Origin of the sequence: Microbacterium sp. 2RAF4 (genome assembly GCF_052115285.1) — a bacterium.
Taxonomy (GTDB): domain Bacteria; phylum Actinomycetota; class Actinomycetes; order Actinomycetales; family Microbacteriaceae; genus Microbacterium; species Microbacterium oxydans.
This window is the reverse complement of record NZ_JBFRGI010000002.1, coordinates 456350-510767: the sequence shown is the minus strand read 5'-3', so window position 1 is coordinate 510767 and position 54418 is coordinate 456350. Positions and strand designations below refer to the sequence as shown.

The following is a 54418-nucleotide window of genomic DNA, read 5'->3' as shown; positions in this document are numbered from 1 at the left end:
TCTCTACCCACGCATCCCGGTCGGCGTCGGTGAGACGCGCGCTCCCGCCGAGGTAACCGCGGTGCAGGCGATCCGTGTCGTCCGCGAGGTCGCGCAGGAAGTTCACGTTCTGGAACGCGGCGCCGAGCTGTCGTGCCCCGTGCCGCAGGATCTCTCGTTCTTCCGGTGTGCGCTCGGCGTCTCGGAGGAACACCTGCAGACACATGAGCCCGACGACCTCAGCGGAGCCGTAGACGTAGGCCGCATGGGCGTCGATGTCATACGCGGCGAAACCGGAGTCCGCGTCGATGTCCGCACGCATCGAGTCGAAGAACGGTTGGGTCAGGTCCTCGCCGATCGCGCACTCCCGCGCCGTGCGTGCGAACGCATGCAGGATCAGGTCGCTGCTGTAGCCGCTGCGCATCGATCGATGAGTCTCCGCGATGTACGAATCGAGGGCGGCTGATTGTGCGGTGACGTCCAGGCCGGCCTCCGCAGCCACTCCGTCGACGATCTCGTCGGCGATGCGGACCATCGCGTAGATGTTGCGGACGTGCTGCCGATGGCGCTTCCCGAGCAGGCGGCTGGCCAGCCCGAACGATGTCGAGTACGTGCGGATGACGTCGGTCGTGGCGATCTCCGCCGTGCGGTTGAAACGTCGGAGTGCGGTCTCGTCGCGGTGGCCGGATGGGGTCGTGCTCATCGGCGGCGACCCCCGACTCGGGAAGCGAGGCTCCGAATGGCCTCTGCCGCCGTGGCGGGGAGCAGGCCCGCGGATTCCGCGTCGAGGAGCGCGGCATCTGCGGCATCGAGATGCTCCTGCACCAAGCCCTCGACGAAGGTCTCGGAGCCGCATGCGCGAAGTCGGTCGCGAGCAGCCGCGCCGTCCGCCGGGCTGAGGTCGGTCCGCCCGAAGTGCAGCTCGATACCTTCCCATTCGCTCGTCATCCGCGCGTACGCGATGATTGCCGTCTCCTTGCCCTCTCGCAGATCGGAGAAGGGGTCCTTGCCGTGCTCCTCGGGGTCGCCGAACACCGACAGGAGGTCGTCCTGCAGCTGATAGGCGAGTCCGAGGTTCCATCCGATCGCCGTGAGGTGCTCCTCGGCAGCGGTCGATGAACCGGCGAGCACTGCAGCGGCGCGCAGGGGCAGGACGAAGGAGTAGGTCGAGGTCTTGTATGCGCTCGTGGAGAGGATCGTGCGCAGATCGGGAGCGATGATGCCGTCACTGAGTGCGACGTCGGCGTGCTCCCCTGCCACGGTCTCGAAGATCGTCTCTTCGAGCAGGCCCAGCAGGCGCTCTCGAGACTCTGCGGCGACCTCGGCGCGCGCGAAGCCCAGCACTGCCGACGACAGGAGCAGATCCCCGAGGAGGATCGCGCTCGAACGCGCCCAGTGCAGGGAGGTCTCGGTCGGTCCTGCGGGGCGAGATGCCGCGAGCGCTCCGATCAGATTGGGTCTTCTCCGCCGCGTGAGATCACCGTCGATCACGTCGTCGTGGAGGAGGAAGGCGTAGTGGAGAAGCTCGACGTGGGCCGCCACATCGATCGCGGAGTGCGTCTCGGCGATCGTCAGGGGGGAGGGCGCCAGCGCATGCGTGAGGTCGAGGAGCAGTCGGGGCCGGATCAGTTTCCCCCCGAGCGCGTGTTCTTCGGCCGCCCGCCACAGGGCGACGAACTCGCTCCCGTAACGCTCGGCGGCTGTGCTTCTCTCGGAGAACCGGTGGCGCAGTGCCTCCTCGATCCGTGTGCTCAGCGATTCCTCGGTGGTCGTCGCGCTCATCGGTCACACCTCGCCGCGTTGACGCAACAGGGGCAGCTGCTCGACCAACCAGGGGCTGAAGGCGAAGGGGGCATGTGCGACGGCCTCGATCAGCGGGTCCACGTCGACCCACGTCCACTCGGACACCTCATCAGGATTCGCCGTGGGGTCGGCGTCGAGGACGGCGACGTGCACGGGGCAGATCTCGTTCTCGACGATCCCGCTCGCATCAACGGCGCGGTACCGGTAGTCGGGCAGCGCGGTGCGGATGTCGGACACCTTGATGCCGAGTTCCCCGCGGCCGTGGCGAAGCACCGCATCGACCATGGCCTCGTCCGGTCGGGGGTGGCCGCAGAAGCTGTTCGTCCAGACACCAGGCCACGTCTTCTTCGTGAGCGCTCTGCGGGTGAGGAGCAGGCGACCGTCACGGTCGAAGACGTAGCAGGAGAACGCCAGATGCAGGGGAGTGTCGCTGGTGTGGACTTCGCTCTTGGGGAGCGTTCCGACGGCAGTCCCGTCTTCTGCGAGGAGGGTCACGTCATCCACGGCATCTCCTTCGCCTCGAGCGTTTCCGATTTAGCTAACTTGGTGAGTAGTCAACTTAGCATGAAACTGTTGGTGTGTAACATGATCGCATGGACTCGGAGCCCGGCACCACCCCGAACGCGGGCGCGCAGGAGTCGTCCCCCGTGCCGGAAGCGGGGGAGAGGTCGACGGGAGAGGCGCCGGACGGGCTCATCCACACCGCGATCTACGATGTCGAGGCCAGCGACCCGCGCAGCGTGCTGATCGACCGCACAGGTGTGCCGCCCGAAGAGCTGAAGCAGATCGCGCAGGTCATGGAATCTCTGGCAGGGCTGCGCGAAGCGGAACAGACCCTCTCGCAGGCCTCACGCCGTTACATGCGTCTCAACGAGACCGATATGCGCGCGCTGCACTATCTGATCGTGTGCGCGAACCGGAACCTCGTGGCCACTCCGGGAGGCATCGCCCATCACCTCGGCGTCTCCACGGCGGCGACCACGAAACTTCTCGACCGCCTCGAGCAGGGAGGGCATATCACCCGCGCTCCGCACCCGACCGACCGCAGGGCGTTGCAGATATCCATCACCCCGGAGACTCGGCATGCGGCGATGGAGACGGTGGGGCGGCAGCAGGCGAAGCGGTTCTATTCCGCCGCTCGCCTGACGCCGGCCGAAAGGGAAGTCGTGATCCGCTTCCTCACGGATATGACCGAGGAGATCACGCTTCGAGACGAGCCCTGGCTGCAGGAGGGCGCGTAATGATCACCCCGTAAAGGGGTGCCCAAGAACTCTGGAATGAGGTCAGTGCGCCGCGTTGTACGCGTCGACGACGTGCGCAGGAATGCGTCCGCGCTCGGAGAGCTTGTGGCCATTGTCATTCGCCCATGCGCGGATCGCCGCGACCTCGGGATTCCGCGCGGGACGCTTGCGTGTGGACGACGTGCGTGAGGCGCTCGAAGACGATCCCGCCTTGCGTCCGGCCGCCACGTAGGGCTCCAGCGCCTTTCGCAATTCTTCGGCGTGCTCGGTGTTCAGGTCGATCTCATAAGCGGTGCCGTTGAGCGAGAAATGCACAGTCTCGCCTTCGCCGACCTCCAGAACGCTGCCATCGATGTCGTCGACCAGCTGGTGCACAATTCGTCTCGCCATGGGGGCGACTTTACTCCCCTGAGGGAAATGCGACAACTCGAAATGCTCGATCGCATTCATCCCGCAAAGGCCGTGCGATTATTCCATTCCCTTTGGTCAGGGAAGAAGTCCGATTCGCCGGGCTCTCGCGACGGCGGCGTGGCGCGTCGACGCATCCAATTTGGACATCGCCGTTCCCAGATATGCCTTGATGGTGCCTTCTCGCAGCCCGAGCTGCGACGCGATCTCAGCGTTGGTCGCGCCGAGTGCGGCGCATGCGAGCACGTCGGTCTCGCGCGGAGAGAGATGGATCGCGGGGATCGGTCCCGTGGCCGGAGCCGCACCATCCCCGGCCAGGGTCAGCAGGCGCCGCTCGACGTGCGCGATCCTGGTGCGGAGATCTTCGTCCTCGACGGAGGCCGCGATGCTGCGGAGTTCCGCGAAGCTCTGCCGCAGTTCCTCGCGTTGCGCCGGGGCGACCACGTCCTCGTTGAGTGCGGTCTCCTGGAGTCGTCGTTGCACCTCGTCGCGGATGCGCAGTTCATCGGCGACGGATCGGGCGACCTGCATGGCGGGGGCGGTGGTCACCCCGCCGACCCGCTCCTCGTCCCACCCGCCGGCGTAGAGCACCCCGCGGGACCGTCCCTGGACGACGATGGGAAGGGCGAGGAGCGTGCGCAGGCCTTCTCCGAGCACGAAGACGTCGTAGTCGTGGGTGATCTGCTGGGACGACCCGTAGTCACTCGTCATGCGGGGTCGGAGCTCCATCATCGCTCGACCGCCGAGGCCGCGTTCCGGACGCACGCGGAGGCCGTCCAGCGAGCGGGTGCGCGCGCCGACGATGCTGGTGACGCTCACCACGCCTTCTTCGATGAGGCCGCCGAAAGCAACCGGGAAGCGTGTGCGCCGTGCGAGTTCCCGCACCGCGTTCGCGACGAGATCCGCCTCGGATTCGCGGGTGACGGGTGAGTTCACGACTACCTACTTTCGGGGGTGACGACGCAATGCCCCGTTTCGTAGCGTCGACCCTACCATTCGCACGAGGTGGCTCGTGCGAGCACCGGACATGTGGCAAGGAGGCCCCATGAGCGACCAGACGCACGCGGATCCGAACGGTGAGATCGACTACACAGCGGTCGAACGATCCCCGAGATTCCTGACCTTGAAACGCACGCAGAGATCGTTCATCTTCCCGATGGCGGCCTTCTTCCTCCTCTGGTACTTCGTCTACGTCCTCCTGGCCGCCTTCGCTCCGGAGTTCATGGGACAGCGGGTGTGGGGCGACATCACGATCGGGCTCCTCTTGGGCCTGGGCCAGTTCGTCACCACCTTCGCGATCACGATGGCCTACGTCTCCTTCGCGAATCGCAAGCTCGATCCGCTCGCGGCGCAGATCCGCGAGGAACTCGAGAAAGCGCAGGGCGCGGCATGAGCGGCGTGCGTGCGGCCGCACCTGCTGCCCTCGAGATCAATCCGGTCTTCAACATCTCGATCTTCCTGGCGTTCGTGGCGGTGACGCTGTTCATCGTGATCAGAGCAAGCCGCAACAACAAGACCGCTGCCGACTACTACGCAGCCGGCCGCTCGTTCACCGGGCCGCAGAACGGGTTCGCGATCGCGGGCGACTACCTGTCCGCCGCATCATTCCTCGGGATCTGCGGTGCGATCGCGATCAACGGGTACGACGGATTCCTCTACTCCATCGGCTTCCTCGTGGCGTGGCTCGTGGCCCTGCTCCTGGTCGCCGAGCTGATGCGGAACACCGGCAAGTTCACCATGGCGGACGTGCTCTCGTTCCGGCTGCAGCAGCGGCCTGTGCGGATGGCGGCCGCCATCACGACGCTCGCCGTGTGCTTCTTCTACCTGCTGGCGCAGATGGCGGGTGCCGGCGGTCTGGTGTCCCTGTTGCTCGGCATCGACGGTCGGGTCGGGCAGTCGGTGGTGATCGCGGTCGTGGGCATCCTCATGATCGTCTACGTGCTGATCGGCGGCATGAAGGGGACGACCTGGGTGCAGATCGTCAAGGCCTTCCTCCTCATCGGCGGTGCCCTGGGGATGACCGTGTGGGTGCTCGCGATCAACGGATTCAGTCTGAACACGCTGCTCGAGGCCGCGGTGGCGAACTCCGACAAGGGAGACGCGATCCTGGCGCCCGGTCTGCAGTACGGAGCCAACCCGTGGGACTTCCTCTCTCTCGGTCTGGCGCTCGTGCTGGGCACTGCGGGATTGCCGCACGTCCTGATGCGCTTCTACACGGTTCCGACCGCCAAGGAGGCCCGTCGCTCGGTCGTCTGGGCCATCTGGCTCATCGGAGGGTTCTACCTGCTCACCCTCGTGCTCGGGTACGGCGCCGGCGCCCTGGTCGGAGCGGACGTCATCGCCGCCGCCCCAGGGGGTGTGAACTCCGCTGCCCCGCTGCTGGCGCTCCAGCTCGGCGGACCGGTGCTGCTCGGGTTCATCTCGGCTGTGGCATTCGCGACGATCCTCGCGGTCGTCGCGGGACTCACGATCACCGCCGCTGCGTCGTTCGCACATGACATCTACGCGAACGTCATCCAGAAGGGGCGCAAGGACTCGGAGGGCAAGCCGATCGAACCCGACCCCAACGGAGAGGTGCGCGTCGCCCGCCGCACGGTCATCGTGATCGGCATCCTGGCGATCGTCGGCGGGATCGGCGCGCAGGGGCAGAACATCGCATTCCTGGTGGCGCTGGCTTTCGCCGTGGCCGCCTCGGCGAACCTGCCCACCATCCTGTACTCGCTGTTCTGGCGCCGATTCACCACCCGCGGCGCCGTGTGGAGCATGTACGGCGGGCTGGGTTCGGCGATTCTCCTCATCGTCCTCTCGCCGGTGTTCTCCGGAACTCCGACATCGATGATCCACGACACCGCCTGCCGACGGCTCAGCTCGCTTCGAGGTCGAGCAGGAACGTCTTGCGCTCAGGGTGCGCTCCGTATTGGCCCGCGCTTCCGTCCGACCGCACGACGCGGTGCACCGGCACGATGATCGAGAACGGTGTGATGCGGCACGCTGTGCCGACTGCGCGCGCGGCACCGGGGTGTCCGGCGAGGACCGCGACCTCTCCGTAGCTCATCGTCTCGCCCCACTCGATGTCGCAGATCGTCCGCAGAGCGGTCAGAGCGAACCCGTCGACGAGTCGCCAGTCGAGGCGGATGTGCTCGTCGAAGCGCACCTGCTCGCCGTCGAAGTAGTCGGCGAGCAGATGGGCGAGCTCGTCGGCGGCGCCGGGGTCGGGCTCCGGCACCGATCTCAGCTGGCGCGACACGCCCTCGAGCAGCCAGGGCACGCGCGGGTCTTCGGACTCGGAGAGATCGAACCGCACGATGCCCTCGTCGGAGAACACCGCGAGAGCATCGCCGAAGGGAGTCGGCGCGAAGTCGTAGCGGAAGGTCATGCCCCCATCCTGACCGCTGGACCGGACAGCGGACGCCGCTGTTGCCGCTCCGAGTGGAGAACCTCATCGGCGCGGACGCCGGGCAGGAGAAGTGGGCGGCGCCTCGCATCGCGGAAATTCGGCGGAAACCCGCCCGGGATACCCCACCTCGGCATGTCGCGCGCCTAGGGTGTCATTGTGTGGCGACGTGAAGGAAAGTCTGCGGACGACACAGCGGTGGATCCTGCTGTGTCGATCAGCGACCTGCACGGGTCCACAGCCGGCATCGACATCGCGCACGCAGCGGAGTCGGAGCGCACTCGTCTGAGGGCGGAGGCCGCGGATCTCGGCGGCCCCTCACCACTGGTGAGCTTCCGCGACAGCCCCGAGTCGGGGATCGACATCTCCAAGGCGCACCCCGGCAGCCTGCCGCAGTTCATCACCGGCAAGTCGACGCTGCTCTCGAACCTCTTCCGCGATGAGGTCGGCCTGCGCACGGCGAGACTCGCCGCGGAGCGCATCACAGCCAAGAACACCGAGTTGCGCACCGTGCGCGGCATCGAGGCCGTGCACCTCGCCGTCGGCGTTGCCCGATGGCGCATCGGGGGAGCGGGGTTCGCCGCCCCCGTGCTGTTGCGCCCGCTGGCGATCCGCCGCCACCACTCCGACTTCGAGCTGAAGCTGCAGGGCACCTTCGAGGTGAATCCGGAACTCGTGCGGATCGCCCGCGACCATTTCGGTCTCACGATCGATGCGACAGCTCTCGCAGCCCTCGCCTACGACGGCGGGATCTTCAAGCCGCAGCCGGTGATCGACAACCTGCGCGCGATCACGCGATCGATCGACACCTTCTCGGTCGAGCCGCGCCTGGTCGTCTCGACGTTCGCCGACGTGTCCGGGGTGATGTCCCGCGACGGCGGCAGCCTCGACCATCAGGTGCTGAACGCGCTCGCCGGACACGTGGGCGACCGCGAGCGCGTGACCGCCCCACGGGCGATCCCGCACCACATCGGCCCGGACGACCGTGCTCCTGCCTCCGACAATCTCCTCCTCGACGCCGACGCCGAGCAGGAGGCGGTGCTCGCCCGCATCGCCGCGGGGCACTCGCTGACCGTCGCGACCCTTCCGGGGACCGGCGGCACGCAGACCGTGATCAACGCGCTCGGGGAACTCGTGCGCGGAGGGAAGCGCGTCCTCGTCGTGTCCGCGCGTCGCTCGACCCTCGACGGCGTCCGCCATCGTCTCGCCGGGATCGGACTGGACAGCCTCGCGGTCTCGCCGGCGAACGTGCGGCGCGACCTGGTCAGGGCCATCGGGCGCAACGAGAAGGCCACGGCGCCGAAGGTCGGCGAGGTCGACGATGCGCTCGTGCGCCTGCGCACCGTCCTGCGCGACTACCGCCAGGCGCTCAGCGCGCCGATCGCCGGGTTGGGCGCCTCGGTCCTCGACGCCACCCGCCAGCTGACGCGTTTGGCGTCGCTCCCTGTTCCACCGTCGACCACCGCGCGTCTCGGGCCCGACGCGCTTCGTCGCCTCGCCGCCGACCGCAGCGAGGCTGCGGAGGCTCTCGCGCAGGCCGCCCGTCTCGGTGAGTTCCGCTTCGGCCCGAACGACTCGCCCTGGTACGGGGTCACCTTCTCCAGCACCGAAGCCGCGCGAGCGGCCCACGAGTTGGCCGGTCGACTGCACTCGCAGAGCGTGCCCACCCTGCTCGAGCGCGGATACGAGCTGATCGCGCAGACGCACATGCGTCCGTTCGCGACCATCGACGAGCTCGGCGAGTATCTGCGGCTGCTGCAGGGGATCCGCGATTCGCTCGACCGGTTCAGTCCCACGGTCTTCGAGCGTCCTCTGGGTGAGCTCATCCAGGCACACGGTTCGCGCCGCGACGCTCCCGGCCTGTCCGGGGCGAACAGGCGGAGACTCCGTCGGCTCGCGAAGGAGTACGTCCGTCCGGGTGTGCATGTCACGGAGATGCATGAGGCTCTGCTGCGGATCCAGGCACAGCGCACCCAATGGCAGCGCTTCGTCGACGCCGGCGTCGCTCCGGAGATCCCGCTCGGTCTCGCCGACGTCCACGCGGCCTGGCAGCGTGTGGAAGCTGAACTCGCCGAACTCGACACCGCACTCGGACGCCGCGAGCCGTTGGCATCGCTGCCGGTGGCGCGGCTCGTTCGCACCCTCGCCGGCCTCGCTGCCAAATCCGACGTCTTCGAGAACCTGGTCGAGCGTGCCCAGCTGCGTGACCGACTCGCTCTCCTCGGGTTGGAGCCGCTTCTCACCGAGCTCTCCGTCCGCCACGTCTCGGAGTCCCAGGTGGGGGAGGAGCTCGAGTTCGCCTGGTGGCAGTCCCTCCTCGAGCGCGCCCTGCAGGACAACCGCGCCCTCCTCGGGGCGAACACCGCGGTCGTCGATCGGCTCGAGCGCGACTTCCGCCTGGTCGATGAGGCGCATGCCGCCATGGCCGGACCGCTGCTCGCATGGCAGCTGGCCAATCAGTGGCGCATCGCGATCGTCGACGAGCCCCAGCAGTCGCAGCACCTGCGCCAGGCTCTGACGCAGTCCGCGACGACCACCGCGCAGGTGGTCAGCGCTGCGCCCACCCTCGTCGACGTGCTCGCGCCGGCCTGGATCTCCTCGCCGTACCTGGTGCCCGAGATCCCCGACTCAGTCGAGTTCGACACCGTGATCCTCGTCGACGCCGCAGCGATCAACCTCGCAGAAGCCGCCCCGGCCATCCGTCGTGCGCGCCAGATCGTCGCGTTCGGCGATCCGGTCACGCAACGCCCCACCCCGTTCCGCATCGCGGTCGATCCGGAGGAGTCGTGGGAGGCCGAGGTGCCCTTCGATGACGTCTCGGCCTTCGAGCGGCTGTCCGAGCTCCTGCCCGTGATGACCCTCACCCGCAGCTACCGTGCGGGTGGCGAGGATCTCGCGGAGCTCATCAACGACGCCTTCTACGGCGGCGAGATCGTCTCCCTTCCCTGGGCTGGTTCTTACCTCGGCCGCGGCAGCCTGACGGTCGACTACGTCGAGGGCGGTACGGGAACACCCGACCCGATCTCGGGTGCGGTCGAGAGCCCGGATGCCGAGGTCGCCAGGGTCGTGACCCTCGTGGTCGAGCACGCGGTGCACCGCCCGTCGGAATCCCTCATGGTGGTCACGGCGAGCGCCCGCCACGCCGAGCGCGTGCGTGCCGCCGTCACCTCGGCGTTCGCCGGGCGATCCGATGTCGCGGACTTCGTCGGCCGAGACACGGTCGAACCGTTCGCGGTGCTGACGCTCGAGGAGTCGGTCGCGGAGAGCCGCGATCGGGTGATCTTCTCGCTCGGCTTCGGCCTCACCAAGCACGGCCGCGTCCTCAGCGACTTCGGCGACCTCTCCACACCGGACGGCGAGCGACTGCTCACGGTCGGGATGACGAGAGCGCGCCGTTCGATGGTCCTCGTCTCGTCGATCCGTCCCTCCTCGTTCGACGATGGGCGCCTGGAGCACGGGGCCGCGACCTTGATGTCGATCCTCGGCGGCCTGGCCACGCGGAGCCGGGATGCGCGGCTGGAGGATCTCGCCGACCCGCTCACCCTGGCGCTTGCCCGGGAGCTGCGGCGTCTCGGCGCCTCGGTGGACGTCGACTACCGCGGGCTGCTCCCGCTGGTCGCGCAGCACGGCGGCAAGGCCGTCGTGATCGAGTCGGATCCCGAGACGCGAGGCGAGTCCCTGCGTGAGACCCTGCGTCTGCGCCCGCACGTGCTGCGCCGCCTGGGCTGGCACTACGTGCGCGTGCACGCGTTCGACCTCTACAGCGACCCCGTGACCGTGGCGACCCGGATCGCCGCGGTGCTCGGCATCTCGGATTCCGCCCCGCGCGCGGAGAACGACACGCAGCCGATCGACACGGTCGACACCCAGAATGACTGAGCGCCCGGGCTCCGCGGATCCGCGCCAGCACGTGGAACGCGTCGCCGGGTCCCGTCGTGTGCGTCTCACTCCGGTGCCGGGGAGCGACCCGGAACCGGAATCGGGGCCCGGAGAGACTCCGCCGGCGCGGAACCGACCGAAGGGCGCCAAGGGGCCGAACGACGATCAGCTGCTCCAGGACGTCCCGCCCCACTACTGACGACGCTCTTCCTGCCGGAGCCGGGAACGGAAAACGCACGGTCCCTCCGAAGAGGGACCGTGCGTCTCGATGGGTCTCGGCTGTCAGGCCCCGCGCTGCGCCTTGAGCAGATCGCGGATCTCGACGAGCAGCTCGGACTCGGTCGCGGCGGCCGGCTCCTCCTCCGGCTCCTCCGCGGGCGTGCCCTTGCGGGCCTCGACATGAGCCTTGAACGTGTTCATCGGCAGCACGAACACGAAGTACACGACGACGGCGACGGCGAGGAAGCTGATGATCGCCGAGATCAAATCGCCGATCGGGAAGGTCACCGTCTCGCCGTAGATGTTCGGAACCTGGATCCCGAACTGTCCGGCCGCGTCCGCCTTGAGGAAGAGCGCGATGAGCGGGTTGATGATGCTGTTGACGACGGCCGTGACGATCGCGGTGAACGCGGTGCCGATGACGACCGCGACGGCCAGATCGATGACGTTGCCGCGGAGCAGGAAGTCCTTGAAACCTTTGAGCATGGGATCCCCCAACAGATCGATACCTCAGGAAGAGGCCGGAGTCGACGCAGCCGCCGGTTTGGCGCTCGTCGTCGATTCCGTCTTCGATGATGCCGAACCATCCTTCGATCCACCGGATTTGGCGCGCGAGTCCGTGCGATAGAAGCCGGAGCCGTTGAAGGTCACACCGATCGATCCGTACTGCTTGCGCAGCGCGCCACCGCACTCGGGGCACACGGTGAGAGCGTCGTCGGCGAAGCTCTGCACGGCGTCGAAGGTGTGACCGCACGCGGTGCAGGCATAGGCGTAGGTGGGCATCGGGGTCCTTGGGATCAGCGTCGCCGCGGCGACAGGGTGAGGGTCTGCGACGGGGTCACGACGCCGTTCACCGGCTGGTCGTGGACCTCTCGCGGAAGTTCGTCGAGTACCTCGGAATCATAGATGACCGCGTAGACGGGAGGGCACTTCTCCATCGAGCCGATCGTCTTGTCGAAGTACCCGCGACCCCAACCCATGCGCATGCCGGAGTGGTCCACCGCGGCGGCAGGGACGATCATCAGGTCGACGTCGTTCACGGCGATGGGGCCCAGCACCTCTCCCGTGGGCTCGGGCAGGCCGAAGAGGCCCTCGGCGACCTCGTCGTCGTCCGTGGCGACAGCCCAGTCCAGCAGCCCGTCGGCGCGGGTGACCGGGAGGAGCACCCGGATGCCGCGGCGCACGGCCCTGGTCACGAAGTCACGGGTGCCCGGCTCCGTCGTGGTGGAGAGGAAGCAGGAGATGGATCGGGCGCCCAGTTCGTCGACGAGGGCATCGAGGCGTTCGCCGATGGCGGTGGCCGCCGTCTCGCGTTGTGTATCGGAGAGGAGCTGGCGACGTTCGCGGAGCTCGGCGCGGAGTGCGCGCTTGGCGTGTTCGACGTCGTTCGACATGGCTCCGAGTCTACGTCGACGCTCACCACTAGGCTGAGAGGATGGGCAACCACAAGATCAAAGCAGTCATCCCCGCCGCCGGACTGGGGACACGATTCCTGCCCGCCACGAAGGCGATGCCGAAGGAGATGCTCCCGGTCGTCGACAAGCCGGCCATCCAGTACGTCGTCGAAGAGGCGGCTGACGCCGGGATCGACGACATCCTCGTCATCATCGGGCGCAACAAGAACGCGATCTCCAACCACTTCGACTCGGTCCCCGAGCTCGAGGTGAAGCTCATGGAGAAGGGCGACACCGGTCGCCTCGAGCGCGTGATGAAGTCGAGCGACCTCGCCGACATCCACTTCGTCCGTCAGGGGGAGCCGAAGGGTCTGGGGCATGCAGTGCTGCGTGCGCGCACCCACGTCGGCGACAGTTCTTTCGCCGTGCTGCTTGGTGACGACCTGATCGACGAGCGCGATCCGCTGCTCACCGAGATGATCGCCGAGCACGAGCGCTCCGGCGCTGCCGTGATCGCACTCATGGAAGTCGACCCCGCGAACATCCACATGTACGGCGCCGCTGCAGTCGAACCCCTCGAAGGGTCGGACGCGGTTCGGGTCACCGGTCTCGTCGAGAAGCCGGCACAGGAGGACGCCCCCTCCAACCTGGCCATCATCGGACGCTACGTCCTCCCGGCCTCGGTCTTCGAGATCCTCGAGCACACCGAGCCGGGCAAGGGCGGCGAGATCCAGCTCACCGACGCACTGCAGGTGATGGCGGCCGACCCTGATGGTCCCGGCGTCGTCGGAGTCGTCTTCGGTGGTCGCCGCTACGACACGGGCGACCGCGTCGACTACATCAAGGCGATCGTCCAGCTCGCGGCAGACCGCGACGACCTCGGTTCGGAGCTGCGCCCCTGGCTCAAGGAGTTCGCGGAACGCCTCTAGGCGGCTTCGCGGGCGTCGGTGCGGCATGGATCTGGCGACGGGAATGCGACACGGCCCGATAGAGCTGCGGCTCGTCCGAACGAAGGATGCGCGGCCTCTGCAGCACGAGCTGCTCGCCAACAGGTCATGGCTTCAGCCGTGGGAGGCGACCGTCCCGTACGGATCGGTGTCCTTCGATATGAGGCTCAGCATCCGACGCCTGCTGCAGCAGTACCGTGACGGCTCCGGCTACCCCTTCGTCATGGAGTACGACGGCGAGATCGCGGGGCAGCTCAACGTCTGGGGAGTCTCTCGGGGGTCGCTGTGCTCTGCCACGATCGGGTACTGGGTGAGCGAGCGGTTCGCAGGTCGCGGGATCACCCCGACCGCGGTCGCGATGGCCACCGATGCGTGCTTCACCGAGTACGGGCTACACCGCATGGAGATCTGCATCCGTCCGGAGAACGCCGCGAGCCTGCGCATCGTCCAGAAGCTCGGGTTCCGGTACGAGGGATTGCGGCGGCGCTACATCCACATCGACGGGGACTGGCGCGACCACTACGCATTCGCCCTCACCACGGAAGACGTGCCGCAGGGTGTGCTGGCGCGGTGGCTCAGTGGCCAGGTGCCTCCCGACGCCGCAACGGTGCCGCCGGCCGACCGCATCTCGTCCTGAAACACCCGTCCGGACAGCGGATCCGGACGAACACGCCGCGACACGCGCCCGTCTGCACGGCACTGTCCGCTCCCAGCCCTTAGCGTTGTCGGTATGGACGGGCCGGTGCTGAGCGGAGGAGTGATCGTGCTCGTCGCCGTGCTCTTGTGGATGCTCTATCTGCTGCCGTCATGGCGAGGACGATTCCAGTACAACGCCGCCGAACGCAACGCCGTGCGATTGAACCAGGCCCTGCGCGTGCTCGCCGAGACGAGCGAGACGCCGGGGGAGGTCCGGGTCGAGCTGAACGCCCGCACCGCGCTCGCTCAGCAGAAGCTGGCGAAGAGGGTGCAGTCGGAGCGGGAGGCCGCCGCACTCGAGGCTCTGCGGCAGGAACTCGCGGCGACCAGGGCCGACCCCGTGATCCGCCGGGCGCGCGCTCGCAGACGTGTGCGTATCCTCGCGACCAGCAGTCTGCTGGCCGGGCTCGTCGTCGCCGGGCTGGGCGTGTGGCAGCTGCTGGCTGTCGGCGGATCTGCGCTGATCTGGGTCGGTGGCGCGGTGGTCGTCGTCGCCGGTGTCGCTCTGCAGCGCATGGCCGCGGTCGCGAACCGTGCCGCGCGTGCTGCACACGTCGTCGCCACCCCTGCTGCTCCGCGCGTGGCCCCCGAGCTTCACGACCAGGGCCGAGCGACGTGGACGCCGCGTCCGCTACCGGAGCCGATGGCATCCGTGGCGGGGTCCCGCGCGCAGGCCGCGCAGGCTCAGCTGGACGCCCAGGAAGCGCGCCGCAAGGCCGCGCGGGTCGCCGCACTGCGCGAGCGCGCGGAGCAGATGGCACCGGAGCCGCCCGTGGCACTGCCGGCCGCGTCGTCGCCGTACGCGCGGATGGGGTTCGTCGACGACGCAGAGATCGAGGCCCACGTGCGCGAAATGCTCTCGCGTCGGGCCGCAGGATGACGATCTGCGACGCGAGCGGTCCTCTCGTCGTGATAGCGTAGAACCTGTTCACGGGCCTATGGCGCAGTTGGTAGCGCGCCTCGTTCGCATCGAGGAGGTCAGGGGTTCGAATCCCCTTAGGTCCACCGTGAAGACGGCCGATGGGACATGAGAGATCATGTCCCATCGGCCGTTCTGGTTCCCGGCCGCATGGGCGGACCTCACGGCCTCGTCCGGTCAGTGGGAGGATTTCGGCGCTGAGACCGCCGTGGTGGCCGGAGAGTACGTCGTCGCCGAGACCCGACTGGAGTTCGAGGCCGGGGCTGTGACATGTCGGAGTTCGTGGAGCGCCGACGGCAAGCTCGCCGGCCTGTTCTTCGTTCCGGTATCCGAGTGAGCGCCCTCGAGTTGCGAGGGGAGGTGCCGGTCAGCCCTGGCTCGCCTCGACCAGCAGGCGGAGCCGCTCCTCGGGGCCGCCGACGATCGTGACCACGCGCGGGACGGAGCCTGCGCGCTCGAGGTCATCGACGAGTCCCACCAGCGCTTCGTCCATCGCGACGCGCAGAGCCGGGTCCTCGTCGCCGGTGACGTGGATCGGCCGGCTTCCGTCCAGAGGCACGATCGCGACGAGGTCGATGGCGGCCATCGACGCCTCCACGATCTCTGTGGCGCGGGCGAGGAGCGCGCCGTCACTGCGGCCCAGCTCCTCCAGAGCGGTCAGGTAGGCGAGGAAGTCGAGCGGCCCCCGCTCGCTGATCACCGTGGTGGCGGCGGCCGATTCCTCGAGTCGCGCGGCGGTGGCGCGCAGCTGCACCGCGAAGCTGTGCTCACTCGCGGGATCGTCGAGATCGAGGTCCTCGAAGGGGTCGGACAGCACGAGGTACTCGGGGCGGGCCGCATGGAAGTCGGAGATCAGCGTGCTCTTGCCGCTGGCGTGCGTCCCCGACACCACGATCCTCATGTGCGTGCGGCGAGTCCGGCGAGCAGCTCCAGCACGCACAGTGCCGCCAGGCGGACGGTGCGGGCATCGTCGGCGTCGGCGGTGGCGTCGACTTCGGCCAGGTCGGCGCTCACGACACGTCGATCCGTCGCGACGGCCCTGCTGAGGGCGCGCAGCTCCCACGCCTGCAGACCGCCGGGCACGCTCGCCGGGCAGCCCGGCGCGACGGACCGGTCGCAGACGTCGACGTCGATGTCGAGATGGATGCGCGAATCGGCTCCGGAACCGGCGCCCGCGATGTCCACGGCCTCCGCGACGACATCGTCGATTCCGCGGCGGCGGAGCTCGTCGAGGGTGATGACGCGGATGCCCCACTCGGCTGCGCGTCGGGCGTAGGCGGCGGAGTTCGCGAAGTCGGCGATGCCGATCTGCACGATCTTGGTCGGGTCGATGCGCGAGGTATCCAGCGGCGATGCGGCGGGGACGTCTTCCACGAGGCGCCGCACGGGAGTGCCGTTCGAGATGCCGTCGCGCAGGTCGAAGTGAGCGTCGAAGGTGATCAGTCCCGTCGCTTCGGCGCCGAGCGCCACGGGATATGTCAGCGAGTTGTCGCCGCCGAGCGCGACCACCAGCCCGGTGGTGGAGCTGAGCTCGCGCACGCGGGAGATGACCCTGGCCTCACCGGCGGAGCCGTCAGGATCGGCGATGTCGCCGGCGTCGGCGATGCGCAGCACCTCGTCGAGTTCGAGCGCCGGCGGTCCCATCAGGGCGGTGCCGTAGCGGGGGAGCGCTGCGCGGATCGCCGCGGGCGTCGCGTGCGCACCGGTCGGGGAGAGCGAGGTGCGCCAGGTCGGCACCCCGACGAGCACGGCGTCGGCAGCGCCATCGAAAGCGGGCCAGGACCCGGCTCGGGGCCAGAGGGGATCGTGGCTCAGCGGTCGGGAGGGCGAGGGCATGGTCAGACTCCGGGGATCAGGGCGTGCGCGATGGAGAAGATGACGAGACCGGCCAGGGCGCCGACGAACGTGCCGTTCAAGCGGATGTACTGCAGGTCGCGGCCGACCATGAGCTCGATCTTCTCCGTCGTCTCCGCCGGGTCCCAGCGTTCGACGGTATCGGTGATGATCGAGGCGATGTCGTGCCGGTAGCGGTCGACGAGGAAGACTGCGGCGTCCGACACCCACGTGTCGACACGGTTCTGCAGCGCGGTGTCGGTCGTGAGGCGCTCGCCGACCTCCTGCAGGGCTTGCACGGCGCGGCGTCGGAGGCCGCTCTCGGGATCGGCGAGGGCAGCGAGCAGGCCGTTCTTCGCGGTGTTCCACGCCTCAGCGGCCAGAGCGCCGACGCGGGGGCTGTCGAACAGCGATGCCTTGGCGTTCTCGAGCTTCGCCCGCGTCGCCGGGTCGTTCTGCAGGCTGTCGGCCAGACGAGCGAGGTAGCCGTCGACGGCGAGGCGTGCCGGGTGGCGGGGGTCGGCCTGCACCGCGTGCACGAACTTGACCGCCTCGTGATACACCGTGTCGTCCACGAAGCGGTGAGCCAGCTTCGGCACCCACCCCGGCAGGCGCCGGGAGACCAGACCGCTGAACGATTCGGCGTTCGCGTCGAGCCAGCGCGAGATGCTGTCGGCGGCGAGGTCGACAGCGCCGTGATGGGCATCGGCCTCCACGATCTTCTCGAGCCAGGCTCCGGCGGGCGGACCCCATTCGGGATCGACCAGATGCTCGCGGGCGAGGTCCGTGATCAGGTCTCGCACGTCGTCGTCGCTCAGCGCGTTGAGCACGGCCGTGGCTATCGTCGCTCCTTCGGCGCCGACCCGCTCCGCATGCGGGGCCTCACGCAGCCACTCGCCGGCGCGCAGAGCGATCTTCGTGGTCGACAGCTTGGTGCGCACCACGTCGGCGGCGAGGAAGTTCGTCTCCACGAACTCGCCGAGCGAGCGGCCGATCTCGTCCTTGCGGTTGGGGATGATCGCGGTGTGCGGGATGGGGAGCCCGAGCGGGCGTCGGAAGAGCGCGGTCACCGCGAACCAGTCCGCGAGCGCACCCACCATGCCGCCTTCGGCTGCCGCGCGCACATAGGCGAGTCCCTCGATGCGCTGCTGGAACGCGAAGGCGAACACGAACACGACGGCCATGAACACCAGGGCGCCGAGGGCGACGGCCTTCATGCGTCGGAGCGCGCGGAGGCGCTCCTGGTCGGCGGGCGAGAGCTGCGTCATCGGTGTTCGCGGCATGACGTCATCCTTTCACGCCACCGCGCCGGCAGCGCTGTGCGCAGAGCGTGCGCTGTCTCGGCGGTCAGACAGCCGTATACCCCCTGGGGGGAGTACCCTCGAGGGGTGATCGAAGACATCAAGAAGCGTGCTCTGCACCGCACGAGCATCCTCGAAGGACAGATGCGCGGAGTCGCGCGGATGATCGAGAACGAGGACTACTGCATGGACATCATCACGCAGTCCCGCGCCATCCAGCGCTCCCTGGAGTCACTCAACCGCCTGCTCCTGGAGAACCATCTGCAGACGCACGTCACCCACATGTTCGAGGAGGGCGGCGAGGAGCGGGAGAAGGCTGTCGTCGAGCTGCTGAAGGCCTTCGACTTCGACCGCAAGTAGGGGCCGGGGGCGGCACGACGCAGCGCCCCGACGGAGTCGTCGAGGCGCTGCGCGGTGGGTCATCTGCCGCTGTCGTCGAACACCTCGCCCTCCATGGCGTCGTAGCCCTCGGTCTGCGGGTCCCCGTGGGAGCCGCCGGAGATCGCGTACTCCTCTTCGGGCGACAGCACCAGACGGTGGCGGAAGAAGAGCCCGAATCCGAGCAGGATCACGACGTAGACGATGGCGATCGCCACGATCGCGGGGCCGAACGTCGGATTCAGCAGGAACCCGACGAAGATCAGCGCGGCGATCACGAGCGCGACAGCTGCGCCGGGGATCCCCCACGGGCTCCGGTACGGGCGCGCGACGTCCGGGTACTTCCTGCGCAGGATCATGAACGACACGAGCTGGAGTCCGTAGGCGAGCACCGCGCCCCAGACTGCGATGTTCAGCACGATCGCGCCTGCCACCGACCCGGCGCCTTCGGCGTCGACCGCCGCGAGCACGTCGAGCACGATGAGGGCGACGAAGCCGATCGCCGCACCGACGACGAGCGCCACCCACGGCGTCTGCCGCTTGCCGGTGAGGGAGAGGAAGCGAGGGTAGTAGCCTGCGCGGGAGAGCGAGTACATGTTGCGGCCGTAGGCGAACATGATGCCCTGCAGGGAGGCGAGCAGGCCGATCAGAGCGAAGAGCGCGAGCACGGCGGCGAGTTGGTCGCCCACGATGGCGCGGAAGCCGTCGAGCAGCGGCTCGCCCGCGGTGCCGGTGGCCTCGGCGCCGATCACGCCGGTGTTCAGGAAGAGGACGAGCAGACCCGTGACGATGAGGGTGCCTCGCGCCCAGAAGCCGGCCTTGGGGATGTCGCGGGTCGGGTTGTGCGACTCCTCGGCGGCCAGGGGGAGTTCTTCGATGCCGAGGAAGAACCACATCGCGAACGGGAGCGCGAACAGGATCGGCAGCACGCCGTGCGGCAGGAACTCGGTCTGGCCGGGGTCGGGGGCGATGTCCCACAGCGCGGCCCAGCTGAAGGCACCGGAGAAGATCGCCATCAGGGAGAACACCAGGATGATGCCGATCGAGATGATCGAGACGACGATCGCGAATCGGAACGAGATCGCGGCCCCCGCGGAGTTCAGCGCGATGAACACGACGTAGAGGATGAGGTACCAGAGCCACCCCGGCAACTGGATCCCCAGCAGCTCGCTCGTGATGCCGTTCGCATACGACGCCGAGAAGTAGACGATCACCGCCGTGGTCGCGACGTATTCGATCGTCTCCGCCGCGCCCGTGACCAGGCCGCCCCACGGTCCCATCGCCGATCGTGCGAAGGAGTAGGCGCCCCCGGTGTGGGGCATCATCGCGGCCATCTCGCCGATCGCGAAGATCATGCCGTAGTACATGAGCACGAGGATCACGAAGGCGATCAGCATCCCGCCGAAGCCCGCGAAGTCGATGCCGAAGTTCCAGCCGGAGAAGTCTCCGGAGATGACGGCGGCGACTGCGAGACCCCACAGGCCCCAGACACCGGCCGACCTCTTCAGGGTGCGTTTCTCGAAGTATTCGTTCCCGGCGCGTGTATAGGTCGCCCCAGCGACCTTGCGGGATTCACTGCTCTGCTCAGACATCCGCTCTCCGTTCGCAAGCACACAAAGGCGCCGGGTGCACCTTGCGGATGATTGTGACAGCCAATGGTGGTTTCGTCTACCTTTAAACGTTCTGGTGATCTACTCTGATGGCGAAGCCGGTCGGCCGATCGCTTCACCACGACGACGGGAGCGAGACGATGGCGGGAAACCTGAGCATCGAGCAACTGGATGCCGGCATCGCCGCCGGCGAGATCGACACGGTGATCGTGGCCTTCGCGGATGCGCAGGGTCGGCTGGTCGGCAAGCGGGTGTCCGCGCGACTGTTCCAGGAGGACATCGTGCATCACGGCGCAGAGGCCTGCGACTACCTGCTGTCGGTCGATGTGGACATGAACACGGTCGACGGCTACGCGATGTCGGGGTGGGATCGCGGCTACGGCGACATGGTGCTGCGGCCCGACGTCGCGACGCTGCGCCGGATCCCCTGGCTGGCGGGGACGGCGCTGGTGATCGCGGACCTGGTGTGGGGAAACGGCGAACCGGTGGGCCCGTCGCCGCGGGCGATCCTCGACCGCCAGCGCGACCGACTGGCCGAACGCGGCTGGACCGCGTTCTCCGGCACCGAGCTCGAGTTCATCGTCTTCGACAACACCTACCGCGATGCCTGGGCCCGCAAGTACGAGGGGCTGACCCCGTCGACCGACTACAACGTCGACTACAACCTGCTCGCCTCGACGCGCCTCGAGCCGCTGCTGCGGGACATCCGCAACAGCATGGACGGGGCCGGGCTGTACTGCGAGGGCGTGAAGGGCGAGTGCAACCTCGGGCAGCAGGAGATCGCCTTCCGCTATGCCGAGGTGCGCGAGACCGCCGACCAGCACGCGCTGTACAAGAACGGCGCGAAGGAGATCGCGGAGCAGCACGGCCAGGCGCTCACCTTCATGGCGAAGTTCAATGAGCGCGAGGGCAACAGCTGCCACATCCACCTCTCGCTGCGCGCCGACGACGGCACTCCGGTCATGGCCGGAGACGGCGAGCACGGATTCAGTCCGATCATGGGGCACTGGATCGCCGGCATCCTCGCCACGCTCCGGGAGTTCACCCTGCTCTATGCGCCCAACATCAACTCGTACAAGCGGTTCGCGAAGGGCAGTTTCGCCCCGACCGGAGTGGCCTGGGGCATCGACAACCGCACCTGTGCGCTGCGCGTGATCGGGGCGGGGTCGGGGCTCAGGGTCGAGAACCGGGTGCCGGGCGGCGACGTGAACCCCTACCTCGGTATCTCGGCCATCATCGCCGGCGGTCTGTACGGCATCGAGAACGAGCTTCCCCTGCCCGACCGCTTCACCGGCAACGCCTACGAGGCCGGCGTCGAGCACCTTCCCACCACGCTGCGCGAAGCGGCACAGCTGTTCAGCGAGTCGGCCATCGCGCGCGAAGCGTTCGGCGACGATGTCGTGGATCACTACCTCAACCAGGCGCGTATCGAGGTCGAGGCCTACGACGCCGCCGTCACCGACTGGGAGCGGATCCGTGGTTTCGAGCGGCTCTGACCGGGCGCCGCTGATCGGTGTCACGACCTATCTCGAGCGGGCGCAGCAGGGGGTGTGGGATGTGCGGGCGGCGTTCCTGCCCGAGCAGTATCTGACCGGGGTGACGGCATCGGGCGGAATCGCACTGCTCCTGCCGCCGCAGGACCCCGAGTCGGCTGATGCAGCCATCGCCGGGCTGGACGGACTGATCCTGTCCGGAGGGGCCGACGTCGCCCCCGAGCTCTACGGCGAGGAGCGGCATCCGCTCACGGATCCGGCCCGGGTCGACCGCGACGCGTGGGAGCTGGCGCTGTTCCGCGCGGCCGAGCGGCGCCGCATACCGGTGCTCGCGATCTGCCGCGGGCTGCAGCTCGTCAACGTGGCGCGCGGGGGCACGCTGCACCAGCACCTGCCCGAGTCGCTCGGCACCGAGCGATACCGCCTGGGTGGAGGCGTGTTCGCCGAGAACGACATCGAGGTCTCGGACGACACCGCGCTCGCCGGGGTCCTCGGTGCCGGCGACGTGCGCGTGCACAGCTATCACCATCAGGGCATCGATCGACTCGGGGAGGGGCTGGTCGCCGCTGCGCACTCCGCCGACGGGCTCGTGCAGGCGTTCGTCGACACCGCGGACGGTCACGTCGTCGGCATCCAGTGGCATCCGGAGGAGAACGCCGAAGACCGACGTCTCTTCGAAGATCTCGTCTCGCAGGCTCGTGCGTTCGCCGCCGGGCGGAAGGAGGACGCCCGATGAGCGCGTTCACAGTCATCAACCCGTCCACCGGGGCCGCGATCCGCGAGGTCGCCAGGGCCGGCATCGAAGAGACGGATGCCGCGATCGCCCGTGCCGTCGCGGCGCAGCGTCGGTGGGCGGCCCTGGCCCCGGTGGCACGAGCCGATGCGCTCCGCTCGTTCGCCCGCGCGGTGGAAGCCGCGGCCGAAGAGCTGGCGCAGCTCGAAGTGCTCAATTCCGGGCATCCGATCGGCTCGGCTCGCTGGGAAGCCGGTCACGTCGCCCAGGTGCTCAACTACTACTCCGCCGACCCGGAGCGCTTGTCCGGGCGACAGATCCCGGTGGCCGGCGGACTCGATGTCACGTTCCACGACCCCTACGGCGTGGTCGGCGTGATCGTTCCGTGGAACTTCCCGATGACGATCGCCTCGTGGGCGTTCGCACCAGCGCTCGCCGCGGGCAACGCCGTGGTGCTGAAGCCCGCCGAGCTGACACCTCTCACCGCCATCCGCCTCGGCGAGCTCGCGCGCGAAGCAGGACTGCCGGAGGGGCTGTTCGAGGTCGTCACAGGCTCCGGCTCGGTCGTCGGACAGCGTCTGGTCGAGCATCCGGACGTGCGGAAGGTCGTCTTCACGGGCTCGACCGAGGTGGGCGTCGAAGTCGCGGCGGGCTGCGCGCGAGCACTCAAGCCCGTCACACTCGAACTCGGGGGCAAGAGCGCGAACATCGTGTTCGAGGACGCGGATCTCGAACGCGCCGCGGCCGGAGTCCCCGGTTCGGTGTTCGACAATGCCGGCCAGGACTGCTGTGCCCGCAGCCGCCTGCTCGTGCAGCGCTCGGTCTACGACCGGTTCCTCGAACTGCTCGAACCGGCCGTCGCCGCCTGGCGTGTGGGCGACCCTGCTCGTGATGACACCGATATGGGGCCACTCATCTCTGCGGGACACCGCGATACCGTGGCGTCGTTCCTCGACGGTGCAGACATCGCCTTCCGCGGCAGTGCGCCCGAGGGGGACGGGTTCTGGTTCGCTCCGGCCGTGGTGCTCGCCGACCCCGCCGACCGCATCGCGCAGCAGGAGGTGTTCGGGCCCGTCGTCGCGGTGATGCCGTTCGAGGACGAGGCCGATGCCATCCGCCTGGCCAACGACACGGCCTACGGTCTCGCGGGCTCCGTCTGGACCGAGAGCCTGGGACGCGGTGTCCGCGTGGCCCGAGGGGTGCGCAGCGGCGTGCTGTCCGTGAACTCGCACTCCTCGGTGCGGTACTCCACGCCGTTCGGCGGCATGAAGGCGTCGGGCCTGGGGCGCGAACTCGGCCCCGACGCCGCCGAGCACTTCACCGAGACCAAGAACGTCTTCTTCGCGACCGATGAACCCTGATCGCGTCGTCCTTTCACCCATCCGGAACGGAGAACCCACATGAGCATCGATCTGACCCAGCGTCTCAAGGACCGCGTCGCCATCATCACCGGTGGAGCGAGCGGCATCGGGTTCGCCACCGCCCAGCGCTTCGCAGCCGAGGGGGCCTTCGTCGTGATCGCCGACGTCGATCCGAGGACAGGAGAGGCGGCGGCCGCCGAGGTGGGCGGCGTGTTCCGCCCGGTCGACGTCGCCGACGAGGCGAAGGTGAACGCGCTGTTCGACGGCGTCGCGGCGGAGTTCGGGCGGATCGACATCGCCTTCAACAACGCGGGCATCTCGCCGGCCGACGACGACTCCATCGAGACGACGGAGCTCCCGGCGTGGGATCGCGTGCAGGACGTGAACCTCAAGAGCGTGTACCTGTGCAGCCGTGCGGCACTGCGGCACATGGTGCCGGCGGGGCGTGGATCGATCATCAACACCGCATCCTTCGTCGCGCTGCTGGGATCGGCCACCTCGCAGATCAGCTACACCGCGTCGAAGGGCGGCGTGCTGGCGATGTCCCGCGAGCTGGGCGTGCAGTTCGCCCGTCAGGGAGTGCGGGTGAATGCGCTGTGCCCTGGACCCGTGAACACCCCGTTGCTGCAGGAGCTGTTCGCGAAAGACCCGGAGCGGGCGCAGCGGCGCCTCGTGCATGTGCCGATGGGGCGCTTCGCCGAGCCCGCCGAGCTCGCAGCGGCCGTGGCGTTCCTCGCCTCGGACGACGCGTCGTTCATCACCGCGAGTGCCTTCGTCGTCGACGGCGGGATCACGAACGCCTACGTCACCCCGCTGTGAGCCACCCTCACCTCGCTGTGACAGGGTGATGGCATGAGCGAGCACTCCCACGACGGCGACCTCGTCGAAGTGCGAAGGGCCGTCTATCGGCCGCTGCGGCGCGGCAATGCGCTCGAGGACGCGGTGGCCCGACTCGTGCAGACGATCCGGCTCGGTGTGGTCGCTCCTGGCGAGTCGCTGCCCCCGGAGCGGGAGCTGGCGGCGTCGTTCGGGGTGAGTCGCGACACCGTGCGCGAGGCGATCCGCGAGCTGGCCGACACCGGCTACCTGCTGCCGCGGCGTGGGCGTTACGGGGGGACGTTCGTGGCCGATCCACTGCCCCACCCGAGCGTGCCGGGGGCGGTGACACCGGACGAGATCGACGACGTTCTCGGGCTGCGCCGCGTGCTCGAGACCGGAGCCGTGCGCGCGGCGGCGAGTCGCTCCTTGGACGCCTCGACCCGTGCCGACCTCTGGGCGCGACACGAGGCGGCGGTACCGGCAGGTCCGGAGGAGTATCGGCGCTTGGACACCCTGCTGCACCTTGCCATCGCCGAGGCTGCCGGAATTCCGTCTCTGGTCGCGCTCGTCGCCGAGAACAGGGCCGACGTCAATGCGTGGCTCGATACGTTCCCGCTGATGCCGCGCAACATCCAGCACTCGGGGGAGCAGCACGAGAGCATCGTCTCCGCGATCCTCGCCGGACGTCCGGATGTTGCCGAGGCGGCGATGCGCGATCATCTCGCCGGGTCCGAAGCCCTGCTGCGTGGCTTCCTGCTCTGATCGATGCCAATCGGTCGCCGTTTCCTGAATTCGCAACGGATACCGTTGCGAAATCGTCAAGAGGCTTCCGATTTCGCTATACCTGGCGCCCTTCCTGTGACAGACTCGCGACAAGCGAATCTCGATGGGGAGGCTCCATGCCCGACAACACCCGAATGTCGACGGCCACACTCGATGCACCCACCGCCACCGGCGCGGTCCACATCGACGGCGTCACCAAGCGCTATGGCACTGCCACCGCCGTCGACGACCTGAGCCTCGACGTGCAACCGGGGGAGTTCCTCTCCCTCCTTGGCCCGTCCGGCTGCGGGAAGACGACCACTCTGCGCATGATCGCGGGCTTCGAGTACCCGGATGCCGGGGACATCCTCATCTCCGGCCGCAGCGTCCTGAATCTCCCTCCGTATCGGCGCGAGGTGAACACCGTCTTCCAGGCCTACGCCCTGTTCCCGCACCTCACCGTCGCCGAGAACGTCGCCTACGGTCTGCAGCAGCGCCGCGTGCCCAAGGCCGAGCAGCGCGAACGGGTCAGCGAAGCACTGGACATGGTGCAGCTGCGGGCCTTCGCCGACCGCAAACCCACACAGCTCTCCGGCGGACAGCAGCAGCGCATCGCGCTGTCGCGTGCACTCATCAACCGTCCCAGCGTGCTCCTGCTCGACGAGCCGCTGGCGGCCTTGGACCGCCAGCTGCGCGAGGAGATGCAGCTCGAGCTCAAGCTGCTGCAGGCGCGGCTGGGCACGACCTTCGTGTTCGTCACCCACGATCAGGCCGAGGCGCTGTCGATGAGTGATCGGATCGCCGTGATGCGCGCGGGGCGGATCGAGCAGCTCGATGCACCGGACGCCATCTATGCGGAGCCGGCTTCTGCGTACGTGGCGTCGTTCATCGGGCAGCAGAACTTCGTGCACGGCACGGTTCGTGCAGATGGAGAGGCGGTCGACTCCGCCATAGGCGTGATCGCGGGCCGCTGGGGCGGGGAGCGTGTGGCGGCGGGGCAGCCGGCCGTCGCCGCCATCCGGCCGGAGTACATCCGCCTGGAACAGGGCGAAGGAGCGGGGGTCCCTGGGCGCGTGCTCGGGGTCTCCCACCTGGGCGAGACCCTGCAGGTCGCGGTCAGAGTCGGCGAGGATGCCACGTTCCTGTCGCGTATGCCGGCTCCGACCGCCCCGCGGGTGGGAGTGGACGACGCCGTCCGCTGCGTGTGGGATCCCGCGGATGCGCGGCTGTTCGCGGCCGAGGGCATCCCCACCACCGCGACGCACGTGATCACCCTGCCCAAGGACGGCGGGCTGTGACGGCCGCACCTCCGGTGCGCGTGCTGGCGCACCGGAGCGCGGCGCGGGTGATCCGCACCGAGCTGACCCGTCGCGGCTTCCTCGCCACCGCGATCATGGCGGGTGGTGCGGTCGTGCTCAGCGCCTGCGCACCGGGACAGAACGCCGCGTCGGTGCACGCGAAGGGCGGACCGCTCGAGGACAAGCTCTCCATCTACAGCTGGGGTGACTACGACGCCCCGGAGGTGCTCGAGCAGTTCACCGCGGAGAGCGGCCCGCGCATCGTGCTCGACGCCTTCAACTCGAACGAGGAGCTGATCGCGAAGCTGGTCGCCGCCCGCGGCACCTCCGGCTACGACATCGTGGTGCCGACCGGGGTGTTCGTCGGACCCATGGCCGAGAACGGGCTCCTGCAGAAGTTCAACCTCGACCTGCTGCCGAACATGAAGCACGTGGCCCCTGAATTCCGGGGACGCTCCTGGGATCCGGGCAACGAGTACTCGGTGTGCAAGGCCTGGGGGACCACCGGGTTCGTGTACGACAAGAGGGTGATCTCGCGCGAGCTCACGACCTGGAAGGACTTCATCGACGCGGCGCAGAACGAGGCCTCCGGCTCGACCTCGGTGCTCGACGACCCGGCACCGCTGCTGGGCATCTACTTCTGGGCGAACGGCATCGACTGGACGACCACTGATCCGGACGACCTCGATGCCGTCGAGAAGTTCCTCGTGAAGGATCTGGCTCCGCACGTCTCGGCGTTCGACTCGTACCCGGGAGGGTCGTCGATCCCGCAGGCGTCCCACGCGCTGCTGCAGTCCTACAACGGCGACGCGCGGCTCGGCATCTTCGAGTCGGACGACCCTGACCGCTGGCAGTGGGTGCTCGGGAGTCCGGCGACGGAGCTGTGGATGGACAACTGGGCCATCGCCGCGGGAGCTCCGCACCCCGAGGCCGCGCACGCGTTCATCGACTTCGTGCTGCAGCCCGACGTGCAGCTCGCACAGGTCGACTACATCGGCTACGACACCGGCATCTCCGGCATCCGCGAGGAAGCGGAGGCCGCAGGGCTGGAGCGGCTCGACATGGTGTTCTTCGACGAGGAGCAGGTGGCCACGATGCACGAGGGCAAGCTGACCGATGCGCAGGACCGTGTCGTCTCGATCTGGAACTCGATGAAGGCGGCCGCCGGTGCCTAAGCTCAAGTTCGGACTCGCGATCCCCGCCTGGGCCTGGCTGCTCATCTTCTTCGTGGCCCCGATCTTCATGGTCGTGGTGTTCAGCTTCGGCTACAAGCCGAGCATCTTCGCCACGCATGCGCTCGACCACCTCTCGTTCGACCGCTACATCGAAGCTCTCTCCCCGACGTTCTTCAGCACGTTCCTGAATACGCTGTGGATCGGCATCCTCGGCACGGCCCTGTGTCTGGTGATCGGCGGTCCGGTCGCCTACTGGATCGCGGTGAAGGCCCCGCCATCGAAGCGCGGACTCCTGCTCGCGCTCGTGATGGTGCCGTTCTGGACCAACTTCCTCGTGCGCACCATCGGCTGGCAGGTGATCCTCGCCCCCGAGGGATGGCTCTCGCAGCTGCTGCAGGGCATCGGGGTCATCCCCGGTCCCCTCGACCTGCTGTATTCGCGCGGCGCGGTGCTCCTCGGCGTCGTCTACAACTACCTGCCGCTGATGATCCTGCCGCTGTTCGTGGCGTTCGACCGCGTATCGGGGCCGCTGCGCGAGGCGAGCAAGGATCTCGGTGCGAACAGCGTCACGACCTTCCTGCGGGTGACCGTGCCCCTGGCCAGACCCGGCATCATCGCCGGCGTGCTGCTGGTGTACATCCCGCTCATGGGCGACTACATCACGGCGACCGTGCTCGGTGGGGCGAAGGGCAACATGATCGGGCAGGTCGTGGCGAGTCAGTTCCAGACCGCGCAGAACTGGGCGCTCGGCTCGGCCATGGCGGTACTGCTCATCATCGTCATCATGCTCTCGATCGCCGTCGCGGCCGGAATTCTCTGGCTCGTGACCCTGCCGCTCCGGCAACGCAACCGCCTCGTCCTGGGGGAGGGATCATGACCGCCGTGACCGATGGACCGCAGAAGACCGCACCGCGCGTGCGCCGAGGGGCCGGTCGCTTCGTGCTGCCGATCTGGGCGGCGCTGGTGTTCCTGTTCCTGTTCCTGCCGATCCTCGTGATCATCGCGTATTCGTTCAACGTCGGACGGCTGCTGGTGTCGTGGGACCACTTCGGTTTCGACTCGTTCCTCGCGATCGTGAACAAGCCCGCGATCCGCGACTCCGTGCTCGTCTCGGTGCGCACCGGCCTGCTGGCGGCTCTGCTCGCCACCGCGCTGGGAACCCTCGCCGGCATCGCGATGGCACGCAATCCCGGCAAGTGGGTGTGGTGGTTCCTCGGACTGCTGCTGCTCGTGTCGGTGACGCCGGAGATCGTGGATGCCGTCGCACTCCTGCCGTGGTTGGTCTTCCTCGGACAGGACGCCGGGATCGGCATCTTCAACGACGGCACCATGAGACTCGTGGTGGGACAGTCGCTGTTCTCGATCGCGATCGTGTCGTACATCGTGCGGGCGCGGCTCGTGGGTCTCGACGCCCGGCTCGAAGAGGCCTCGGCCGACCTCTATGCGCCCCCGGTGCGCACCTTCTTCAAGATCACGCTGCCTCTTGCGATGCCTGCCGTGCTCGCCGGGTTCCTGCTCTCGTTCACGCTGAGCCTCGACAACACCGTCGTCTCCGCCTTCGTGCAGGTCTCCGGCACGACGCCGTGGCCCGTCTACGTGCTCAGCGCCCTCCGAAGCGGACTGCGCCCGGAGATCGCCGCGGTGTCGACGATCATGCTGGTGCTCACGCTGCTGGCACTCGCGCTGGTGGCGGTCGTCCTCAAGCGCGCGGGTGACTCGGCGACCGAGATCGCCCGCACGATGGCTGGAGGGTGATTATGGTGTTCGCAGATCTGGTGTTCACCGCCGGCACGCGAGGAGGACGGGTGTTCCTCGCGGACGCTGCGCGATCGACCGTACATGCCGTCGCCGTCACGAACGGCCGCATCAGTGCAGTGGGACACGACGTCTCGGCGCTGGTCGGCCCGCACACCGAGGTCGTCGACCTCGACGGCGGGCTCCTGGTGCCGGGGTTCCAAGACGCGCATGTGCACCCGGTGTGGGGTGGGTTGGACATGCTCCGCTGCGACCTCGCCGAGCTGTCGACGCGCGAGGAGTACCTCGATCGCATCGCCGCCTATGCGCAGGAGCATCCCGACGACGAGTGGATCCTGGGCGGTGGATGGCAGATGTCGGCATTCCCCGGAGGCACACCGACGGCGGAAGACCTCGACTCCGTCGTGCCCGACCGCCCGGCATTCCTGCCCAACCGCGACGGCCATGGCGCCTGGGTCAACTCCCGTGCGCTCGCGCTCGCCGGCATCACGCGCGAGACGGTCGATCCAGCGGACGGACGGATCGAGCGCGACGCGAACGGCGCACCGAGTGGCACGCTGCACGAGGGTGCGATGGGCCTGGTCAACAGGCTGCTGCCGACGGAGGCGCCCGAGCGGCTCGTGGAGGCGCTCCTGCAAGGGCAGCGCCACCTGCACTCCTACGGCGTGACGGCGTGGCAGGACGCGATCGTCGGCACCGAGTACGGAGACGCGGGCGACCCGCTGCCCGCGTACCTGACCGCGGCCGCATCGGGTTCGCTCACCGGTCGCGTCGTGGGTTCGCTGTGGTGGGACCGGTCGCGCGGCCTGGAGCAGATCGACGACATCGTGCGGCGTCGCGACGAGAGCACGGTCGGGCGGTTCCGGGCACGCAGCGTGAAGATCATGCAGGACGGCGTCGCGGAGAACTTCACCGCGGCGATGCTGGAACCCTACTGCGACGGCCACGGGCATCCGCGCGAGGACTCCGGGATCTCGTTCGTCGAACCCGAGCTGCTCAAGGAAGCGGCGACGCGGCTCGACGCCCTCGGATTCACGCTGCACTTCCACGCGATCGGCGACCGCGCGGTGCGGGAGTGCCTGGATGCGGTCGAGGCCGCGCTCGTGCGCAACGGACCCCGCGGGAACAGGCACCACATCTCCCACATCCAGGTCGTGCACCCAGACGACATCCCCCGGTTCCGGGCGCTCGACGTCACGGCCAACATGCAGATGCTGTGGGCGACGCTGGAGCCGCAGATGGTCGAGCTCACCATCCCGTTCCTCGGGGAGCAGCGCTCGGCGTGGCAGTACCCATTCGGCGACCTGCTGCGCTCGGGGGCTGCGCTCGCCGCGGGAAGCGACTGGTCGGTGAGCACACCGAATGCGATGGCCGCGATCCACGTCGCGGTGAACCGTCGTTCCGCGCCGACCGAGTGGGAGGGTGACTACCCCGCGTTCCTGCCGGAGCAGGCGATCGATCTCGCGACCGCGCTCGTGGCGTACACCGCGGGCTCGGCGCGCGTGAACCACCTCGACGACACCGGCACGATCGCGGTGGGGATGCGCGCGGACCTCGCTCTGCTCGACCGCGATCCGTTCGAGCATCCCGTCGACGAGATCGGCCTGACCGAGGTGCGCGGTACCTGGGTCGAAGGGGAGCGGGTGTACGACTCCGCGGAATGAGGCGCCGGACGGCCCGCACACGAAACCCCGACGACATCGCGTCGCCGGGGTTTCGTGTCGTGTGCTCGGGGTCAGCGTGCAGCAGCCTCGTCGGTCACGGAGAGCGCCTCGTCGAGCACGTCGAGCCCGCGCACCAGCTCCTCCTCGCTGATCACCAGCGGCGGAGCGATGTGCATGCGGTTGAAGTGCGTGAACGGCCAGACCCCGGCCTTCTTGGCAGCCGCGGCGAAGGCACCCATGGGGGCGGCATCCGCCCCCGAGGCGTTGAACGGCACGAGGGGCTCGCGCGTCTCCTGGTCGCGCACGAGTTCGACGGCCCAGAACAGCCCGAGACCGCGTACGTCGCCGACGCTCGGGTGCTTCTCGACCCAGCCGCGCACGGTCGGCTCGACGATGCGGGTGCCGAGGTCGCGCACGCGCTCCAGGATGCCGTCACGACGGAACACCTCGAACGTGGCGACGCCGGCCGCGCAGGCGAGCGGGTGGCCGGAGTAGGTCAGTCCGCCCGCGAAGGGCATCGTGTCGAAGGCGCTCGCGATGCGGTCGGAGATCACCACGCCGCCCAGCGGGACGTAGCCCGAGTTCACGCCCTTCGCGAAGGTGATCAGGTCGGGGCTGGCATCGAACGCGTCGATGCCGAACCACTCGCCGAGCCGGCCGAAGCCGACCATGACCTCGTCTGCGATGTACACGATGCCGTAGCGGTCGCACAGCTCCCGGACACCCTGCAGGTAGCCGGGCGGCGGAACGAGCACGCCGTTGGTGCCCACCACCGTCTCGATGATGATCGCCGCGATGGTCTGCGGACCCTCGAGCTGGATCGTCTGCTCGAGGTGTGCGAGAGCCCGCTCCGCCTCCTGTTCCGGGGTCTCGGCGTGGAACGGCGAGCGGTACAGGTACGGTCCGAAGAAGCGTACGGCCCCGGAGTCGACCGTGTCGTTCGCCCAGCGCCGCGGGTCGCCGGTGAGCGAGATCGCGGTCGAGGTGGAGCCGTGATAGCTGCGGTACATCGACAGCACCTTGCGGCGCCCCGTGAACTGGCGGGCCATGCGCACCGCGTACTCGTTGGCCTCGGCGCCGCCGTTGGTGAAGAACACCTTCTCCAACCCCTCAGGTGCGACCTCCGCGATCAGACGGGCGAGCTCGCCGCGCACGTCGTTGGCGATGGAGGGCTGGATCGTCGCGAGGCGCCCGGCCTGCTGCTGGATAGCGGCGACCAGGTCGGGGTGCTGATGGCCGAGGTTGAGGTTCACGAGCTGGCTCGAGAAGTCGAGGTAGGCGTTGCCCTGGTAGTCCCAGAAAGTCGATCCCTCGCCGGCGGCGACGGGCAGCGGGTCGATCAGGCCCTGCGCGCTCCAGGAGTGGAACACGTGGCCGCGGTCGTCCGCACGCACCTGGGCTTCGGCTTCGGGGGCGGGCAGCGGGTGCGCGATCCCGTGTCGGTCGGTGTAGTTCGTCATCGTCATCGCTCCTCGGATCAGTGGTTGCTCGGGAAGCCCAGGTCGATCTGGGAGGGGGTGTGGTCGGGCCAGCGCGTGGTGACGACCTTGGAGCGCGTATAGAAGTGCACCGATTCGGGACCGTAGATGTGCGAGTCGCCGAACAGCGAGTCCTTCCATCCGCCGAACGAATAGGCACCGATCGGCACGGGGATCGGCACGTTGACGCCGACCATGCCGACCTCGATGTCGAACTCGTACTGACGGGCCGTGCCCCCGTCGCGCGTGAAGATCGCGGTGCCGTTGCCGTAGGCGTTGGCGTTCACGAGGGCGACCGCGTCGGCGTAGGTGTCGACGCGGACGACCGCCAGCACCGGGCCGAAGATCTCGTCGTCGTAGACCTTCATGCCGGGGGCGACCTGATCGATCAGGCTGACTCCGAGGAAGAAGCCCTCCGAGTCGAACTCCTTCTGCGCGCCGTCGACGACGACCTTCGCACCCTCGGCCTCGGCGCCCGTCACGTAGGAGGCGACCTTGTCGCGGTGCTCGCGGGTGATGAGCGGACCCATCTCGCTCGCCGCATCGGTGCCCGCACCGATCGTGAGGCCCCCGATGCGGTCGGCGATCGCCGTGACGAGGTCGTCGGCGATGTCGCCCACCGCGACAAGCACGGAGACGGCCATGCAGCGCTCCCCGGCAGAGCCGTAGGCGGCGGAGACCGCGGCGTCGGCTGCCGCGTCGATGTCGGCGTCGGGCATCACGACCATGTGGTTCTTCGCGCCGCCGAGGGCCTGCACGCGCTTGCCGGCAGCCGAGGCGCGCTGGTAGATCGAGCGGGCGATCGGCGTGGAGCCGACGAAGCTCACCGCGTTGACGCGCGGGGAGTCCAGGATCGCGTCCACGGCCTCCTTGTCGCCGTGGACGACGTTCAGCACGCCGTCGGGAAGCCCGGCCTCCTGGAACAGCTTGGCGATCCAGACGGAGGCGGACGGGTCCTTCTCGCTGGGCTTCAGGACGACCGTGTTCCCGCAGGCGATGGCCGAGGCCACCATCCACAGCGGCACCATGACCGGGAAGTTGAACGGGGTGATCGCCGCGACGACGCCGACCGGCTGCTTGACCGAGTGCACGTCGACGCCGCGGGCGACCTGCTCGCTGCGCTCGCCCTTGAGCAGGTGCACGAGGCCGGCGGCGAACTCGACGTTCTCGATGCCGCGCGACACCTCGCCCGCAGCATCCGAGAGCACCTTTCCGTGCTCGCTCGTCACGATCGCGGCGAGCTCGGGGGTGCGCTCCTTGAGCAGCTGTCGCAGGCGGAAGAACACATCAGCGCGCTTGATCAGGCTCGTCTCGCGCCAGGCGGGGAGGGCGGCGGCTGCCGCAGCGATCGCGGATTCCACCTCGGCGGTGGAGGCGAAGGCGACCTGCTTCGACACCTGGCCGGTGGCGGGGTCGAAGACCTGGCCGGTGCGGGCCGCTTCGGCGGTCTCCGCTCCGTTGATGACGTGACGGACGATGTCCACGATGTTCCTCCGAGGGCTGAAGAATGCGCCGTTCGAACACTCTGACCGGTGTCCGATAGGCTTGTGCTCCTCAATGATCACAGAGCCGAGGAGCTGGTCGTGATGTCAGAACGTCAGAACTTCCGCTCCATCCGGACATATCGTCCGACTCGTGGCGACGCCCTCCTCACGGTCGCCGACGTCCTCGCGGAGCCCGTGCTGCAGGCGGGCGCGCCGGAGGTGATCGTCGGCGGTGGGGCGCTCGATGCCGCCGTGCGCTGGGTGCACGTGTCCGACAGCGCCGGTGTCGCCCGTCTGCTCGACGGCGGGGAACTCCTGCTCAGCACCGGGGCCGGCTGGCCGACCGGTCCCGCAGAGCTGCGTGCTTTCGCGGTCGGGCTGCACCAGGCCGGGGTCGCGGGTATCGTGGTCGAGCTCGGCTCGGGCCAAGCGCGCATCCCGGAGGCCGTCGTCGAGGTGTGCACGGAGCGCGGGCTCGCATTGATCGCACTGACCAGCGAGGTCAAGTTCGTCACGGTCACGGAGACAGTGCACCGTGCTCTGATCGCGGCGCAGACCATTGCCCTGCGCGAACGCCAGCACCTGCACGAGCTCTTCACGGCGCTGAGCCTGCGGGGAGCCCCGGCCGACGTCGTCGTCGCGGAGACGGCGAGGGCGCTCGGCGCACCCGTCGTGCTGGAGAACCTGGCGCGTGAGGTGATCGCGCACGAGACCCTCCGGATGCCGGTCGCGGAGGCGCTGGGGAAGCTGCGCTCGGCCGACCGTGTGCCCGTACAGGCGCGCGGCGTGCGGTGGGGGACCCTCCTCGCACTCCCCGGACCTGCGCATCCTGCCGGCCGGCTCACGGTGCTCGAGCAGGGAGCCACGGCCCTCGCCTTCGGATGCCTCGCGGACGGCGGTGATTCCGAGTGGTCGCTGCTCGCGCAGCGCGGCCTCATCGACGACCTGCTCGGCGCCCGCTTCGCGAGTCCGGATGACATCCAGGCCCGACTCGCGACCAGCGGTTTCGTGCTCGCGGGGCGGCACTGCCACGGCATCGTGGCACGCGGCACGGAGCCTGCGGTGCACCTCGCGCACCGCGCGGCCAACCTCGGGGTCGCGGTCGTCGCCGCGCGGGTGGGTGACGACGATGTCGCACTGCTGTCGCTGCCGGCATCAGCTCCGCTGACGGATGCGCTCGTCACGAGTCTCGTCGGCCCCGACCGCACGGTCTTCGTCGGACCCCCTGCGGATGACGTGCTGGGACTGCTCGCCTCGCTTCGGGCCGCGCGCGATCTGGCGGCGAGCGACCGTTCGGACAGCGGTCCCCGCGTACGGCGCGTCGACGACCGTCCGCTGGAGCGGTTCGTCGCCTCGCTGCGCGACGACCATCGCCTTCTCGCGCACAGCGAGCGGATGCTGGCGCCGGTCGTGGCGTATGACCGGGAGCGCCGAGGCGACCTGATCGACGTGCTGTCGGCGCTCGTCGCGCACCCCGGGAATCGATCAGCTGCGGCGAACGCCAGTCACCTCTCGCGATCGGTCTTCTACCAGCGCCTCACGTTGATCGGTGACCTGCTGGACGTAGACCTCGACGACGGGGAGACGCTCGCCGCGCTCCACCTCGCGCTGCTGGCGAGACGGAGTGCGACGCCCGTGGCCCGATCCTGACTCCTCGCCGTCGTGGCCGCGACGGTCAGAGCACGGACTGCGCGCGGGTCAGCACATCTCGCAGGATCTGCTCGATCTCGCGGAACTCGGACGGCCCGACCGTGAGCGGCGGGGCGAGCTGGATCACGGGGTCGCCACGGTCGTCGGCGCGACAGTACAGCCCGGCCTCGAACAGGGCGGGGGAGAGGAAGCCGCGCAGCAGCCGCTCGGACTCGGCATCGTCGAAGGTCTCCTTCGTGCCCTTGTCCTTCACGAGTTCGATGCCGAAGAAGTAGCCGTCGCCGCGCACGTCGCCGACCAGCGGCAGGTCGAGCAGCTTCTCGAGCTCTGCACGGAACAGCGGGGAGTTCTCCCGTACGTGGGCGTTCAGTCCCTCTTCGTCGAAGATCGCGAGGTTCTCCAGCGCCACCGCGGCCGACACCGGGTGTCCGCCGAACGTGTAGCCGTGCGGGAAGGACAGATCGCCCTTCGAGAACGGCTCGTAGATGCGGTCGCTGACGATCGTCGCGCCGATGGGGGAGTAGCCGCTGGTCATACCCTTGGCGCACGTGATCATGTCGGGCACATAGCCGAGACCGGTGCACGCGAAGGTGTGGCCGAGACGTCCGAAGGCGCAGATGACCTCGTCCGAGACGAGCAGCACGTCGTGGCGGTCGCAGATCTCGCGCACCCTGGCGAAGTAGCCGGGAGGGGGCGGGAAGCATCCGCCGGAGTTCTGCACCGGTTCCAGGAAGACCGCGGCGACCGTGTCGGCGCCTTCGAAGAGGATCATCTCCTCGATGCGGTCGGCCGCCCACCGTCCGAACGCTTCGAGGTCGTCGGCGGGTCCGCCCATCTCGGCCGCGCGGTAGAAGTTGGTGTTCGGCACACGGAAACCGCCGGGGGTGACCGGCTCGAACATCGACTTCATCGCGGGGATGCCGGTGATCGCCAGGGCTCCCTGCGGCGTGCCGTGGTAGGCCACCGCGCGCGAGATCACCTTGTGCTTGGCGGGCTTGCCCTGCAGCTTCCAGTAGTGCTTGGCGAGTTTGAACGCGGTCTCGACCGCCTCGCCTCCGCCCGTGGAGAAGAAGACCTTGTTGAGGTCGCCCGGCGCCTCGTCGGCGAGACGGTCCGCCAACTCGATGGCGGCCGGGTGCGCGTACGACCACAGGGGGAAGAACGCCAGCTCGGAGGCCTGCGCCGCCGCGGCCTCGGCCAGCCGGCGTCGACCGTGGCCGGCGTTCACCACGAAGAGGCCGGCGAGCCCGTCGAAGTACTCCTTGCCCTTGGCATCCCAGATGCGGTGACCGTCGCCCTTGACGATGATGGGCACGCCCGACTCGGCCATCGTCGACTGCCGGGTGAAGTGCATCCAGAGATGGTCCTTCGCCATCGTCTGCAGTGCGGACTCGGAAGGGGTGGTGCGTGCGGTGCTCATCTGGTCCCCCAGTTGTAGAGCTGCTTCTGCAGCTTGGCGTAGATGAAGGTTTCGGTGGAGAGGACGCCGTCGATCGGACGGATGACGTCGTTGATCAGCGCGAGCAGGTCGTCGTCGTCCTCGCAGACCACCTCGGCGAGGACGTCGAAGGAACCGACCGTGATCACGACGTAGTCGACGGCATCGATCGCGGCGATGGCCTCGGCGACGCGGCGTGCGTCACCGGAGACCCGCACGCCGATCATGGCCTGGCGGTGGAAGCCCAGCTGCATCGGGTCGGTGACGGCGACGATCTGCATCACGCCGGACTCGGTGAGCCGCTGCACGCGCTGGCGCACGGCAGCCTCGCTCATCCCGACGGTGCGGCCGATCTCGGAGTACGAACGACGTCCGTCCTCCTGGAGCAGCTCGACGATCGTCTTCGAGACCGCATCGAGGGAAGGGTGCTTCTTCGCCGGACTCATGGTGCGATCCTCGCACTCCACGATGCGCTGAGCAACCGATTTCGTGGAATCTGGCTATTCGTCCAGCGGAATCGGCAAGATATCAGCTCTCGAGCGGGCCCAGCCACGCGCTCGCCGCCGTAGAGTGCGCGGACTCGGGGTCGGAGGGGTGGAACGCCCCGGCCAGGACGTCGCGGTAGAGGCGCGAGAGTTCATTGGCCGAGAAGTACGACCCACCGCCGGCGACGAGCATCGCCTCGTCGACGACGTGCTTCGCCATCGTGATCGCCCGGTGCTTGACCCCGGAGAGCTGGGGGAACCACCGCGCGCCGTGATCGACGCGCTCATCCACATCGCGTGCGAGCGCGGCGATCTGCGGAGGCAGCGCGTCGTAGGCGATGGCCATGTCGGCGATGCGCCAGCGGATGTCGGGATCCTGGCTGTACGCGAGCCCGGTCTTCTTCGAAAGCCGCTTCTGCGCCGTGGCCACCGCGAGCTCCAACGCTCGCCGGGCGATCCCCGTGTAGACGGAGGCGAGCAGGATCTCGAAGACGGAGAAGATCCCGAACACTATCGGGTCGGGGCTGGGGCCTGGATCGATGCGCCGCACGACGTGGGCGGCGTCAGCCGGCGCGCCGTTCAGCCGGGTGGTCCGGCTCTGGGTGCCCCGCATGCCGAGGGTGTCCCAGTCGTCGGAAGTCGTGACGGCATCCGTGCGCTCCACGAAGGCGAACACGAGCTTCGGGGCATCGGAGCTGGTGGTGTCGAGACCGTGCAGGCCCAGGCGCGTCCAGACCGGGGCGAGGGAGGTGAAGATCTTCGTCCCCGTGAAGGAGTAGCCGCCATCCCCGTCCGGCACAGCCGTGGTGTCGCTGCCGAACAGCACCAGGTCGTTGCCGCCCTCGCTGATGCCGAACGCGAAGACCTCGCCCGCGACGGCGCCGTCCTGCACGAACTCGAGGCCGGGGACTCCGCGATCGGAGAAGACCTTCGCGACGCCCGTCCACACGAGGTGCATGTTGATGGCCAGGGCTGTCGCCGGGGCCGCGCCAGCCAGGCGCTGCTGCAGGATCGCGGCCTCGGCGAGCCCGAGTCCCGCGCCACCGCGCTCTCGCGGCACCAGTATCGACAGGTACCCGGCAGCCCGCAGCTCGTCCAGGTCCTGCTGGGGGAAGGTGTTCTCGCGGTCGTGGATCGGCGCGCGCTCGCGGATGCGCTCGAGGAGGTCGTCGGGAAGGAATGCTGCGGGATCGAATGTCATGCCAGTGCCTCCAGAAGCTGCCGTACCGATTCCTCCGGGCGGTCGCGGTGCAGGGAGTGCCCTGCGCCCTCGACCACCGACAGGGAGATGAGGGGGTTCGCGGCGAGCACCTCGTCGGCGAGATCTCCCGTGAAGATGCTGTAGACGGCGGGGTCCGCGCCGATCACATGCGTGGGGACCGTCAGGCGTGCGGCTTCTGCGCGCACGTCCCACGGTCGATTCTGGGCGCTGGTCTGTTCCACGGCCCACGCGCTCGCACGCCGCACGGCGTCGATCTTGAGTTCCTGATCCTGCGGATGCCAGTGCGGATGCTCCTGCTGCACGACCTCGAGTCGGGTGTCGGCGAACGCGCGTTCCTGGCTCCGGCGGATGATCGCGGCATCGCGACCGTCGACGTGGATCGCCGGGTCGATGAGCACGAGGCGCCGGGTCCACTCCGGATTCGAGGCTGCGGCGACCGTGCTGGCCGCACCGCCGAGCGAGTGACCGATGACGGCGTCCCAGGCGCTGTCGCCATCGGGGGCGGTCTCGGCGAGGTCGGCCCCGTAGGCGGAGACCGAGTAGTCGAGGGAGCGCGGAGCGTCGCCGTGGCCGCGGAGGTCGACGGCGGTCGCGTGCCAGCCCGCGTCGGCGAGTGCGTCGCCGAGGCGCCACATCAGCGCGCCGGAAGACCCGAGACCGTGGACCAGAAGGGCGCGACGGGAGGCCGACGGCGACCCCCACGAGAGGCGGGGAAGAGTGAGCGGTGCGGCCATGCCACCAGCCTACGACCGGGGACGTGCCGGGGTCCCTGGAGCGCGCAGTCTCGCGCGCGCGATCAGCGCAGCGGTACCAGAGGCGGGAGGTCGGCGGCGATCTTCAGCACGCGCTCCGCAGCCGCGTGACCGGCGGAGAGGCGGGAGGTGAGGTCTTCTCCGTCGAGGGTCGCCGCGAGGAAACCGGAGGCGAAGGCATCCCCGGCGCCGACCGGCTCGACGACGTCGACCACGGGGGCGGGTACGAAGACAGGCTCGGCTTCCCCCTCGAACGCCGTGGCGCCGACATCGCCGTCCTTGACGATGAGCAGGGCACAGTTCGGCAGGAACGCGCGGATCTCTGCCGCCGTGACCGTGCCCCAGATGCGCTCGGCCTCATCACGGCCGACGAAGGTGATGTCCGCGGCATCGGCGAGGCGGGCCAGGGTCTCGGCGGCGTCGTCCCTGCTCCACAGGGGACGACGGTCGTTCACATCGAAGGACACGAGGGCGCCGGCTGCGCGTGCGTCGGTGAAGAGCCGGTCGACCATCTGTCGGCACGAGGCCGACAGTGCGGGTGTGATCCCGGTGGTGTGCACGATGCGCACCCCGTCGAGACGGGAGGGGTCCAGGAACCCCTGCTCCATGCGCGAGGCGGCTGATCCGCTGCGGTAGTAGTAGACGGAGGAGGACTCCGCGCCCGGGTCCTTGAACATGACCCCGGTCGGGGCGGCGTCGTCGCGCTCGACCCACAGCTCCACCCCGCGGCGCTCGAGCTCGGAGGCGACGCGGTCTCCGAGCGGATCGGCGCCGAGGCGGGATGCCCAGGCGACGCGGTGTCCCGTCGAGGCGACGCCGGCGGCCACGTTGGACTCCGCGCCGGCGAGTCCGACCGACGCCTCGGCGGCGTCGGCGAGCCGGGAGTCGGTCGGGGTGATCAGCGCCATGGTCTCGCCGATGCAGACGATCTCGGGGAAGGAGGAGGAGGGAGAGCTCATGAGGGGGTGACCGCCAGGGGTTCGGTGTCGGGGTGCGGGCTCGCGTCGCGGTGACGCAGGTCGGGAAAGGAACGGACGAAGACGACGGCCACGATCAGTCCGACCGCGGCGAAGATGGTGGCGGCGAGGTAGGCGCCGCGCCAGTCGCCCACATCCACGAGGAATCCGGCGACAGCGGAACCGGCGGCGGCCCCGATGAGCTGCCCGGTGCCGGCCCAGCCGAAGGCCTCGGCGGTCTCGCTGAACTTCACGCTGGCCGAGGTGATCGCGAAGAGCACGGCCAGGGCGGGCGCGATGCCGATACCGGCGAGGATGAGCGTGCCGCCGAGCCAGAACACGTTGAGCATGACCATCGTCAGCCCGAGGCCGATCGTGACGATCAGCAGGCGGCGCGCCATGGCCCAGGGGCCGATGGGGATGTGGCCGAAGGCGAGACCGCCGGCGAGGCTTCCGGCCGAGAACACGGCGAGGACGAGTCCGGCGGCGAGGCTTCCGTGTTCGAAGGTCGCCACGACGCCGACCTCGACGGCGGCGCAGGCTCCGATCAGGAGGAACCCGATCACGGTCGCCAGCATCACGGGCGGCTTGAGCACGACTTTTCCGAGGGCGTTGCGGCTGCGCGGGATGCGCACCCGCCCGACCTCGGGGGAGAGGATGAACCACGCGCCGCCGCCGACGAGGATGATCGCGACCAGCAGCAGACCCTCGGCGGTGCCGACCTGAGTCGAGACGAGGGTGATCACGACGGGCGCGAGCACCCAGATGATCTCCTGCAGCGACGCGTCGAGGGAGAACAGCGGGGTGAGGTTCGAGGAGTTCACGAGCTTGGGGTAGATCGTGCGCACGGCGGCCTGCACCGGCGGGGTGGAGAGACCGGCGATCATCCCGAGCGCCATGTACCCCGGCACCTCGAGCGGAAGCAGAGCCAGACACAGCACGGCGATCACGCACACCGACAGGGTGAGCGTGAGCACCCGACGCATGCCCCAGGCGCCCATCCAACGGCTGGTGATGGGGCCGGCGATCGCCTGACCGACGCTGGTCGCGGCGAGGACGAGCCCCGCGGACCCGTAGGACCCGGTCTGCTGCTCGACGTGCAGCAGGATCGCCAGCGACATCATCCCGTTGGGGAAGCGCGCGGTCAGTTGAGCAGCGATCATGCGCGCCACTCCCGGCGTGCGAAGAAGATCCCGATATCCCGCCACCAGACAACGGTACCGGCCCGCGGGGTCGGTCGCGGAAGGGGCCGATCCGCGACACGCCCGCGACACGCCGAAGGGTGAATTCCACAGGAATCCGAATGTCGGTGGGGCGTCGTAACGTCCCCCCTGTGGATGGATCGCTCACAGGGGGTTCCCAGCCGCGATTTCACGCGGTTCGCGTGCCTTCGGAAGGAGGCTCGGCCTGTGGAAGAAACGGTGGAGAACCTGTGTTGTATCTGTTGAGAACGGTGGATAACTACACGGATGTAACTACTACCCCTTGTGGTCGCCCCCAATGTCGGTCCCCATATGTAGTATTGAAGTCCCGGCAGGGGGTCTACCGGGAAACAGCCTGATGAGAAGCAGGCCAGAGATTTGAGGGGTTACGAAAAAGATGTCGATCACGGTCTACACCAAGCCTTCCTGCGTTCAGTGCAACGCCACCTACCGTGCCCTGGATGCCAAGGGAATCGAGTACGAGGTCCTCGACCTGTCGGAAGACCCGACGGCGCTCGAGCAGGTCAAGGCGCTCGGCTACATGCAGGCACCTGTCGTCGTCACCGACGAGGGCCACTGGTCGGGCTTCCGTCCCGACAAGATCGACGAGCTCGCGTCCCGTCTGGCGTGACGCACCATGAGCGCCGTCGCGACCGCAGCGCCGCTCCTGGTCTACTTCTCGAGCGTCTCGGGTAACACCGCGCGGTTCATCGAGAAGCTCGGGTTCCCGTCCCGACGCATCCCCCTCCACCGGAACGAAGAAGACCTCGTCATCGACGAGCCTTTCGTGCTGGTCACCCCCACCTACGGAGGGGGAGCGGGGCGCGGCGTCGAGAAGGGCGCCGTTCCGAAACAGGTGATCCGGTTTCTCAACGACGAGCGCAACCGACGCCACATCCGCGGAGTGATCTCCGCGGGGAACACCAACTTCGGCGATGCCTTCTGCCTCGCCGGCGACATCATCAGCCGCAAGTGCCACGTGCCTCACTTGTATCGGCTCGAGATCTTCGGCACACAAGACGATGTGGATCGCGTGAGCGACGGATTGGAACGACGGTGGCAGCTTCAGTGACCGAGACAGTGGCATTCAAGGCGAACCCCTCCTACGAGGGTCTCGACTATCACGCCCTCAACGCGATGCTCAACCTGTACGACGCGAACGGGAAGATCCAGTTCGACGCCGACAAGCGCGCCGCGCGGGAGTACTTCCTGCAGCATGTGAACCAGAACACGGTGTTCTTCCACTCGCTCAAGGAGCGCCTGGACTACCTCGTGGAGAAGGAGTACTACGAGGGTGCCGTCATCGAGAAGTACTCGATGGAGTTCATCCAGAAGCTCAACGACCTCGCCTACGGCAAGAAGTTCCGCTTCGAGACGTTCCTCGGAGCATTCAAGTACTACACGAGCTACACGCTGAAGACGTTCGACGGCAAGCGCTACCTCGAGCGCTTCGAGGACCGCGTCGTCATGACCGCCCTCGGTCTCGCCGATGGCGACGAGAAGCTCGCCGTCGCCCTCGTCGAGGAGATCATCTCCGGCCGCTTCCAGCCGGCGACTCCGACCTTCCTCAACGCGGGCAAGGCTCAGCGCGGCGAGCTCGTCAGCTGCTTCCTCCTGCGCATCGAAGACAACATGGAGTCGATCGCCCGCGGCATCAACTCCGCGCTGCAGCTCTCCAAGCGCGGCGGCGGCGTCGCACTCCTGCTGTCGAACATCCGCGAGTCGGGTGCGCCGATCAAGCAGATCGAGAACCAGTCCTCTGGCATCATCCCGGTCATGAAGCTCCTCGAAGACAGCTTCAGCTACGCCAACCAGCTCGGTGCACGTCAGGGCGCGGGCGCGGTGTACCTCAACGCGCACCACCCCGACATCATGCGCTTCCTCGACACCAAGCGCGAGAACGCCGACGAGAAGATCCGCATCAAGACGCTGTCCCTCGGCGTCGTCGTCCCCGACATCACGTTCGAGCTCGCCAAGAACGACGAGGACATGTACCTGTTCTCGCCGTACGACGTCGAGAAGGTCTACGGAGTTCCGTTCGGCGACATCTCGGTCACCGAGAAGTACCGCGAGATGGTCGACGACCCGCGCATCAAGAAGACCAAGATCAACGCGCGCGAGTTCTTCCAGACCGTCGCCGAGATCCAGTTCGAGTCCGGCTACCCGTACGTCATGTTCGAAGACACGGTGAACAAGGCCAACCCGATCAAGGGTCGGATCAACATGTCCAACCTCTGCAGCGAGATCCTGCAGGTGAACACGCCGACCACGTACAACGACGACCTGTCGTACGACAACATCGGCAAGGACATCTCCTGCAACCTCGGCTCGATGAACATCGCGCTGTCCATGGATGCCGACGACCTCGGCCAGACCGTCGAGACCGCGATCCGTGCACTGACCGCGGTCAGCGACCAGAGCCACATCGGCTCGGTGCGCTCGATCGAGGACGGCAACGACCGCTCCCACGCCATCGGCCTGGGCCAGATGAACCTGCACGGCTACCTCGCTCGCGAGCACGTGTACTACGGCTCCGAAGAGGGCATCGACTTCACGAACATCTACTTCTACACGGTGCTGTTCCACGCGCTGCGGGCGTCGAACAACCTCGCCATCGAGCGCGGCACGGCGTTCGACGGGTTCGAGGACTCGACCTACGCGTCGGGGGAGTTCTTCGACAAGTACATCGACCGTGCCTGGGTTCCCGAGACCGAGAAGGTCAAGGAACTCTTCGCCGGCAAGCACATCCCGACGCAGGACGACTGGGTCGAGCTGAAGGCGTCGATCCAGAAGCACGGCATCTACAACCAGAACCTGCAGGCGGTGCCGCCGACCGGCTCGATCTCGTACATCAACAACTCGACGTCGTCGATCCACCCGATCGCGTCGAAGATCGAGATCCGCAAGGAAGGCAAGCTCGGCCGCGTCTACTACCCGGCGGCGTTCATGACGAACGACAACCTGGAGTACTACCAGGACGCGTACGAGATCGGCTACGAGAAGGTCATCGACACGTACGCTGCGGCCACGCAGCACGTCGACCAGGGTCTGTCTCTGACGCTGTTCTTCAAGGACACCGCCACCACGCGTGACATCAACAAGGCGCAGATCTACGCATGGCGCAAGGGCATCAAGACGATCTACTACATCCGTCTGCGTCAGCTGGCGCTCGAGGGCACCGACATGGCCGAGTGCGTCTCGTGCATGCTCTGACCTGTTGCTGACCTGAGAACGCGGCCGAACCCCGAGGAACGACGAAGAAAATGACTCCCGAAAGACTCAAGCTGGTCTCCAGCGTGCAGGCGATCAACTGGAACCGTATCCAGGACGACAAGGACCTCGAGGTCTGGAACCGTCTGGTGAACAACTTCTGGCTGCCGGAGAAGGTGCCGCTGTCGAACGACGTGCAGTCGTGGAACACGCTCACCCCCGACGAGCAGCTGCTCACCATGAGGGTGTTCACGGGGCTCACGCTCCTCGACACGATCCAGGGCACCGTCGGTGCGGTGTCGCTGATCCCCGACGCGATCACGCCTCACGAAGAGGCCGTGTACACGAACATCGCGTTCATGGAGTCGGTGCACGCGAAGAGCTACTCCTCGATCTTCTCGACCCTCGCGTCGACGAAGGAGATCGATGAGGCGTTCCGCTGGTCCACGGAGAACCCGAACCTTCAGAAGAAGGCTCAGATCATCATGGACTACTACCAGGGCGATGACCCGCTCAAGCGCAAGGTGGCCTCCACCCTGCTGGAGTCGTTCCTGTTCTACTCGGGGTTCTACCTGCCGATCTACTGGTCGTCGAAGGCGAAGCTGACGAACACGGCCGACCTGATCCGCCTCATCATCCGTGACGAGGCCGTGCACGGCTACTACATCGGCTACAAGTTCCAGAAGGGGCTCGAGAACGAGACCCAGGCGCGTCGCGATGAGCTCAAGGACTACACGTTCTCGCTCATGTACGAGCTCTACGACAACGAGGTGCAGTACACGCAGGACCTCTACGACGGTGTCGGCCTGACCGAAGACGTCAAGAAGTTCCTGCACTACAACGCCAACAAGGCTCTGATGAACCTGGGCTACGAGGCGATGTTCCCCTCCAGTGTCACGAACGTGAACCCGGCCATCCTGTCGGCGCTCTCGCCGAACGCGGATGAGAACCACGACTTCTTCAGTGGGTCGGGCTCGTCGTACGTCATCGGCAAGGCCGAGGCCACGGAAGACGACGACTGGGACTTCTGAGAAAGTCGTCTCGGCAGACTCCCGTCGTAAGTCGGGTGAAGTTGGAGAGGAGTCGTGGGATCACTCGATCCCACGGCTCCTCTCGTCGGCCAGGCGGGCGCGTCGATCCTCCTCACGCTTCGAGTAGGTGGCGGCGCGGATCGCGTCGTCGGATTCCAAACCCGTGCCCAGAGCCCCGCCGAGCGTCGCAGCCGACGCGACGAACCACGTGAGCACGAAGAGATCCTCGACGCCGACCGTCCGGCCGAGCGCTTCGCTCATCACCGTCGTATCGAGCACGAAGAGCGCCCAGGCCAGATTCACCACGTACAACGCCAAGTAGCAGATGATGATGCCGATGGTCAGCGTCAGCAGCGTCGAGGTGTTGTAGAGGCGGGATCTCTCGCGCGCCTGCGACGAGTCGTCGTCCGGGCGGTCCCAGAGCCTGCCGTCGATCACGATCCAGGCGATGAGGATCCCGATGGAGGCAACGGTCGCTGCTGCCAGGCGCCAGCCGGACAGCGAGATGGCGAGCGACCACACCGTCGGCTCGATCGTCGCCACGGCCCCGGTGGCCAGTGCGGCGACCAGTGCGGATTTGAGACCGGCCGCGAGAAGCCACGGACGGTTCGCCAGCACCATGCCCCGCAGCACGCGCCCCCGGGCGCTGAGGCGGGGAAGCGGCAGACGTTGCTCCTCGGGCGAGGCGGGGGCAGCCATCCCGCTGACGAGCCCGCGCACTGCGTGGCGGGCCCTGCTCTGCACCCGGTACCCGCCCAGCGCGGGCAGGGACAGCACCGCGGCCTGGCGTCGAGGATCGATCGCCGCCAGCAGATAGCGACCGTCGTCTTCGCGAAGCGGGAGCTCGGTGACACCGACGACGAGGTCCCACCGATTCTGCTCGGCGTGCGCGCGGAGCCGTTCGAGGGCGACGTCGACGTCTTCGGATCCGAGGGTGAACGGCTCGCTGAGGAGTTCGATGATCCACCCGTCGGCCTGCGCGGCGACCGGCGGTGTGAGATCGGTCATCCGACGCGCGACGACGGTGGGCGAAGCCGGGTCCGCCACGAGCCCCACTCGGATCGGCACCATCTCCGCAACCTACACCTCTCCCGAGAACACCGCACGGGAGCGAACTGATCATCGCCCTGTTGATGTCGGCGGCCCGTGGCAAGATCCGTGCATGGAAACTCTCAGACTCCGGACCTGGTCCGAGAACGACCTCGAGCTGCTGCATGCCGCCAACACCCCGGAGATGACCGCGCACCTCAACGGGCCGGAGACCGACGACCAGATCATGGAGCGCCACGCCCGCTACTTGCGCCTGGTCGCCTCCGGAGAAGCGCGGATGTTCGTCGTCGAAGACGAGGAGGGGATGTCGCTCGGGTCGATCGGCTACTGGCCGGTCGTGTGGAGGGATGAGCCGGCATGGGAGACCGGATGGTTCGTCCGACCCGAGGCGCAGGGGAGCGGGGTCGCATCGACCGCCCTCGCCCTCCTGATAGCGGACGCCCGTGCGCACCCCGAGCCGCGGCGCTTCCTGATGGCCTGTCCCGCGATCGAGAACTCCGCCTCCAACGGAGTCTGTCGGCGTAACGGCTTCACCCTGCACGGCACGGTCACGGACCAGTTCCGTGGCGCCGAGATGACCGTGAACGAATGGGCCCTCGACCTCACGGCCTGATCGACGTCATTCGGCGGGGTACTTCTGCGCCTTGAGCAACCGCGCCAGATGAGCGGCGTTCCTGGTGGAAGTGCTGATCGCGGACGCGACCTTCTCCGGAGTCTCCTCGAGGTCCTTGTAGTCGGTGGTGTGCATCGCCTCGCCGTTCCAGTAGACCGAGCTCTGCGCGGGTACCGTGAACCCGACGTCGTTCAGCGACTGGAACAGGATCGCCGCGATGTGGTGGGCACCGTCCTCGTTGCCCACCACCCCGGCGATGGCCACCTTGTCGAACAGGATGGGACGGCCGTCCTCGTCGGTCTCGCCCAGCTCGGCGTCGAGGCGCTCGAGCACGCGCTGCGCGACACTCGAATGCTGACCCATCCAGGTCGGCGTGACGAAGACCAGGATGTCGGCGTCGAGCACCTGCTGACGGATCCGCGGCCATTCGTCACCGTCGCCCATGTCCTTCTCGACCCCAGGGCTCAGCGAGAAGTCGACGGCGCGCACGAGGTCGCCGGTGACATCGTGCTCTGCCAGGGCGTCGAGGAGCTGCGTCGCGAGGAGATCGGAGCTGGACGACGCGGGAGACGGCTTGAGCGTGCAGGAGATGGCGACGGCGGTGAGCGGAGTAGTCATGCTCCGAGCACACCAGACATCGAAGAACGTGCACAGGGGGTTTCCCAGTCCGGGCTATCCTGGTAGACGGCACCGACGACAGGAGATCCCGTGATCCTCAGCTTCCTCTTCTTCATGATCCTCTTCATCGGAGGCATCTTGCTGATGGGCATCTCCTTCGGGCTGCCGGCGTTCCAGGCGCTCGCCTTCTGCGGTGGACTTCTGCTGGTCACGCTGGCGCTCGCCTTCATCTTCCGTCAGGGCGGCTCGGCCACTCGTCGCTCGAACAACTGGTCGGGCAACGCCACCGAGTAACCCTCGCGGCGCGTCGTCGCCTCAGGGCTTCTTGCGCCGCAGTGCTTCCGCTGCCTGGCGCCCGGCGACGACCGGCAGAACGCCGGTGAAGCCTTCCCGGGCCCGAGCTGCCTCGGCGATCTTGCCGCGTGCGGCGAACCATCCGACGACGAGTGCCGGGACGAGCAGCACGAGCGACGCCAGCACCCAGCGCCCGGTCTCGGAGAAGCCCATGGACACCAGCACGAACAGCAGGAACGCCAGGGTCAGATAGCCCGTGTAGGGGGCGCCGAACATCCGGAACGAGGGGCGTTCCACCAGTCCTCTCTTCGCGAGAGTGTGCATCTTCAGCTGGCACAGGATGATCGTCGCCCAGCCGCCGATGATGCCGATCGCTGAGACCTCCAGCACGATCTCGAAGGCCTGTGAGGGCCAGAGGGCATTGATGCCGACCCCGATCAGCGTGATCGAGGCGGTGAGGAGGATGCCGCCGAAGGGGACGCCGTTCGCGCTCATCCTCGCCGTGAAGCGAGGCGCCGAGCCGTTGACGGACATGGATCGCAGAATGCGACCAGTGGAGTAGAGGCCCGCGTTGAGGCTGGAGAGCGCTGCGGTGAGGACGACGAAGTTCATGACCGACCCGGCGACCGCTCCGGTGTTCGGCGAGCCGATGTGGGAGAAGAAGGTGACGAAGGGCGACTCCCCGGCCTTGTACGTGTCGAACGGCAGCAGGAGCGAGAGCAACAGGATCGAGCCGACGTAGAAGACCGCGATCCGCACCACGACGGTGTTGATCGCCTTGGGCATGACCTTCGCGGGCTCGGACGTCTCGCCGGCGGCGGTGCCGACGAGTTCGATCGACGCGTACGCGAACACGACACCCGAGATGGCGAGTATCGGGGCGAAGTAGCCCATCGGGAACAGACCGCCGTTGTCGGCGATGACGGCGATCCCGGTGACTCCGAGATCCGTGGTGCCGTTGAAGATGATGAAGCAGGTCCCGACCACGAGGAAGACCACCAGAGCAGTCACCTTGATCATCGCGAACCAGAACTCCATCTCGCCGAACAGCTTCACGCTGACCAGGTTGAGCGTCAGCACGACGACCAAAGCGACGAGGGCGATGAGCCATTGGGGGACGGTCTGCAGCGGCTCCCAGTACTGCGCCCAGAACTTGACGTAGAGCGCGGCGGCCGTGACGTCGACGATCGAGGTCATCGCCCAGTTCAGGAAGTACAGCCAGCCGCTCGCGAACGCCAGCTTCTCACCGTAGAACTCCCGTGCGTACGAGACGAAGGAGCCCGAGGAAGGGCGGTGCAGGACGAGCTCGCCGAGCGCGCGGAGGATGAGGAACGCGAAGAAGCCGCAGAGGGCGTAGACGAGGATGAGTGCGGGGCCGCTGGATGCGAGACGCGCGCCTGCACCCATGAACAGTCCCGTGCCGATCGCGCCGCCGATCGCGATCATCTGGATCTGGCGAGGCTTGAGCGTCTTGTGATACCCCGCCTCCTCGTTGGAGAAGTCTGCGACCGCGAGGGTGCGGTCACCCGTGAGCTCGCGTTCGTTCTCGCGTGCGTCTTCGGGGTCGAGGGGGACGCGGGATGTGGGGTCGGCCATGCGATACCTCTCCGAGCGAAGAGACGCGGACGCGATCTGCGCCCGGCGTCCTGTGCGAGTTGCTGCACAGACTCCATGAATCATGGCGGCGATCGCGGTCGAGGACACGCATCCGGCGAGGATTCTCGCGCAAAGTACCGGTATGGGATCCGGCGTCCCGCTGTCGTCCTCAGCGTCGTCTGGCGAGTCTCGCCTCGAGGTTCGCCCTGACTGCAGGCCACTCCGGTTCGATGATCGAGTACTCCACGCTGTCGCGCAGCGCGCCGTTGCGGTAGCGGCTCATCGCCCGCATGACCCCGTCCTGCTTCGCGCCGAGGCGCTCGATCGCCGCCCGCGACTGGAAGTTGACCCACTGCGTGGTGAGGCCGACGCGGAAGACTCCGAGCGTCTCGAACGCGTGGCGCAGCAACAGCAGCTTGGACTCGGCGTTCGTGCCCGAGCCATGCGCAGACGGTCGATTCCAGGTGAAGCCGATGTGCAGCCGGGGCACGTCGGCCACGATGTCGTAGTACGAGGTGAGCCCGAGGATGCGACCGGTGGCGTCGACGGTCGTGAAGGGGACCATCTCGCCCTTCTCGATGAGGCCGATCCGTCGCTCGACCTCCGCCGCCACGCCGTCGGGTGCGGGGACCGAGGTGTACCACGCCGTCTTCCAGAGGTCACCCTCCTGCACGGCCTCGATCAGTCCGTCGATGTGCGATCGATCGAGCGGACGGAGTTCCACGAGTTCGCCGGTGAGGGTGACGGGGGAGGGGGCGACGAGGAAGGTCATGCCGATATTCAACCAGCAGCGACGAGGAGCCTCTGACGCAGCAGGCGCTGGTAGGCCTCGACCAACTCGATCGTGACGTCCAGCTCGAACGCGAGGCTCGCGAGGTGCGGCCCGCGCACCTCCTCTGCCTCGGCATACGCCCGGGAAGTGATGAGGCGGGACGCCGCCCATTCGTCGGCTTGACGCTCCTGCTGCGTTCGTGCGGCCGACGTCGTGGCGGGGAAGTGGCCGAGGCAGGCATGCCCCAGCTCATGGGCGAGCACGCTGCGGGTCGTGCGGGCGCTCATCCCCGGAGCGAGGCGGATCGTGCGCGTCGTGGGGTCGTAGCCCCCGCGGGTGCGGCCGGACCGCTCGACCACGCGCACCCGCTGCGCGTCGGCGAGGCGGAGGAGCTGGTGCATTCTCTCCTCCTCGTGCCGTCTCAGGGGCGGAAGCCGGGATCGGCCTACTCGTAGAGGTCGTCGGTGTCGGCGTCGTGCCGGACGCCGGATTCGAAGGCGACCTCACGGCTATCTTCGCGGAGGCCGGCGACATCGGGGGTGCGCCGGATCGGCGTGATGCGCGCTGTCGTCTCGCCGTCCGCTCTGAGGCGTTCTTCGGCGCGGGCGAGCAGGACATGGGGTACGACACCGAGGTCTGCGCAGACCGCGTAGACGACGGGTACCGGGATCGCTCGCTTGCCCGTCACGTAGTTGTCGAGTGCACTTCGGGCGATGCCGATGCTGCGCGCCATCGCGGCGATGCTGCTCCGCGAGGCGGCGATCTCCGCGCGCATCTGGCGACCGACGGCCTCGTTGAACTCCTCTGCAGGTGTCTTCACCCGGCTCACCATAGCAGCGCGGCGACGCCAGAATGCTGCCATTCTGGCCCATTCGACCCCCATGCGTGTCCGTTCGTGGCGCTAGTGTAGGCGTATGGGGACGGAATTGCGTCATTTGCTGGCATCGGAAGTCGATGGGGCCCGGTTTCATGCCGGGGTGTCCTTCTCCGAGCTGTCAGAGCGATCGGGTATCGGCCCGGACGCCCTGGGGGAGCTTCTCGACGGCAGGGAGGACTTCACGGTCGTCGACCTCGTGCGTATCGCCGATGTGCTCGGCATCCCGGTCACTGCGCTTCTTCCGGGAGCGGCAGACGACGGCTCCTGATGGTGGCAGCTGACGGCTCCTGACGGTTTCTGTGCCGGAGCGCAGCGTCCGTGCCGGGCGATAGCGTGGTGGCATGAAGACAGTGTCGTTCGGATCGTCCACCGCCCCCGCCGTGATCGCCGGCATGATGCGCATCGACGCCAAGGACGACGCGCACATCCGCCGCCTCTACGACACGACCAGGGCTGCGGGCATCGACTTCTTCGACCACGCGGACATCTACGGCGGCAGCATGCACCACTGCGAGTCGCGGTTCGCCGAGGCGCTGCAGCTCACCTCTTCCGAGCGCGATGAGATCGTGCTGCAGACGAAATGCGGCATCGTGCCGTCGCAGGGCATGTTCGACTTCTCCTACGAACACATCGTGACCCAGGTCGAGGGTTCGCTCGCTGCTCTGCGGACCGACCGCCTCGATGTGCTCCTGCTCCACCGCCCCGATGCGCTCGTCGAGCCTGAGGAGGTCGCCCGCGCGTTCGATGACCTGGAGAGCGCGGGCAAGGTCAGGGCGTTCGGCGTCTCGAACCACACACCGCGGCAGATCGATCTGCTCCGCACTGCAGTCCGGCAACCGCTGGTGGCGAATCAGCTCCAGCTGTCGATCACGCACGCACCGATCATCGCGCAGCCGGTCGCTGCCAACATGGCCGGCCATGACCAGAGCCTGGTGCGCGACGGCGGCGGCATCGTGGAGTACTGCCGCATCAACGGGATCACGATCCAGGCGTGGTCGCCGTTCCAGGACGGTTTCTCGCACGGCGTGTTCCTCGGCAACCCCGTGTACGCGCAACTGAATGCCGTGATCGATCGCCTCGCGGCGGTGCACGACGTCACCCCGATCGCCATCGCGACCGCCTGGATCACCCGCCACCCCGCCGGCATGCAGGTGGTCCTCGGAACCACGACGCCCGAGCGGGTGCGGGACGCGGCAGTCGGTGCCGATGTCGCGCTCACCCGGCCCGAGTGGTACGAACTGTTCCGTGCGGGTGGACACCTGCTTCCGTAGACCCCTGCGGTCCGTCGCGGCGTCGTCTACCCTGAACTCATGTCGTTCCTGTTCTCGCTCCTCGTCATCGCCCTGATGATCGGCGCGCTGATCGACATCATCACGCGGGACAGCTCGCTGGTGAAGTTCCTGCCGAAGCTGGCGTGGATCATCATCGTGATCCTGCTGCCGCTGATCGGCGGCCTGCTCTGGTTCGGTCTCGGCCGTGAGTACGGGGAGTCCGGCATACAGATGCCGCGGATGCGACGAGCTGAGCGGCCCGCGGCTCCGACCGATGTGCGTCCGGCGCCGCCGAGGGACACGAGAACCACCGAGCAGCAGATCGCCGACCTCGACCGTGAGATCGAGGAGTGGCGGCTGCGCCAGGAGATCGAGAAGAAGCGCGGGGCCGACGGCGACGCGCCCGCCGGCAGCTCCTAGGCGGCAGGCAGTCGCTGCTCTGTCGGCGGGAGGTCGAAGGACTCGCGGATCGCGTCCTCCAGGAACGGGTATCGGAATTCGAACCCGGCCGCTGTGAGCTTCTCCGGCAGCACCCACCGGCTCTTCAGGATCAGCTCGGTCTCGGTGCGCATGCCGATGGCTCCGAGCTCCAGCATCCATCGGGGCATCGGAATCCCGATCCGCGCCCCGAGGGTCCGCCGTACCGTCGCCATGAACTCGACGTTGTCCACCGGATGCGGAGACGCGGCGTTGACGGGGCCTTCGAGCGCTGGACTCCGCTCGAGGAAGTCGACGATGCGCGCGACATCCTCGATGTGCACCCAGCTGAAACGCTGGCGGCCACGACGCGCGCCGGGGAGATGCCCCGTGCCCGCCGCGCGCCGAGCCGTGCTGACCGGCCATCGCCCGTCGTACTGGGACCCGCCGAGCCCGAACCGCGCCAGGTCTCTCACCGGGCCGAGCACGCCGCCGTGACCGAGCACGATCGTGCTGCGCAGGGCGACGCGGCGAGTGGCGGGGAGCTCGTCGGAGAACAGCGCCTTCTCCCACGCCTTCGCGACCTCGACCGAGAATCCGCGGCCGATCTCGCCCGTCGATTCCGTCATCGGACGATCCTCCGCGTGACGGTAGATCGTCGCCGTCGAGGAGTTGATCCAGAGCGCGGGCGGTGCGGAGGATCGGGTGATCGCGGTGCTCAACGACGCCGTGGTGTCGAGGCGGGAGCGGAAGATCTCCGCCCGGTTCTCCGGGGTGTAACGGCAGTTGACGCTCTTGCCGGCCAACCCGATCACGAGGGCGGCGCCGTCGACGGCGCGGTCGATCTCCACCTGATCGCCCCAGCGGATGTCGGCGCCCGAACGTGAGATCGTGACGACCTCGCGCCCCTCCGCCCGGAACCGGGGCACGAGGAAGCGGCC

58 protein-coding genes and 1 tRNA gene (2 of these 59 cut by a window edge) are annotated in these 54418 nt (G+C 68.0%); 31 read left to right on the top strand and 28 right to left on the bottom strand.

Going from position 1 to position 54418, the window contains the following annotated elements:
- The 3 genes in view from AB4070_RS06610 to idi are tightly spaced (at most 3 nt apart) and all read right to left on the bottom strand, a layout consistent with a single transcriptional unit that may run on beyond the window.
- Window positions 1–682, bottom strand: the 5' portion of a protein-coding gene (locus tag AB4070_RS06610) for a phytoene/squalene synthase family protein (RefSeq protein WP_441979412.1). It extends 227 nt beyond the left edge of the window; the window shows 682 of its 909 coding nt (coding positions 1–682); it begins with the start codon at window positions 680–682; its stop codon lies beyond the left edge, outside the window.
- Entirely contained in the window at window positions 679–1761 is a 1083-nt protein-coding gene (locus AB4070_RS06605) for a polyprenyl synthetase family protein (protein ID WP_441979411.1), read from the bottom strand. Before AB4070_RS06605 ends, AB4070_RS06610 begins: the two co-directional genes overlap by 4 nt.
- Before the next feature lie 3 nt (window positions 1762–1764).
- Entirely contained in the window at window positions 1765–2286 is a 522-nt protein-coding gene (gene idi / locus AB4070_RS06600) for an isopentenyl-diphosphate Delta-isomerase (RefSeq protein WP_441979410.1), read from the bottom strand.
- Between the two features lie 89 nt (window positions 2287–2375).
- On the opposite strand from idi, the gene AB4070_RS06595 reads away from it, so the two are divergent.
- On the top strand, window positions 2376–3023 hold the full coding sequence (locus tag AB4070_RS06595; RefSeq protein WP_441979409.1) for a MarR family winged helix-turn-helix transcriptional regulator: 648 nt from the start codon (window positions 2376–2378) through the stop codon (window positions 3021–3023).
- A 42-nt stretch (window positions 3024–3065) separates the two neighbouring features.
- Here AB4070_RS06595 and AB4070_RS06590 read toward each other — a convergent pair whose 3' ends face one another.
- Both AB4070_RS06590 and AB4070_RS06585 read right to left on the bottom strand, forming a co-directional pair.
- Entirely contained in the window at window positions 3066–3473 is a 408-nt protein-coding gene (locus AB4070_RS06590) for a histone-like nucleoid-structuring protein Lsr2 (RefSeq protein ID WP_441979408.1), read from the bottom strand.
- A gap of 36 nt (window positions 3474–3509) precedes the next feature.
- Window positions 3510–4367 carry a LuxR C-terminal-related transcriptional regulator gene (locus AB4070_RS06585; protein WP_441979407.1) on the bottom strand — a complete coding sequence of 286 codons (858 nt, stop codon included), beginning with the start codon at window positions 4365–4367 and terminating at the stop codon, window positions 3510–3512.
- Window positions 4368–4476: 109 nt separating this feature from the next.
- Between AB4070_RS06585 and AB4070_RS06580 the strand changes: the two genes are divergently transcribed.
- Both AB4070_RS06580 and AB4070_RS06575 read left to right on the top strand, forming a co-directional pair.
- A complete protein-coding gene (locus AB4070_RS06580; protein WP_441979406.1) occupies window positions 4477–4824 on the top strand; it encodes a DUF485 domain-containing protein in 348 nt (115 codons plus the stop codon).
- Window positions 4821–6398, top strand: coding sequence for a solute symporter family protein (locus AB4070_RS06575; protein ID WP_441979405.1), 1578 nt, complete (start codon window positions 4821–4823; stop codon window positions 6396–6398). The genes AB4070_RS06580 and AB4070_RS06575 overlap by 4 nt, the downstream gene beginning before the upstream one ends.
- Here the strand turns inward: AB4070_RS06575 and AB4070_RS06570 are convergent.
- Window positions 6295–6807, bottom strand: a complete 513-nt coding sequence (locus AB4070_RS06570) for a methylated-DNA--[protein]-cysteine S-methyltransferase (protein WP_441979404.1) — start codon at window positions 6805–6807, stop codon at window positions 6295–6297. The genes AB4070_RS06575 and AB4070_RS06570 overlap by 104 nt on opposite strands.
- A 228-nt stretch (window positions 6808–7035) precedes the next feature.
- On the opposite strand from AB4070_RS06570, the gene AB4070_RS06565 reads away from it, so the two are divergent.
- Together AB4070_RS06565 and AB4070_RS06560 are read left to right on the top strand one after the other, a co-directional pair.
- Complete coding sequence (locus tag AB4070_RS06565; RefSeq protein WP_441979403.1) at window positions 7036–10704, top strand: AAA family ATPase; 3669 nt, start codon at window positions 7036–7038, stop codon at window positions 10702–10704.
- Window positions 10697–10903, top strand: a complete 207-nt coding sequence (locus tag AB4070_RS06560; RefSeq protein WP_441979402.1) for a hypothetical protein — start codon at window positions 10697–10699, stop codon at window positions 10901–10903. The genes AB4070_RS06565 and AB4070_RS06560 overlap by 8 nt, the downstream gene beginning before the upstream one ends.
- Before the next feature lie 83 nt (window positions 10904–10986).
- Here the strand turns inward: AB4070_RS06560 and mscL are convergent, their stop codons facing one another.
- The 3 genes from mscL to AB4070_RS06545 are packed head-to-tail and all read right to left on the bottom strand — an operon-like array spanning window position 10987 to window position 12317.
- A complete protein-coding gene (gene mscL / locus AB4070_RS06555) occupies window positions 10987–11409 on the bottom strand; it encodes a large conductance mechanosensitive channel protein MscL (protein ID WP_046749797.1) in 423 nt (140 codons plus the stop codon).
- A 24-nt stretch (window positions 11410–11433) separates the two neighbouring features.
- Window positions 11434–11706: an FmdB family zinc ribbon protein gene (locus AB4070_RS06550; RefSeq protein ID WP_046749796.1), complete on the bottom strand. Its 273-nt coding sequence runs from the start codon at window positions 11704–11706 to the stop codon at window positions 11434–11436.
- A 14-nt stretch (window positions 11707–11720) separates the two neighbouring features.
- A complete protein-coding gene (locus AB4070_RS06545) occupies window positions 11721–12317 on the bottom strand; it encodes a 5-formyltetrahydrofolate cyclo-ligase (RefSeq protein WP_441979401.1) in 597 nt (198 codons plus the stop codon).
- 41 nt (window positions 12318–12358) lie between these two features.
- On the opposite strand from AB4070_RS06545, the gene galU reads away from it, so the two are divergent.
- The 5 genes from galU to AB4070_RS06520 all read left to right on the top strand — a co-directional run bounded on the left by galU (window position 12359) and on the right by AB4070_RS06520 (window position 15216).
- On the top strand, window positions 12359–13246 hold the full coding sequence (galU, locus tag AB4070_RS06540) for a UTP--glucose-1-phosphate uridylyltransferase GalU (RefSeq protein WP_441979400.1): 888 nt from the start codon (window positions 12359–12361) through the stop codon (window positions 13244–13246).
- Window positions 13247–13289: 43 nt separating this feature from the next.
- Window positions 13290–13901: a GNAT family N-acetyltransferase gene (locus AB4070_RS06535; protein WP_058631271.1), complete on the top strand. Its 612-nt coding sequence runs from the start codon at window positions 13290–13292 to the stop codon at window positions 13899–13901.
- Between the two features lie 93 nt (window positions 13902–13994).
- Entirely contained in the window at window positions 13995–14840 is an 846-nt protein-coding gene (locus AB4070_RS06530) for a hypothetical protein (protein ID WP_441979399.1), read from the top strand.
- Window positions 14841–14892: 52 nt separating this feature from the next.
- A tRNA-Ala gene (locus AB4070_RS06525) sits at window positions 14893–14965 on the top strand.
- 32 nt (window positions 14966–14997) lie between these two features.
- A complete protein-coding gene (locus tag AB4070_RS06520) occupies window positions 14998–15216 on the top strand; it encodes a hypothetical protein (RefSeq protein WP_441979398.1) in 219 nt (72 codons plus the stop codon).
- A gap of 30 nt (window positions 15217–15246) precedes the next feature.
- Here the strand turns inward: AB4070_RS06520 and AB4070_RS06515 are convergent, their stop codons facing one another.
- From AB4070_RS06515 to AB4070_RS06505, 3 genes are read right to left on the bottom strand one after another with little or no spacing between them, the layout of a single operon-like run.
- A complete protein-coding gene (locus AB4070_RS06515; protein ID WP_441979397.1) occupies window positions 15247–15768 on the bottom strand; it encodes an AAA family ATPase in 522 nt (173 codons plus the stop codon).
- Window positions 15769–15776: 8 nt separating this feature from the next.
- On the bottom strand, window positions 15777–16715 hold the full coding sequence (locus AB4070_RS06510; RefSeq protein WP_441979396.1) for an arginase family protein: 939 nt from the start codon (window positions 16713–16715) through the stop codon (window positions 15777–15779).
- A gap of 2 nt (window positions 16716–16717) precedes the next feature.
- Window positions 16718–17995, bottom strand: coding sequence for a DUF445 domain-containing protein (locus AB4070_RS06505; RefSeq protein WP_441979395.1), 1278 nt, complete (start codon window positions 17993–17995; stop codon window positions 16718–16720).
- Window positions 17996–18100: 105 nt separating this feature from the next.
- Here AB4070_RS06505 and AB4070_RS06500 point away from each other — a divergent pair, with 105 nt between their 5' ends.
- Complete coding sequence (locus tag AB4070_RS06500; protein WP_045263421.1) at window positions 18101–18373, top strand: metal-sensitive transcriptional regulator; 273 nt, start codon at window positions 18101–18103, stop codon at window positions 18371–18373.
- A gap of 59 nt (window positions 18374–18432) precedes the next feature.
- On the opposite strand, the gene AB4070_RS06495 is transcribed toward AB4070_RS06500, so the two are convergent.
- Complete coding sequence (locus tag AB4070_RS06495; RefSeq protein WP_441979394.1) at window positions 18433–19983, bottom strand: amino acid permease; 1551 nt, start codon at window positions 19981–19983, stop codon at window positions 18433–18435.
- Between the two features lie 107 nt (window positions 19984–20090).
- On the opposite strand from AB4070_RS06495, the gene AB4070_RS06490 reads away from it, so the two are divergent.
- The 10 genes from AB4070_RS06490 to AB4070_RS06445 all read left to right on the top strand — a co-directional run bounded on the left by AB4070_RS06490 (window position 20091) and on the right by AB4070_RS06445 (window position 31061).
- Window positions 20091–21497, top strand: coding sequence for a glutamine synthetase family protein (locus AB4070_RS06490; RefSeq protein WP_441979393.1), 1407 nt, complete (start codon window positions 20091–20093; stop codon window positions 21495–21497).
- Window positions 21478–22230: a gamma-glutamyl-gamma-aminobutyrate hydrolase family protein gene (locus AB4070_RS06485; protein WP_441979392.1), complete on the top strand. Its 753-nt coding sequence runs from the start codon at window positions 21478–21480 to the stop codon at window positions 22228–22230. Before AB4070_RS06490 ends, AB4070_RS06485 begins: the two co-directional genes overlap by 20 nt.
- Window positions 22227–23588, top strand: a complete 1362-nt coding sequence (locus AB4070_RS06480) for an aldehyde dehydrogenase family protein (RefSeq protein WP_441979391.1) — start codon at window positions 22227–22229, stop codon at window positions 23586–23588. The genes AB4070_RS06485 and AB4070_RS06480 overlap by 4 nt, the downstream gene beginning before the upstream one ends.
- Before the next feature lie 39 nt (window positions 23589–23627).
- Complete coding sequence (locus tag AB4070_RS06475; RefSeq protein ID WP_441979390.1) at window positions 23628–24407, top strand: 3-oxoacyl-ACP reductase; 780 nt, start codon at window positions 23628–23630, stop codon at window positions 24405–24407.
- A 33-nt stretch (window positions 24408–24440) separates the two neighbouring features.
- Complete coding sequence (locus AB4070_RS06470; RefSeq protein ID WP_441979389.1) at window positions 24441–25169, top strand: FadR/GntR family transcriptional regulator; 729 nt, start codon at window positions 24441–24443, stop codon at window positions 25167–25169.
- 137 nt (window positions 25170–25306) lie between these two features.
- Window positions 25307–26467, top strand: a complete 1161-nt coding sequence (locus AB4070_RS06465; RefSeq protein ID WP_441979388.1) for an ABC transporter ATP-binding protein — start codon at window positions 25307–25309, stop codon at window positions 26465–26467.
- Window positions 26464–27642, top strand: coding sequence for a polyamine ABC transporter substrate-binding protein (locus tag AB4070_RS06460; RefSeq protein WP_441979387.1), 1179 nt, complete (start codon window positions 26464–26466; stop codon window positions 27640–27642). Before AB4070_RS06465 ends, AB4070_RS06460 begins: the two co-directional genes overlap by 4 nt.
- Window positions 27635–28519 (top strand): ABC transporter permease, encoded by an 885-nt coding sequence (locus tag AB4070_RS06455; RefSeq protein ID WP_441979386.1) that lies wholly within the window; start codon window positions 27635–27637, stop codon window positions 28517–28519. Before AB4070_RS06460 ends, AB4070_RS06455 begins: the two co-directional genes overlap by 8 nt.
- Window positions 28516–29397: an ABC transporter permease gene (locus tag AB4070_RS06450; RefSeq protein ID WP_441979385.1), complete on the top strand. Its 882-nt coding sequence runs from the start codon at window positions 28516–28518 to the stop codon at window positions 29395–29397. Before AB4070_RS06455 ends, AB4070_RS06450 begins: the two co-directional genes overlap by 4 nt.
- A gap of 2 nt (window positions 29398–29399) precedes the next feature.
- Window positions 29400–31061 carry an amidohydrolase gene (locus tag AB4070_RS06445; RefSeq protein WP_441979384.1) on the top strand — a complete coding sequence of 554 codons (1662 nt, stop codon included), beginning with the start codon at window positions 29400–29402 and terminating at the stop codon, window positions 31059–31061.
- Between the two features lie 71 nt (window positions 31062–31132).
- On the opposite strand, the gene AB4070_RS06440 is transcribed toward AB4070_RS06445, so the two are convergent.
- Window positions 31133–32521, bottom strand: a complete 1389-nt coding sequence (locus tag AB4070_RS06440; protein ID WP_441979383.1) for an aspartate aminotransferase family protein — start codon at window positions 32519–32521, stop codon at window positions 31133–31135.
- Between the two features lie 17 nt (window positions 32522–32538).
- Window positions 32539–34023, bottom strand: a complete 1485-nt coding sequence (locus AB4070_RS06435; protein ID WP_441979382.1) for a CoA-acylating methylmalonate-semialdehyde dehydrogenase — start codon at window positions 34021–34023, stop codon at window positions 32539–32541.
- Window positions 34024–34125: 102 nt separating this feature from the next.
- On the opposite strand from AB4070_RS06435, the gene AB4070_RS06430 reads away from it, so the two are divergent.
- Entirely contained in the window at window positions 34126–35673 is a 1548-nt protein-coding gene (locus AB4070_RS06430; protein WP_441980555.1) for a PucR family transcriptional regulator ligand-binding domain-containing protein, read from the top strand.
- A gap of 25 nt (window positions 35674–35698) precedes the next feature.
- Here the strand turns inward: AB4070_RS06430 and AB4070_RS06425 are convergent, their stop codons facing one another.
- The 6 genes from AB4070_RS06425 to AB4070_RS06400 form a co-directional block, all read right to left on the bottom strand.
- Window positions 35699–37093, bottom strand: a complete 1395-nt coding sequence (locus tag AB4070_RS06425; protein ID WP_441979381.1) for an aspartate aminotransferase family protein — start codon at window positions 37091–37093, stop codon at window positions 35699–35701.
- Complete coding sequence (locus AB4070_RS06420; protein ID WP_045263434.1) at window positions 37090–37557, bottom strand: Lrp/AsnC family transcriptional regulator; 468 nt, start codon at window positions 37555–37557, stop codon at window positions 37090–37092. The genes AB4070_RS06425 and AB4070_RS06420 overlap by 4 nt, the downstream gene beginning before the upstream one ends.
- 82 nt (window positions 37558–37639) lie before the next feature.
- The gene (locus AB4070_RS06415; RefSeq protein ID WP_441979380.1) at window positions 37640–38797 is read right to left on the bottom strand and encodes an acyl-CoA dehydrogenase family protein; all 1158 of its coding nucleotides are present in this window, start codon (window positions 38795–38797) and stop codon (window positions 37640–37642) included.
- Window positions 38794–39552, bottom strand: coding sequence for an alpha/beta fold hydrolase (locus tag AB4070_RS06410; RefSeq protein ID WP_441979379.1), 759 nt, complete (start codon window positions 39550–39552; stop codon window positions 38794–38796). Before AB4070_RS06410 ends, AB4070_RS06415 begins: the two co-directional genes overlap by 4 nt.
- A gap of 62 nt (window positions 39553–39614) precedes the next feature.
- On the bottom strand, window positions 39615–40529 hold the full coding sequence (locus tag AB4070_RS06405; RefSeq protein ID WP_441979378.1) for a sugar kinase: 915 nt from the start codon (window positions 40527–40529) through the stop codon (window positions 39615–39617).
- Entirely contained in the window at window positions 40526–41689 is a 1164-nt protein-coding gene (locus tag AB4070_RS06400; protein ID WP_441979377.1) for an MFS transporter, read from the bottom strand. The genes AB4070_RS06405 and AB4070_RS06400 overlap by 4 nt, the downstream gene beginning before the upstream one ends.
- Before the next feature lie 436 nt (window positions 41690–42125).
- Between AB4070_RS06400 and nrdH the strand changes: the two genes are divergently transcribed.
- From nrdH to nrdF, 4 genes are read left to right on the top strand one after another with little or no spacing between them, the layout of a single operon-like run.
- Window positions 42126–42359 carry a glutaredoxin-like protein NrdH gene (nrdH, locus tag AB4070_RS06395; protein ID WP_045263439.1) on the top strand — a complete coding sequence of 78 codons (234 nt, stop codon included), beginning with the start codon at window positions 42126–42128 and terminating at the stop codon, window positions 42357–42359.
- A gap of 6 nt (window positions 42360–42365) precedes the next feature.
- On the top strand, window positions 42366–42800 hold the full coding sequence (nrdI, locus tag AB4070_RS06390; RefSeq protein ID WP_045263440.1) for a class Ib ribonucleoside-diphosphate reductase assembly flavoprotein NrdI: 435 nt from the start codon (window positions 42366–42368) through the stop codon (window positions 42798–42800).
- Window positions 42797–44941, top strand: coding sequence for a class 1b ribonucleoside-diphosphate reductase subunit alpha (nrdE, locus tag AB4070_RS06385; RefSeq protein ID WP_441979376.1), 2145 nt, complete (start codon window positions 42797–42799; stop codon window positions 44939–44941). The genes nrdI and nrdE overlap by 4 nt, the downstream gene beginning before the upstream one ends.
- 50 nt (window positions 44942–44991) lie before the next feature.
- Entirely contained in the window at window positions 44992–45969 is a 978-nt protein-coding gene (nrdF, locus tag AB4070_RS06380) for a class 1b ribonucleoside-diphosphate reductase subunit beta (RefSeq protein WP_045263442.1), read from the top strand.
- 60 nt (window positions 45970–46029) lie between these two features.
- Here the strand turns inward: nrdF and AB4070_RS06375 are convergent, their stop codons facing one another.
- On the bottom strand, window positions 46030–47040 hold the full coding sequence (locus tag AB4070_RS06375; protein ID WP_441979375.1) for a hypothetical protein: 1011 nt from the start codon (window positions 47038–47040) through the stop codon (window positions 46030–46032).
- A gap of 91 nt (window positions 47041–47131) precedes the next feature.
- Here AB4070_RS06375 and AB4070_RS06370 point away from each other — a divergent pair, with 91 nt between their 5' ends.
- The gene (locus AB4070_RS06370) at window positions 47132–47632 is read left to right on the top strand and encodes a GNAT family N-acetyltransferase (RefSeq protein WP_441979374.1); all 501 of its coding nucleotides are present in this window, start codon (window positions 47132–47134) and stop codon (window positions 47630–47632) included.
- 6 nt (window positions 47633–47638) lie between these two features.
- Here the strand turns inward: AB4070_RS06370 and AB4070_RS06365 are convergent, their stop codons facing one another.
- Complete coding sequence (locus tag AB4070_RS06365) at window positions 47639–48250, bottom strand: flavodoxin family protein (protein WP_441979373.1); 612 nt, start codon at window positions 48248–48250, stop codon at window positions 47639–47641.
- A gap of 90 nt (window positions 48251–48340) precedes the next feature.
- On the opposite strand from AB4070_RS06365, the gene AB4070_RS06360 reads away from it, so the two are divergent.
- The gene (locus AB4070_RS06360; protein WP_028503256.1) at window positions 48341–48544 is read left to right on the top strand and encodes a hypothetical protein; all 204 of its coding nucleotides are present in this window, start codon (window positions 48341–48343) and stop codon (window positions 48542–48544) included.
- Between the two features lie 21 nt (window positions 48545–48565).
- On the opposite strand, the gene AB4070_RS06355 is transcribed toward AB4070_RS06360, so the two are convergent.
- The 4 genes from AB4070_RS06355 to AB4070_RS06340 form a co-directional block, all read right to left on the bottom strand.
- Window positions 48566–50140, bottom strand: coding sequence for an amino acid permease (locus AB4070_RS06355; protein WP_441979372.1), 1575 nt, complete (start codon window positions 50138–50140; stop codon window positions 48566–48568).
- Window positions 50141–50309: 169 nt separating this feature from the next.
- Entirely contained in the window at window positions 50310–50912 is a 603-nt protein-coding gene (locus AB4070_RS06350) for a GNAT family N-acetyltransferase (RefSeq protein WP_441979371.1), read from the bottom strand.
- A gap of 8 nt (window positions 50913–50920) precedes the next feature.
- Window positions 50921–51313, bottom strand: coding sequence for an ImmA/IrrE family metallo-endopeptidase (locus tag AB4070_RS06345; protein WP_441979370.1), 393 nt, complete (start codon window positions 51311–51313; stop codon window positions 50921–50923).
- Between the two features lie 44 nt (window positions 51314–51357).
- Window positions 51358–51732, bottom strand: coding sequence for a helix-turn-helix domain-containing protein (locus tag AB4070_RS06340; protein WP_441979369.1), 375 nt, complete (start codon window positions 51730–51732; stop codon window positions 51358–51360).
- 94 nt (window positions 51733–51826) lie between these two features.
- On the opposite strand from AB4070_RS06340, the gene AB4070_RS06335 reads away from it, so the two are divergent.
- The 3 genes from AB4070_RS06335 to AB4070_RS06325 all read left to right on the top strand — a co-directional run bounded on the left by AB4070_RS06335 (window position 51827) and on the right by AB4070_RS06325 (window position 53480).
- Window positions 51827–52057, top strand: coding sequence for a helix-turn-helix domain-containing protein (locus AB4070_RS06335; RefSeq protein ID WP_441979368.1), 231 nt, complete (start codon window positions 51827–51829; stop codon window positions 52055–52057).
- A gap of 73 nt (window positions 52058–52130) precedes the next feature.
- Complete coding sequence (locus tag AB4070_RS06330) at window positions 52131–53060, top strand: aldo/keto reductase (protein WP_441979367.1); 930 nt, start codon at window positions 52131–52133, stop codon at window positions 53058–53060.
- Between the two features lie 39 nt (window positions 53061–53099).
- Window positions 53100–53480: a PLDc N-terminal domain-containing protein gene (locus AB4070_RS06325; RefSeq protein ID WP_441979366.1), complete on the top strand. Its 381-nt coding sequence runs from the start codon at window positions 53100–53102 to the stop codon at window positions 53478–53480.
- Here the strand turns inward: AB4070_RS06325 and AB4070_RS06320 are convergent.
- Window positions 53477–54418 carry the 3' portion of an epimerase gene (locus tag AB4070_RS06320; RefSeq protein ID WP_441979365.1) on the bottom strand. It continues 45 nt past the right edge of the window, so the window shows 942 of its 987 coding nt (coding positions 46–987); its start codon lies off the right edge, out of view; the stop codon is at window positions 53477–53479. The genes AB4070_RS06325 and AB4070_RS06320 overlap by 4 nt on opposite strands.

Coding starts and splice junctions, on each gene's coding strand:
- AB4070_RS06335 (WP_441979368.1), top strand. CDS start 51,827: ATGGGGACGGAATTGCGTCATTTGCTGGCATCGGAAGTCGATGGGGCC.
- AB4070_RS06400 (WP_441979377.1), bottom strand. CDS start 41,689: ATGATCGCTGCTCAACTGACCGCGCGCTTCCCCAACGGGATGATGTCG.
- AB4070_RS06420 (WP_045263434.1), bottom strand. CDS start 37,557: ATGAGTCCGGCGAAGAAGCACCCTTCCCTCGATGCGGTCTCGAAGACG.
- AB4070_RS06510 (WP_441979396.1), bottom strand. CDS start 16,715: ATGCCCTCGCCCTCCCGACCGCTGAGCCACGATCCCCTCTGGCCCCGA.
- nrdF (WP_045263442.1), top strand. CDS start 44,992: ATGACTCCCGAAAGACTCAAGCTGGTCTCCAGCGTGCAGGCGATCAAC.
- AB4070_RS06605 (WP_441979411.1), bottom strand. CDS start 1,761: ATGAGCGCGACGACCACCGAGGAATCGCTGAGCACACGGATCGAGGAG.
- AB4070_RS06570 (WP_441979404.1), bottom strand. CDS start 6,807: ATGACCTTCCGCTACGACTTCGCGCCGACTCCCTTCGGCGATGCTCTC.
- AB4070_RS06535 (WP_058631271.1), top strand. CDS start 13,290: ATGCGACACGGCCCGATAGAGCTGCGGCTCGTCCGAACGAAGGATGCG.
- AB4070_RS06580 (WP_441979406.1), top strand. CDS start 4,477: ATGAGCGACCAGACGCACGCGGATCCGAACGGTGAGATCGACTACACA.
- AB4070_RS06370 (WP_441979374.1), top strand. CDS start 47,132: ATGGAAACTCTCAGACTCCGGACCTGGTCCGAGAACGACCTCGAGCTG.
- AB4070_RS06430 (WP_441980555.1), top strand. CDS start 34,126: ATGTCAGAACGTCAGAACTTCCGCTCCATCCGGACATATCGTCCGACT.
- nrdH (WP_045263439.1), top strand. CDS start 42,126: ATGTCGATCACGGTCTACACCAAGCCTTCCTGCGTTCAGTGCAACGCC.
- AB4070_RS06375 (WP_441979375.1), bottom strand. CDS start 47,040: ATGGTGCCGATCCGAGTGGGGCTCGTGGCGGACCCGGCTTCGCCCACC.
- AB4070_RS06330 (WP_441979367.1), top strand. CDS start 52,131: ATGAAGACAGTGTCGTTCGGATCGTCCACCGCCCCCGCCGTGATCGCC.
- mscL (WP_046749797.1), bottom strand. CDS start 11,409: ATGCTCAAAGGTTTCAAGGACTTCCTGCTCCGCGGCAACGTCATCGAT.
- AB4070_RS06545 (WP_441979401.1), bottom strand. CDS start 12,317: ATGTCGAACGACGTCGAACACGCCAAGCGCGCACTCCGCGCCGAGCTC.
- AB4070_RS06490 (WP_441979393.1), top strand. CDS start 20,091: ATGGCGAAGCCGGTCGGCCGATCGCTTCACCACGACGACGGGAGCGAG.
- AB4070_RS06470 (WP_441979389.1), top strand. CDS start 24,441: ATGAGCGAGCACTCCCACGACGGCGACCTCGTCGAAGTGCGAAGGGCC.
- AB4070_RS06365 (WP_441979373.1), bottom strand. CDS start 48,250: ATGACTACTCCGCTCACCGCCGTCGCCATCTCCTGCACGCTCAAGCCG.
- AB4070_RS06530 (WP_441979399.1), top strand. CDS start 13,995: ATGGACGGGCCGGTGCTGAGCGGAGGAGTGATCGTGCTCGTCGCCGTG.
- AB4070_RS06590 (WP_441979408.1), bottom strand. CDS start 3,473: ATGAATGCGATCGAGCATTTCGAGTTGTCGCATTTCCCTCAGGGGAGT.
- AB4070_RS06350 (WP_441979371.1), bottom strand. CDS start 50,912: ATGACCTTCCTCGTCGCCCCCTCCCCCGTCACCCTCACCGGCGAACTC.
- AB4070_RS06425 (WP_441979381.1), bottom strand. CDS start 37,093: ATGAGCACCGCACGCACCACCCCTTCCGAGTCCGCACTGCAGACGATG.
- AB4070_RS06465 (WP_441979388.1), top strand. CDS start 25,307: ATGCCCGACAACACCCGAATGTCGACGGCCACACTCGATGCACCCACC.
- galU (WP_441979400.1), top strand. CDS start 12,359: ATGGGCAACCACAAGATCAAAGCAGTCATCCCCGCCGCCGGACTGGGG.
- AB4070_RS06415 (WP_441979380.1), bottom strand. CDS start 38,797: ATGACATTCGATCCCGCAGCATTCCTTCCCGACGACCTCCTCGAGCGC.
- AB4070_RS06445 (WP_441979384.1), top strand. CDS start 29,400: ATGGTGTTCGCAGATCTGGTGTTCACCGCCGGCACGCGAGGAGGACGG.
- AB4070_RS06520 (WP_441979398.1), top strand. CDS start 14,998: ATGTCCCATCGGCCGTTCTGGTTCCCGGCCGCATGGGCGGACCTCACG.
- AB4070_RS06450 (WP_441979385.1), top strand. CDS start 28,516: ATGACCGCCGTGACCGATGGACCGCAGAAGACCGCACCGCGCGTGCGC.
- AB4070_RS06345 (WP_441979370.1), bottom strand. CDS start 51,313: ATGCACCAGCTCCTCCGCCTCGCCGACGCGCAGCGGGTGCGCGTGGTC.
- AB4070_RS06550 (WP_046749796.1), bottom strand. CDS start 11,706: ATGCCCACCTACGCCTATGCCTGCACCGCGTGCGGTCACACCTTCGAC.
- AB4070_RS06575 (WP_441979405.1), top strand. CDS start 4,821: ATGAGCGGCGTGCGTGCGGCCGCACCTGCTGCCCTCGAGATCAATCCG.
- AB4070_RS06410 (WP_441979379.1), bottom strand. CDS start 39,552: ATGGCCGCACCGCTCACTCTTCCCCGCCTCTCGTGGGGGTCGCCGTCG.
- AB4070_RS06560 (WP_441979402.1), top strand. CDS start 10,697: ATGACTGAGCGCCCGGGCTCCGCGGATCCGCGCCAGCACGTGGAACGC.
- nrdI (WP_045263440.1), top strand. CDS start 42,366: ATGAGCGCCGTCGCGACCGCAGCGCCGCTCCTGGTCTACTTCTCGAGC.
- AB4070_RS06480 (WP_441979391.1), top strand. CDS start 22,227: ATGAGCGCGTTCACAGTCATCAACCCGTCCACCGGGGCCGCGATCCGC.
- AB4070_RS06505 (WP_441979395.1), bottom strand. CDS start 17,995: ATGCCGCGAACACCGATGACGCAGCTCTCGCCCGCCGACCAGGAGCGC.
- AB4070_RS06475 (WP_441979390.1), top strand. CDS start 23,628: ATGAGCATCGATCTGACCCAGCGTCTCAAGGACCGCGTCGCCATCATC.
- AB4070_RS06595 (WP_441979409.1), top strand. CDS start 2,376: ATGGACTCGGAGCCCGGCACCACCCCGAACGCGGGCGCGCAGGAGTCG.
- AB4070_RS06495 (WP_441979394.1), bottom strand. CDS start 19,983: ATGTCTGAGCAGAGCAGTGAATCCCGCAAGGTCGCTGGGGCGACCTAT.
- AB4070_RS06405 (WP_441979378.1), bottom strand. CDS start 40,529: ATGAGCTCTCCCTCCTCCTCCTTCCCCGAGATCGTCTGCATCGGCGAG.
- AB4070_RS06325 (WP_441979366.1), top strand. CDS start 53,100: ATGTCGTTCCTGTTCTCGCTCCTCGTCATCGCCCTGATGATCGGCGCG.
- AB4070_RS06440 (WP_441979383.1), bottom strand. CDS start 32,521: ATGACGAACTACACCGACCGACACGGGATCGCGCACCCGCTGCCCGCC.
- AB4070_RS06355 (WP_441979372.1), bottom strand. CDS start 50,140: ATGGCCGACCCCACATCCCGCGTCCCCCTCGACCCCGAAGACGCACGC.